The organism is Paenibacillus tianjinensis, from assembly GCF_017086365.1.
Classification (GTDB): Bacteria; Bacillota; Bacilli; order Paenibacillales; family Paenibacillaceae; genus Paenibacillus_AQ; species Paenibacillus_AQ tianjinensis.
This window is the reverse complement of the sequence record NZ_CP070969.1, coordinates 5,707,516-5,765,186: the sequence shown is the minus strand read 5'-3', so window position 1 is coordinate 5,765,186 and position 57,671 is coordinate 5,707,516. Positions and strand designations below refer to the sequence as shown.

The 57,671-nt window shown below is 52.1% G+C and carries 44 protein-coding genes and 1 riboswitch (2 of these 45 only partly in view); of the genes, 29 read left to right on the top strand and 15 right to left on the bottom strand.

Annotation, left to right across the window (positions count from 1 at the left end):
* On the top strand, window positions 1-1,323 hold the 3' portion of the coding sequence (gene argH, locus JRJ22_RS26815; RefSeq protein ID WP_206102248.1) for an argininosuccinate lyase. It extends 93 nt beyond the left edge of the window; only the last 1,323 of its 1,416 coding nucleotides appear in the window; its start codon lies off the left edge, out of view; the stop codon is at window positions 1,321-1,323.
* Between the two features lie 100 nt (window positions 1,324-1,423).
* Here argH and JRJ22_RS26810 read toward each other — a convergent pair whose 3' ends face one another.
* Window positions 1,424-2,209 (bottom strand): alpha/beta hydrolase, encoded by a 786-nt coding sequence (locus JRJ22_RS26810; protein ID WP_054942242.1) that lies wholly within the window; start codon window positions 2,207-2,209, stop codon window positions 1,424-1,426.
* 214 nt (window positions 2,210-2,423) lie between these two features.
* Between JRJ22_RS26810 and JRJ22_RS26805 the strand changes: the two genes are divergently transcribed.
* Genes JRJ22_RS26805 through JRJ22_RS26795 form a run of 3 tightly spaced genes read left to right on the top strand, consistent with a single transcriptional unit; the run spans window position 2,424 to window position 5,342 of the window.
* Window positions 2,424-3,032, top strand: coding sequence for a prepilin-type N-terminal cleavage/methylation domain-containing protein (locus JRJ22_RS26805; protein WP_206102247.1), 609 nt, complete (start codon window positions 2,424-2,426; stop codon window positions 3,030-3,032).
* Complete coding sequence (locus JRJ22_RS26800) at window positions 3,016-3,549, top strand: type II secretion system protein (protein WP_206102246.1); 534 nt, start codon at window positions 3,016-3,018, stop codon at window positions 3,547-3,549. The genes JRJ22_RS26805 and JRJ22_RS26800 overlap by 17 nt, the downstream gene beginning before the upstream one ends.
* A 14-nt stretch (window positions 3,550-3,563) precedes the next feature.
* Complete coding sequence (locus JRJ22_RS26795; RefSeq protein WP_206102245.1) at window positions 3,564-5,342, top strand: hypothetical protein; 1,779 nt, start codon at window positions 3,564-3,566, stop codon at window positions 5,340-5,342.
* Between the two features lie 121 nt (window positions 5,343-5,463).
* Here JRJ22_RS26795 and JRJ22_RS26790 read toward each other — a convergent pair whose 3' ends face one another.
* The gene (locus tag JRJ22_RS26790) at window positions 5,464-10,002 is read right to left on the bottom strand and encodes a collagen-binding domain-containing protein (RefSeq protein WP_206102244.1); all 4,539 of its coding nucleotides are present in this window, start codon (window positions 10,000-10,002) and stop codon (window positions 5,464-5,466) included.
* Between the two features lie 354 nt (window positions 10,003-10,356).
* Between JRJ22_RS26790 and JRJ22_RS26785 the strand changes: the two genes are divergently transcribed.
* The 8 genes from JRJ22_RS26785 (at window position 10,357) to JRJ22_RS26750 (ending at window position 18,921) form a co-directional block, all read left to right on the top strand.
* Window positions 10,357-12,021, top strand: a complete 1,665-nt coding sequence (locus JRJ22_RS26785) for a GspE/PulE family protein (protein WP_206102243.1) — start codon at window positions 10,357-10,359, stop codon at window positions 12,019-12,021.
* A gap of 45 nt (window positions 12,022-12,066) precedes the next feature.
* Window positions 12,067-13,116 (top strand): type IV pilus twitching motility protein PilT, encoded by a 1,050-nt coding sequence (locus JRJ22_RS26780; protein WP_206102242.1) that lies wholly within the window; start codon window positions 12,067-12,069, stop codon window positions 13,114-13,116.
* Window positions 13,116-14,321, top strand: coding sequence for a type II secretion system F family protein (locus JRJ22_RS26775; protein WP_206102241.1), 1,206 nt, complete (start codon window positions 13,116-13,118; stop codon window positions 14,319-14,321). The genes JRJ22_RS26780 and JRJ22_RS26775 overlap by 1 nt, the downstream gene beginning before the upstream one ends.
* Window positions 14,322-14,525: 204 nt before the next feature.
* Window positions 14,526-14,984, top strand: coding sequence for a prepilin-type N-terminal cleavage/methylation domain-containing protein (locus tag JRJ22_RS26770; protein WP_206102240.1), 459 nt, complete (start codon window positions 14,526-14,528; stop codon window positions 14,982-14,984).
* A gap of 120 nt (window positions 14,985-15,104) precedes the next feature.
* A complete protein-coding gene (locus JRJ22_RS26765; protein ID WP_206102239.1) occupies window positions 15,105-15,854 on the top strand; it encodes a prepilin peptidase in 750 nt (249 codons plus the stop codon).
* Between the two features lie 15 nt (window positions 15,855-15,869).
* Window positions 15,870-17,480: a pilus assembly protein PilM gene (gene pilM / locus JRJ22_RS26760; RefSeq protein ID WP_206102238.1), complete on the top strand. Its 1,611-nt coding sequence runs from the start codon at window positions 15,870-15,872 to the stop codon at window positions 17,478-17,480.
* Window positions 17,464-18,090, top strand: coding sequence for a type 4a pilus biogenesis protein PilO (pilO, locus tag JRJ22_RS26755; RefSeq protein WP_206102237.1), 627 nt, complete (start codon window positions 17,464-17,466; stop codon window positions 18,088-18,090). The genes pilM and pilO overlap by 17 nt, the downstream gene beginning before the upstream one ends.
* Window positions 18,091-18,318: 228 nt before the next feature.
* The gene (locus JRJ22_RS26750) at window positions 18,319-18,921 is read left to right on the top strand and encodes a DL-endopeptidase inhibitor IseA family protein (RefSeq protein WP_206102236.1); all 603 of its coding nucleotides are present in this window, start codon (window positions 18,319-18,321) and stop codon (window positions 18,919-18,921) included.
* Between the two features lie 59 nt (window positions 18,922-18,980).
* On the opposite strand, the gene JRJ22_RS26745 is transcribed toward JRJ22_RS26750, so the two are convergent.
* Together JRJ22_RS26745 and JRJ22_RS26740 are read right to left on the bottom strand one after the other, a co-directional pair.
* On the bottom strand, window positions 18,981-19,388 hold the full coding sequence (locus tag JRJ22_RS26745; RefSeq protein WP_206102235.1) for a CBS domain-containing protein: 408 nt from the start codon (window positions 19,386-19,388) through the stop codon (window positions 18,981-18,983).
* Window positions 19,389-19,595: 207 nt separating this feature from the next.
* Entirely contained in the window at window positions 19,596-21,026 is a 1,431-nt protein-coding gene (locus JRJ22_RS26740) for a VanW family protein (protein WP_206102234.1), read from the bottom strand.
* 346 nt (window positions 21,027-21,372) lie between these two features.
* On the opposite strand from JRJ22_RS26740, the gene ftsE reads away from it, so the two are divergent.
* The 5 genes from ftsE to JRJ22_RS26715 all read left to right on the top strand — a co-directional run bounded on the left by ftsE (window position 21,373) and on the right by JRJ22_RS26715 (window position 27,336).
* Window positions 21,373-22,059 (top strand): cell division ATP-binding protein FtsE, encoded by a 687-nt coding sequence (gene ftsE, locus JRJ22_RS26735; RefSeq protein WP_206102233.1) that lies wholly within the window; start codon window positions 21,373-21,375, stop codon window positions 22,057-22,059.
* Window positions 22,049-22,963 carry a permease-like cell division protein FtsX gene (gene ftsX, locus JRJ22_RS26730; RefSeq protein ID WP_206102232.1) on the top strand — a complete coding sequence of 305 codons (915 nt, stop codon included), beginning with the start codon at window positions 22,049-22,051 and terminating at the stop codon, window positions 22,961-22,963. The genes ftsE and ftsX overlap by 11 nt, the downstream gene beginning before the upstream one ends.
* 57 nt (window positions 22,964-23,020) lie before the next feature.
* Entirely contained in the window at window positions 23,021-24,319 is a 1,299-nt protein-coding gene (locus JRJ22_RS26725) for a murein hydrolase activator EnvC family protein (protein ID WP_206102231.1), read from the top strand.
* Between the two features lie 114 nt (window positions 24,320-24,433).
* Window positions 24,434-25,900: a S41 family peptidase gene (locus tag JRJ22_RS26720; protein WP_206102230.1), complete on the top strand. Its 1,467-nt coding sequence runs from the start codon at window positions 24,434-24,436 to the stop codon at window positions 25,898-25,900.
* Window positions 25,901-25,992: 92 nt separating this feature from the next.
* Window positions 25,993-27,336 carry a PDZ domain-containing protein gene (locus tag JRJ22_RS26715; RefSeq protein WP_408637855.1) on the top strand — a complete coding sequence of 448 codons (1,344 nt, stop codon included), beginning with the start codon at window positions 25,993-25,995 and terminating at the stop codon, window positions 27,334-27,336.
* 78 nt (window positions 27,337-27,414) lie between these two features.
* Here the strand turns inward: JRJ22_RS26715 and JRJ22_RS26710 are convergent, their stop codons facing one another.
* Window positions 27,415-28,071, bottom strand: coding sequence for a response regulator transcription factor (locus JRJ22_RS26710; RefSeq protein ID WP_206102229.1), 657 nt, complete (start codon window positions 28,069-28,071; stop codon window positions 27,415-27,417).
* Window positions 28,072-28,099: 28 nt separating this feature from the next.
* Window positions 28,100-29,272: a sensor histidine kinase gene (locus JRJ22_RS26705; RefSeq protein ID WP_206102228.1), complete on the bottom strand. Its 1,173-nt coding sequence runs from the start codon at window positions 29,270-29,272 to the stop codon at window positions 28,100-28,102.
* A gap of 173 nt (window positions 29,273-29,445) precedes the next feature.
* Here JRJ22_RS26705 and JRJ22_RS26700 point away from each other — a divergent pair, with 173 nt between their 5' ends.
* The 5 genes from JRJ22_RS26700 (at window position 29,446) to JRJ22_RS26680 (ending at window position 36,655) form a co-directional block, all read left to right on the top strand.
* The gene (locus JRJ22_RS26700; protein ID WP_206102227.1) at window positions 29,446-30,381 is read left to right on the top strand and encodes an ABC transporter ATP-binding protein; all 936 of its coding nucleotides are present in this window, start codon (window positions 29,446-29,448) and stop codon (window positions 30,379-30,381) included.
* An 18-nt stretch (window positions 30,382-30,399) separates the two neighbouring features.
* A complete protein-coding gene (locus tag JRJ22_RS26695; RefSeq protein ID WP_206102226.1) occupies window positions 30,400-31,569 on the top strand; it encodes an ABC transporter permease in 1,170 nt (389 codons plus the stop codon).
* Window positions 31,562-32,722 (top strand): ABC transporter permease, encoded by a 1,161-nt coding sequence (locus JRJ22_RS26690; RefSeq protein ID WP_206102225.1) that lies wholly within the window; start codon window positions 31,562-31,564, stop codon window positions 32,720-32,722. The genes JRJ22_RS26695 and JRJ22_RS26690 overlap by 8 nt, the downstream gene beginning before the upstream one ends.
* A gap of 314 nt (window positions 32,723-33,036) precedes the next feature.
* Window positions 33,037-33,363 carry an L-rhamnose mutarotase gene (locus JRJ22_RS26685; protein ID WP_206102224.1) on the top strand — a complete coding sequence of 109 codons (327 nt, stop codon included), beginning with the start codon at window positions 33,037-33,039 and terminating at the stop codon, window positions 33,361-33,363.
* A 286-nt stretch (window positions 33,364-33,649) separates the two neighbouring features.
* Window positions 33,650-36,655 carry an efflux RND transporter permease subunit gene (locus JRJ22_RS26680; protein WP_206102223.1) on the top strand — a complete coding sequence of 1,002 codons (3,006 nt, stop codon included), beginning with the start codon at window positions 33,650-33,652 and terminating at the stop codon, window positions 36,653-36,655.
* A 109-nt stretch (window positions 36,656-36,764) separates the two neighbouring features.
* Here JRJ22_RS26680 and JRJ22_RS26675 read toward each other — a convergent pair whose 3' ends face one another.
* From JRJ22_RS26675 to gcvT, 6 genes are all read right to left on the bottom strand, one after another.
* Window positions 36,765-37,562, bottom strand: a complete 798-nt coding sequence (locus JRJ22_RS26675; protein ID WP_206102222.1) for an ABC transporter permease — start codon at window positions 37,560-37,562, stop codon at window positions 36,765-36,767.
* 20 nt (window positions 37,563-37,582) lie between these two features.
* Complete coding sequence (locus JRJ22_RS26670) at window positions 37,583-38,389, bottom strand: ABC transporter permease (RefSeq protein ID WP_206102221.1); 807 nt, start codon at window positions 38,387-38,389, stop codon at window positions 37,583-37,585.
* Between the two features lie 18 nt (window positions 38,390-38,407).
* On the bottom strand, window positions 38,408-39,424 hold the full coding sequence (locus JRJ22_RS26665; protein ID WP_206102220.1) for an ABC transporter ATP-binding protein: 1,017 nt from the start codon (window positions 39,422-39,424) through the stop codon (window positions 38,408-38,410).
* A gap of 316 nt (window positions 39,425-39,740) precedes the next feature.
* Window positions 39,741-41,201, bottom strand: coding sequence for an aminomethyl-transferring glycine dehydrogenase subunit GcvPB (gene gcvPB / locus JRJ22_RS26660; RefSeq protein WP_206102219.1), 1,461 nt, complete (start codon window positions 41,199-41,201; stop codon window positions 39,741-39,743).
* The gene (gene gcvPA, locus JRJ22_RS26655; RefSeq protein WP_206102218.1) at window positions 41,198-42,550 is read right to left on the bottom strand and encodes an aminomethyl-transferring glycine dehydrogenase subunit GcvPA; all 1,353 of its coding nucleotides are present in this window, start codon (window positions 42,548-42,550) and stop codon (window positions 41,198-41,200) included. The genes gcvPB and gcvPA overlap by 4 nt, the downstream gene beginning before the upstream one ends.
* Window positions 42,547-43,671 (bottom strand): glycine cleavage system aminomethyltransferase GcvT, encoded by a 1,125-nt coding sequence (gene gcvT, locus JRJ22_RS26650; RefSeq protein WP_206102217.1) that lies wholly within the window; start codon window positions 43,669-43,671, stop codon window positions 42,547-42,549. Before gcvT ends, gcvPA begins: the two co-directional genes overlap by 4 nt.
* Window positions 43,672-43,778: 107 nt before the next feature.
* Here gcvT and JRJ22_RS26645 point away from each other — a divergent pair, with 107 nt between their 5' ends.
* Together JRJ22_RS26645 and gcvH are read left to right on the top strand one after the other, a co-directional pair.
* Complete coding sequence (locus JRJ22_RS26645; protein ID WP_206102216.1) at window positions 43,779-43,934, top strand: hypothetical protein; 156 nt, start codon at window positions 43,779-43,781, stop codon at window positions 43,932-43,934.
* A riboswitch (glycine riboswitch) is annotated at window positions 43,909-44,004 on the bottom strand. It overlaps the preceding gene by 26 nt.
* Before the next feature lie 182 nt (window positions 44,005-44,186).
* On the top strand, window positions 44,187-44,579 hold the full coding sequence (gene gcvH / locus JRJ22_RS26640; protein ID WP_206102215.1) for a glycine cleavage system protein GcvH: 393 nt from the start codon (window positions 44,187-44,189) through the stop codon (window positions 44,577-44,579).
* Between the two features lie 173 nt (window positions 44,580-44,752).
* On the opposite strand, the gene JRJ22_RS26635 is transcribed toward gcvH, so the two are convergent.
* Together JRJ22_RS26635 and JRJ22_RS26630 are read right to left on the bottom strand one after the other, a co-directional pair.
* Window positions 44,753-45,634, bottom strand: a complete 882-nt coding sequence (locus tag JRJ22_RS26635; RefSeq protein ID WP_206102214.1) for an OmpA/MotB family protein — start codon at window positions 45,632-45,634, stop codon at window positions 44,753-44,755.
* On the bottom strand, window positions 45,631-46,413 hold the full coding sequence (locus JRJ22_RS26630; RefSeq protein ID WP_206102213.1) for a flagellar motor protein: 783 nt from the start codon (window positions 46,411-46,413) through the stop codon (window positions 45,631-45,633). Before JRJ22_RS26630 ends, JRJ22_RS26635 begins: the two co-directional genes overlap by 4 nt.
* Window positions 46,414-46,593: 180 nt before the next feature.
* Here JRJ22_RS26630 and uvrB point away from each other — a divergent pair, with 180 nt between their 5' ends.
* Window positions 46,594-48,585, top strand: a complete 1,992-nt coding sequence (gene uvrB, locus JRJ22_RS26625) for an excinuclease ABC subunit UvrB (protein ID WP_206102212.1) — start codon at window positions 46,594-46,596, stop codon at window positions 48,583-48,585.
* A 471-nt stretch (window positions 48,586-49,056) separates the two neighbouring features.
* Window positions 49,057-51,930, top strand: coding sequence for an excinuclease ABC subunit UvrA (uvrA, locus tag JRJ22_RS26620; RefSeq protein ID WP_206102211.1), 2,874 nt, complete (start codon window positions 49,057-49,059; stop codon window positions 51,928-51,930).
* Window positions 51,931-52,415: 485 nt separating this feature from the next.
* Here the strand turns inward: uvrA and JRJ22_RS26615 are convergent, their stop codons facing one another.
* On the bottom strand, window positions 52,416-54,047 hold the full coding sequence (locus JRJ22_RS26615) for a nitrite/sulfite reductase (RefSeq protein ID WP_206102210.1): 1,632 nt from the start codon (window positions 54,045-54,047) through the stop codon (window positions 52,416-52,418).
* 396 nt (window positions 54,048-54,443) lie between these two features.
* Here JRJ22_RS26615 and JRJ22_RS26610 point away from each other — a divergent pair, with 396 nt between their 5' ends.
* The 3 genes from JRJ22_RS26610 to galU all read left to right on the top strand — a co-directional run.
* Window positions 54,444-54,653 carry a hypothetical protein gene (locus tag JRJ22_RS26610; RefSeq protein WP_206102209.1) on the top strand — a complete coding sequence of 70 codons (210 nt, stop codon included), beginning with the start codon at window positions 54,444-54,446 and terminating at the stop codon, window positions 54,651-54,653.
* Window positions 54,654-54,866: 213 nt separating this feature from the next.
* Window positions 54,867-57,386, top strand: coding sequence for a U32 family peptidase (locus tag JRJ22_RS26605; RefSeq protein ID WP_206102208.1), 2,520 nt, complete (start codon window positions 54,867-54,869; stop codon window positions 57,384-57,386).
* A 246-nt stretch (window positions 57,387-57,632) separates the two neighbouring features.
* Window positions 57,633-57,671, top strand: the 5' end (the start) of a protein-coding gene (gene galU / locus JRJ22_RS26600) for a UTP--glucose-1-phosphate uridylyltransferase GalU (protein ID WP_206102207.1). Its footprint extends 852 nt past the window's final position; only the first 39 of its 891 coding nucleotides appear in the window; the start codon lies at window positions 57,633-57,635; its stop codon lies beyond the right edge, outside the window.

The window sequence follows — 57,671 nt, the reverse complement described above, 5'->3', positions numbered from 1 at the left end:
GAAGAGGATGTGCAGGGCAGTCTGGCCCATGTGACGATGCTGGGCAAATGCGGTATTCTGCCGCAGGAGGATGTTGAAACCATCAAGGCCGGGCTGAACAAGGTGCTGGATAAGGTTCGGGCCGGCGAGATTGAATTCTCTGTAGCGGACGAAGATATTCATATGAATATCGAAAAGAATCTGATCGGGGAGGTTGGTCCGGTAGGCGGCAAGCTGCACACGGGACGCAGCCGCAACGATCAGGTAGCGACAGACATGCATTTGTATCTTCGTAACCGGGTGGTGGAGTTCGTGGGACTCTTGCATGAACTGCAGGAAGCCCTGATTGAACAGGCTAAAGACAATGTGGAGACGATTGTGCCCGGCTACACGCATTTGCAGCGCGCACAGCCCATCCTGTTCGCCCATCATCTGCTGGCTTACGTGTCCATGTTCCGCCGCGATGCGGAGCGCCTGACGGACAGCTACAAGCGGATCAATGTACTTCCGCTGGGCGCAGGGGCCCTGGCCGGAACGACGTTCCCGATTGACCGGCATTTTGTGGCGGAGCAGCTTGGCTTCGACAGTGTGTACGAGAACAGCCTGGACGCTGTCAGCGACCGCGACTTCATTGTTGAATTCCTGGCGAACGCAGCGCTTATTATGACCCATCTGTCCCGGCTGAGCGAAGAGCTCGTGCTGTGGAGCAGCACGGAATTCAGCTTCGTAGAGCTTGACGATGCGTTCTGCACCGGCAGCAGCATCATGCCACAGAAGAAGAACCCGGATGTACCCGAGCTGGTACGCGGCAAAACAGGCCGTGTCTACGGCAACCTGATCGGTCTCTTGACCGTGCTCAAATCGCTGCCGCTGGCTTACAATAAGGATATGCAGGAAGACAAAGAGGGCATGTTTGATACAGTAGCCACACTGACAGGGGCGCTGCAGCTGTTCGCACCGATGATCTCCACCATGAAGGTGAACAAAACCCGGATGCGTGAAGCGGTCAATACCGACTTCTCCAATGCGACCGATATCGCTGACTTCCTGGTAGGCAAGGGACTGCCTTTCCGCCAGGCTCATGAGGTGATCGGCAAAACCGTGCTGTATTGCATCAATGAAGGCAAATTCCTGCTCGACCTGACGCTGGACGAATTCAAACAGTTCTCACCGCTGTTCGATGACCAGATTTATGCTGTTCTCCAGCCTGAGGCTGTAGTGAACGCCCGTAACGTCTATGGCGGCACAGCCACTGTGCAGGTTAAAGCGGCGATTGAACGGGCTGAAGCTTCTTTGAAGGAAGCAGGTAAATGGGTAGCACAGCATACCAGCAGTGCCGAATAAACAGTCAGGCTGATCTGCATTAAGCATGACCTAAACCAAAGACTGTCCTCACCGTATCGGGTTACGGGAAGGACAGTCTTTTTTTACAGCACCGGCCTGATTATTTACCTAGCGGCAGCCATTTCAGCACATCCTGGATTTTGGTATCCCAGTAGCCCCACTCATGTGCACCCGGACCTTCTTCATAGGTTAGAGACAGTGAAGTCTTGGCGCAGGCTTTGCGGAAGCTCTGATTATTTTCATACAGGAAATCCTCCGTGCCGCAGCATTGGTAGAGAAGCGGTTTAGGTCCTTTGGAGCGGTCTACTTCCTTGAGCAGCCACAGCAGATCATTGGGAGTACCGTCGATATCCTCTTGCCCGAAAATAAGCTCATACTCCCGGCTCTTCTGAGAAGGGTTTTCCCAGTTGATGAAATCATGCGCCATATCCAGCGCCCCGGAAAGGCTTGCCGCAGCGGCAAAAGTCTCCGGCTTGCGCAGTCCCAGCTTAAACGCCCCATACCCGCCCATAGAGAGACCGGCTACGAAGTTATCCTCACGTTTTGGCGACAGCGGGAAGAACGAGCGTGCGAGCGCCGGCAGCTCCTCACTGATAAAGGTCCAGTAATTGCCCCCGCCCGCCATATCCGTATAAAAGCTGCGGTGCACCTGCGGCATGACCACGGCGATACCCAGCTCTGCCACATACCGTTCAATCGAGGTCCGGCGCAGCCAGATAGAGTCGTCATCCGATAAACCATGCAGAAGGTAGAGTGTCGGGTGAAGATCTCCCCTTTTGACATTGCTTAGACCAATTTGCGTAGTCGTCTGCTGCGGCAGAATAACCGTCATTGAGGTGCTTAATCCGAGCACTTCGGAATAAAATTTGCATTCTATTAAAGCCATGGATACATCCTCCTTTTAGCACAAATGATAGCACAGCGCAAAACCGATATACATAGTAGAAATCTCTAGAATAATTATGCCTAATAGGATTGCTGGGGCAACTAATGAAAGAATATAATGGGAATAGGTAGAAAGATTCAGATCGGTGCAAGGAATAGGACTTATGACAGGCAGAACAGGATGAGGAGCGAACCGGATGGTATTGAAAGATAAAATGAATACAACAGGGGGCACAGAGAAGGGGTTTACCCTGATTGAGGTGTTGGCAGCCATTGTTATTCTCTCGATTGTTTCCCTGGTGCTAACCTCTTATTTTACCCGGGCGCTGTCCTACTCGAAATCGAACCAGAATAAGACAATTATGGTCAATCTGGCGCGGAACGCGCTTTTTTATATGGAGAAGCAGGACTTTGAGACAATGAGCGTGTATTTTCAAGGCAAACCCGCAAATGGGACGCAGCCTGCAGTTGCAGGTCACTCCAGTATTAAGGCATCCGGCTGTGTCCCTCTTACGGAGACCTCGGTAAGCTGCGCAGTCTATGATGGCATAATAACGGACGTGAATACACTTGCCAATGTGCTTAATCCGGTAATCAATAATGTCAGCTATCAGGTGGATATTACTTATCAGGCTGATCTGCATCAGGAAATGAAGAATGGCAGGATCGGCGGAAATACGGAAGGGGCGGTGGATATCCGCAAACAAGAGATGGCACCGTATTTAATTCCTGTAGAGGTAACGGTAACAGGACCTGGCGGCCCTAATGGCCATACTGCTAGTACAGTGGTGGAGGGTTATATTACAGATGAAAAAATTCGCTGAGCGGTTGAAGTCGGAGCAGGGATTTACCCTAATCGAGATGATCGCAGCCTTAACGCTCTTTTCTATGATAGTCGGCATTATTTCAATGGTAACCATGTTTGGCTTCCGCAGTTATCACAAAATAACGATCGAGAATGCTTTGCGGGATGAAGCCGATATTATTATGTCTACCATTATTAATGAACTATATACCTATGCTCCTGAAAGTGTAATAAACACCACCAACATAAACGGGATTACGCTAAAAAAAGGGTCAGCTGCCGATGAGATGATCGCCTTTTCGGGAGGCAGCCTTGTTATTGGGGCGATTACGGCCGTACCTGATCCGAATGATCGCCGGACTTCCATTCACTCTAGTCTAACGGGTTCGGTCATTTCTTCAACCTCTGCTGATGGGAGGACTTGCCAGACCACCTTTCCCTGCGATACCGGACTCATTAAAATCAAGCTAAAACTGACCCAGATGTATGACGGCAGAGCTTACACTATGGAACTTGAAAGTAAATTCGGATTTTAGGAGGTGGCTGGCAGATGTCTGAACCGTCACAGCGTCATATCATTTATAAAAGGCCGGGAGTAGCAGCGCGGCGCTTCAGGGAAGAGCAGGGATCCGCTCTTGTACTGGTGATGTTTATTGTTTTGCTGCTTACCATCCTTGGGCTTAGTGTGCTGAGCGCAGCAGTCGGGGGGGCACAGCGGACGGAGACCCGGAAGAACGACGTTCAGAGCCTGCACCTGGCGGAGAAGACCCTCGATGAAGCGATAGCCTATATTACTGCAAGCCTTAATAAAGAAGTTGGTAAGAGTGTGGACTTAAGCCAAGGTGAGCTGGATGGCAAGATTGCGAACTTTCTGCAGAGTTTACAGGCAGGCGGATCGAATGGACTTCTGGTAAGCACCGACCTGCTTCAGACAGAGGGTGTAACTGCAGTAGGTAAAATTGTTAAGGTCAATTCTGTAAAAAGCGGACCCGCCCAGGCAGGGCAATCGGTCAGTTACAGACTGACTCTGACTGCTGAGGCGGATGTAAACGGTGTAACCCGGACGCTGTCGCAGACGGTGGTAATCGATACTTTTCCGGACTTCTTGAAGTATACCCTTGGTTCGGAGAATAATTTAACCATTAACGGTTCGCCTTATATTCAGGGCAATATATATGCCGGCAATACACTGACCATTAGTGACACTGCTCTATATAAATATAAAACTAGAGACCACTCCTTTGTATCCAAACCCTTTGAGCTCTCGGGCGAGGCCCATGTTCAATCACTGAATAAGCTTGTCTATCAGGAACAGGACAAACAACCGGTTACAGCGGATAAACTTAGTTCCTCCACCTCGATGACCGGAAAAATCCCCCAGCAGAACGTGAAAATCAAGAGTCACCGCAGTTTCGTTGAGGTGAATGTGGAGTACTCCTTTATCGATAAAATTGCTGAGGCGGTAGGGGCTGGAGCGGATAGAAAGAAGATTTCGGAGAACCTGGCATCCGGCAATCTGATCAATTATCTGGGTACTAATTATCAATCTATCTTTGATCATCCGGTGCTTCCTTCCAAGCCTGACCCTGCGGACACTTCGGAGCAAGGGAAGAAGAATCTAACGGATTATAATACTGCAGTGCAGCAGTTGACTCAGCCGAGTAAATCCGTAATCTATAAAGGCAATTTGACGTTGGATGGTACCGAGCTAAGTGGAATTAATTATAGGCAAAGCGCTAAAAACTCAACCTCACCCCGCAACTGGTATATCATTGACGGAGACTTAATTATCAATAATTACGGGAATGCTACGCCGATTCAAGTGCGGGCAAATATTCTTGTTACTGGAAAAGTGGAAATCCGCGGGAAGGTGGAGTTCGACTCAACGATCTTTGCTCTCCGGGCTTCCTCGCCAGACTCAGCAGAGGATTACACGACCATTGTCGAAGATGCCTCGATTAAAGGATTGAATAACAAAGAGCTGGTGCTCATATCCCAAGGCAGAATTCTGATTAACCGTCTGGCAGCCTTCACCAATAATGAACCTGCCCCGCTGGATGCGTTCTTTTATACGGATTCCGACGCGAAGCTGTACGGTGTAGGTTCAATCTTTTCGCTAAGCGGTGGATTCTTCGCCAAAGGAGATCTGACGATCAATGCTGTACGCGGCAGTGCGGCAGAAGGTACTGGAGATATCTCTTTTACCGCTAATAACAGCCTGACCCGCTTCAAAGCTACCTACAATAATCAGATCTTTAACGACCAGCAGGCAGGTCTGCCCCGTGTTAATACAGTCAATATCCGTGTTGAAGGCGTGAAGCTGAATTAGAAAAGATCATCAAACCCAAAGAACCCCCGGGGTACCAGTGAAGTTACGCTGGTATTGTCCGGGGGTTCTTTTTGATTACCCTCCTGAGGGGACGGAGAGATTGTTTCTGCTTACAGCAGTTTTAGTAGCGGTCCTCATTAATCACATTCACCTGAATCGAATCTTTAATTGCAGGATTATCCTTATAGGTTGCAGTGACCGTTGCCGAACCTTTAATGATACCGGTAATTACGCCGTTCCCTGATACGCTAACTACAGCAGGATTGCTGCTGGTCCATTCCAGCTTGCCTTCGATATCGGCCAGCGTCATGCTTACAGGGAATAAGGTCAGATCTCTGGTGTTAAACAGGTTATGAGAATTCTCGCTCCCCACTCCAATGTCGATTGTTGGAGGTAGACTTAACCCGGTTAATCTTGCCCCCACCGTAATTAGAGCAGTTGCCGTGACAGGCTGTCCCGGGATAGGGCCGGGTGTAGTGACCTTCACAATAACAGGTTTGTCCTTCTCGGTAATCTGCAGTCCTTTTAACTCTATGCTGCTGGTGGTGCTGCCAGGAATAATTTGTGCGTAGGTGCCACCGGCGCCTTCCAAGCTCCAGGTATAAACAGCGGGATCAGCATTATCCGGTAGAACCACTCTTACCTGTAAGGGGATTTTCTGCCCGACATTTACCTGGGATACTCCGTCAATAGTGATCTGGCTTACAGGATTGGTAAAGGTCACTGTAAGTTCTTTGCTGGCAGCTCCATCTTTAAACTTGTTAGTCTTTACAGTCGCCACGAGTGTAGCTTGACCGGACCGGATAGCCGTCATAGTAACATGTTCGTTAAGCGAACCCGAAGGTAAACTGAGAGTAGCTCCTGCCGAATTACTGTCCGGTTTAATTGACCATTCGTAACCCTCAATGAGGTCAGCCGTATCATACAGCGCCTCAAATGCTGGATGATCACCTACATAAGCCTGGGTTGGCCCTGAGATATTCAGATCGGGAGAAATGACTTCTACTATTGCCGAAGTTGTAACACCACTGCTGTCTCTCGCCGTAATTTGAATCGAAGCAGTTCCCGCCTTAATACCTCTAACTACACCTTCATCGGTAACTGTAGCAATATCCGGGTTCAGAGAAACCCAGGAGACTTCCTTATTGCTCGCATCGTCCGGCAGGACAGTAACCATAGATTTCATCCCGAGCTCGGTGTTCATATTGATCCGTGCTCCCTCAAGGGAGAGAGAGGTTACTTTAACGATAGCTTCAAAGCTTGCCGGGTTAAAGTAAATCGTCTGCTTTGGCCGGTCAGGGGGAGTATCATTTACGACCTCCGGAAGCGTTCCGGTGAATACATCCAGTCTTAAAGATCCGCCGTTATCGGTGTAAAGATTTTTAGCAATAAGAGTACCGGATATTTGACCATTGTCGAACTGTACGCTGGCTAAAGGTGCAAGAATGGTAGCATCTACTCTTATCCCGCCAATAGTAAGTGACTTCGCTTCAGGGAAGTTTAGAAGCACATGATTGCTTTTGACATTTTTCAAGGTAAAGCCGCCCTGCATTGAAACGGATTCTCCATGTACATTGATTATAACCGTCGAGCTTTCCGGAGCCTCTATCTTGACATTTTTCAGAGTATCCGTTGTAACATCAAAAACATTCCGATTACTATCCGTGCCGGTGAAGTCTAGAGATTGGCCATCAACAACCTTTGCAGCCAGGGAATCAAGACTGCTGGACTCTAGCAGCATAAGCCGCTGGGTTTCTGTGAAATCGATTGGAGTTCCTTTGGTTACCGAACCTTCAACAGAATTATTCACAGTAACTGTCGACGTTCCCCCATAAACGACGTTGCCATGGATTTTGGCGCCATTTCCGCCATTGAATATAAAGTTCCCCCCGACTACCAGAGTTCGGGTACCGTGCCCGTTAAGGCTATAGCTGGTAAACTCCGCATTTCCGGCCGCAGCCAGATTCCCGTCTGTACTAGTACTCTTCAGCTTGATGTCGCCAAACAAGAACGCATTAAATTCACTGCTAATACTATTTACTGAACTGTAAATCTCTGAAGTAGCATGTACCTCTTCAAAACTCAATTTTGCATTCTCCAGCAAATAGGATTTCTTCTCACCAGCGACAGCGTTAAGGCTGAAATTAATGGTTTGGCCGGCGTCAGGCTCGAAAGTTTTACCATCCGCAGACAAATGATACTTGATCTCACCAAGGTTTCTCGTCAGTGTATACCCGGATGTAAGACTGCCGCTCTTGGAAGTTCCGGCTGGCAGAGGATCTATAAACTCAAGATTTGCCGGGAATCGCTCTGAATACTCGACATTTGAAATTGTCAGATTACTAATCGTCTGCTCTCCATTCTGAACGGTATAAGCAGGGATCGAGTTCGGTGTAACGGTATAAGTAAGGGTAAGAGGGTTAGCTGTATCTCCTCTTTCCACTGCACTCGAAGACACAGTCCGGCTAAGAGTTAGATTCGAACCCACCTTTTCTACGGTTACGTTCACCGTTCTGGTAGAGAGGGCTCCCTGGCTGTCCTTAGCCGTAATCTCAATCTGAAGGGCGCCTCCTTCGGGAAGCGGGTTGTTAAAGGTTTGTGTTACGGTCTCCCCGGACTGCACTGTCTTCTCGGCCATTTCATAATCAGACAAGTATTCGTTATTGACCTTAAACTTAATGCCAGTGAGGAGATCTTTATCCTTAAGATCCCAATCATTGACCGTATAACTAACAACAAGTTTGTCCTGGTACGAAGGCTTGATACTCTTATCCGCGGGCATAACAACGGTAATCTCAGGAGCGTGGTTAGCTCCGGTAAACGCACGGTACATTGTATTGACGAACAGCATCTGTTCCCACTGGGGAAAGTTTTTGTTGGTATGGCCTGTGCCGGAAAAAGTAATGTTGCCGACAGAGTACGTGTAGAAATGGTTATAGCTGTCATCGGTATCCCGGCCGGATCCGGAAATGTTGTACCAAGGAATGACATCAGCCCGCTCCAGGTTCAGCGGGAAGAACTGGTCATGGGTAGTGGCAACCGTGTAGCGTCCCGTACTTGAAGTCAGGTCAGCTTTGTCGAGATCGAAGGGATACTGCGTCAAAAGACCTTCGTTTACCGACACTACCTTCGTAGAAGGATTGACTGCACTGCCGCCCAGATAGGTCCGCGGCTGCGCCTGGCCAACCATGTCATGGAAATAGGAACTCCAATAGTTCAGGTTCTGGACTCCGCCCGTAGTGCTCTCCACAAAGGGGTCTAATGCTGGTGTAGCCGTATTGGCATCGACCTCACGGAAAATGGTGTCATGGGTCAGCATCAGACTTTGCTTCGTTTGTTCGGCAAAGGCCTTAACCGCATCTGCAGCAGCTTTGGATAACATGGGTGTGCTGACACGGTCGTACATGTCCTGGAAGCCGAATACGATCATATCGTAGACTCCGTTTAATCCGGAGGTAGGATCGGTTGCGCTGATATGGTTGGCAATATATGTGTTGAAGGCTCTCATATCTATTGGTGTGATCTGGATTTCGAAATCCTTACTGTTTGTGCCGGTCAAATAGGAGGAATCCATGTTTTTGTATACAGTGCTTTTCAAATTACTGTCTGTCAAGCCAGCCGGCATTACCTGCAGCACCTTAATTACGGGCTTGATGCCTTTGTAGAGTATGACGCCGGAGTCGAAATCTTTCAAATCGCTCAGGGTATCGGTAATCTCCATTTTCCAGTACAAAGGGCCTGAATAGGTCTGCGGAAGCTTGTAGCTGATTGTTCCCGAGGAGGAATTCATAATTTCTGTAGCAACGACGTTGTTCTCTTTCATTGGCAGTGAAGAGTCTACGTTCATAAACAAGCGGACCCGGACGGGACGCTGAGTTAAGTTGGTGATATTGTCCAGACTAACATTGAAGCTCAGTGTATCTCCTGAAACGTAGGCATGACTTGGCGTATTACGGTAGCTGATAATATCTGCCTTGTTGCTTATCGCAAGTCTTGGACGCTGGGTCAGGCCGGTCAGATAGGGAGAAGAGGCGTCTTTGATTTTTGCTGTGAAATTGTCCAGAGCCGCCTTGTTGTTAAGGAAAACAATATTGGATTTGGCAGCGGTACGGTATGGATTAAAGGTAGCGTACAAATTCCCCTGTTTGGCCGCAGCTGTAGCTTGGGCGGTGAATGTCTCCTCCCGCAAAAATACATAGAGGCCCTTATTAATGTAATAGTCGGTTATTTCCTTCGCTTTAAGGAGGGTAATATCATTCTCGATGCTTAAGGTTTTATGGGCTTCTTCCCTAACAGTTGTGCTGCTGTTCCCGTTGCTGTTAATCAACTTTGTGCTGTAATCACCTTTACCGATATAAATGGCGTCGTATTTGCCGTCCCAATTCTCACGCAGCGACACGAACCGCTTCATGGTAATGGTGTCAATTTTAACATTGGATACATTCTGCAGTTCATCTAACTCACTAAAGGGGAAGGGATCGCTCGCACTAAGCTTGAGGCTGTCGCTGTTCGGGTCGGTAATCTCCAGAATACGAATCGTGTAATTAGTATTGGTAGCATTAACGGATACAAGGAAACCTTGAATAAATGCGGCAATGATAAGAATCGACAGCAGGATACCAGAAATCAGAATCCATTTTTTGCGCCTTAATAGTTTCATTTGACGATTCCCCCTGTTTGTATATTGAATAAATTGGTATAAATATTAAAATTTGCATCGAATTCAGTCGGAAATTGGAAATCATAATTGTAAATAAATCGGTTATATGCTATATATCATTCTAGGACAATTTACATGTATAGGCAATGATTATCTATGAAAAATTACCCTAATTTTTAAGTATTTGGAACTACAATCTCTTAGACTTTCTATGTCTTCTTGGACTTGGAGATGCACCGGAATACATAATGATATCGGCCTTGTCTTGGTAAAACTGTAGTTCATGGCCTAAATCTCTTCTTCTAGTATCCGATATATAAATAATAAACTCTATGAAGTGGGGATGAGTGGACGTTGGCAATCATAAAAAAGCGACTCGGGGACCTGCTGGTAGAGAACGGCATTATCTCGCAGGAACAGCTGCTTGAGGCTCTGGGTGAACAGCGCAAGACCAAACGCAAGCTCGGAGATCTCTTAATCTCGCAGGGCTATATCACCGAACAGCAGTTAATTGAAGTATTGGAATTCCAGCTGGGCATCCCGCATGTCAGCTTGTTTAAATATCAGATTGATCCGGCAATCACGCAGATCATTCCGGAGAGTATGGCTAAGCGTTATCAGGTGCTGCCATTTATGAAAGAGGGCGGGAAGCTGATGGTTGCCATGGCCGATCCGCTGGACTATTTCGCCATTGAGGATCTGCGGATGAGCACAGGGTTCAAGATTGAACCGGCTATCTCTACCCGGGACGAACTCCAGCGGGCGATAGCCCGGCATTACGGCATGCGCGATTCAATGAGCCAGATGATGGTAGAACTTCCTACCCAGGAAGAGATTGAAGAGACAGAGATTACGGACGAGGACTCGCCGATTGTCCGGCTCGTTAACCAGATGATTCAGCAGGCTGTTGCGCTGCGGGCATCCGATATTCATGTCGATCCAGGCGAGAATAATCTCACGATCCGTTACCGGATCGACGGAGCGCTGCGGACGGAACGTGTTATTCCTAAACAAATGCAGGGCTTTATTACTGCCAGGCTGAAGATTATGGCCAAGCTGAACATTGCCGAGCGGCGGCTTCCTCAGGATGGCCGGATCAAAATGCAATTCGACTATAAGATGGTCGACATCCGCGTGTCGTCTCTGCCCACGATGCACGGCGAGAAAATTGTACTCCGCCTGCTCGACCTAAGCACAGGTATCAAATCGGTGGACAGCCTCGGCTTCAGCGAGCCGAATCATGCTGCTTTCCGGGAGATGATTGCCAAACCGTACGGCATTCTGCTGATTACAGGACCAACCGGAAGCGGGAAGACCACTACTCTGTATTCTGCACTGAACCAGCTTAATGTGGAGAGTTCCAATATTATCACGGTCGAAGATCCGGTGGAATATCAGCTCGAAGGGGTCAATCAGGTTCATGTGAATCCTGCGGTAGGGCTGACTTTTGCAGCGGGACTCCGTTCCATTCTGCGTCAGGACCCGAATATTGTGATGGTTGGGGAAATCCGGGATACAGAAACCGCTGAGATTGCAGTGAGAGCTTCACTTACCGGGCACTTAGTGCTGTCAACGCTGCATACCAATGATGCAGTCAGTACCATTTCAAGACTGCGGGATATGGGAATTGAACCTTATCTTACCGCTTCTTCACTAATTGGGGTAGTCGCCCAGCGTCTGGTCCGCAAGATTTGCAACGACTGCAAAGAAACATACAAACCTTCGGAGCAGGAAGCGATTGTCCTTCGTAAGCACGGTCTGCCGACTGAACGACTGCATCGCGGCCGCGGCTGCGGCAGCTGCAATACCACGGGCTACCGCGGACGTATCGCCATTCATGAGGTGCTGACGATTAATGATCATCTGCGGGAGCTGATCACGAATATGGCAACAGTGGAAGAAATGAAATCCGCTGCCCGGACAAGCGGGCTGGTACAACTGATGGAGGACGGATTCCTCAAGGTTACGCAAGGCATGACTACCCTTCAAGAGGTTCTGCGCGAGACGGTGTCACACTAACAAAACCATCAGAAGATGGACTGATTTTGAGGGAGGAAGAAGCCGATGACGACATTCACAAGAGACATAATACAACTGCTCCATATGGCCTATTCCTCCAAAGCTTCCGATTTGCATATTTCCGTAGGTTCTCCTCCGGTCATGAGGATTGATGGAGCGCTTCATCGGATTGAAGGAGAGGCCGTCAGCCCTGAGGAATCGGCCTTGATGGCCGAACTGCTGATGGGCGAACGTCACAGTAAGACCCTTGCCGCTGCAGGGGAGGCTGATTTTTCCTTTCCGCTGGAGAATGGAGTCAGGTACCGGGTGAACGTCTTCCGCCAGCGCAGCGGCATCAGCATCGCTGCACGGTCCATACCGGCAGACATTCCTTCATTACAACAGCTCAGCATGCCGCCGCTGCTGGCATCTCTGGCCAGGAAGCCCCAGGGCTTGATCCTGGTGACAGGCCCAACGGGGAGCGGTAAATCCTCCACACTGGCAGCCATGATCCACTCCATTAATCAATCGGAGAGCAAGCATATCGTTACGCTTGAAGATCCGATCGAGTTCCTGCACGGGCATGGTACATGTCTGGTCGACCAGCGGGAAGTTGGCAGTGATACGGACAGCTTCTCAAGCGGGCTGCGAGCTGCCCTGCGGCAGGACCCCGATGTGATTCTTGTGGGGGAAATGCGCGACTTGGAGACGATATCAGCAGCGATTACGGCAGCAGAAACAGGGCATCTCGTATTGGCTACGCTGCATACCACGGATGCCCCGCAGACGATTGACCGGATCATCGATGCTTTTCCGGGTCATCAGCAGGGGCAGATTCGCTCGCAACTGGCCTCAGTCCTGCTTGCGGTCATTAGCCAGCGGCTATTCCCGCGAGCTGGAGGACGCGGCCGCCTGTGCGCAACAGAAATTCTGGTCAATACGCCAGCTGTCGCCAATCTGATCCGGACAGAGAAGACACACCAGATTAAAAATGTCATGCAGACGGGCCGGGCGCTTGGCATGCATACACTCGAGATGAGCATCCGTGAATATCTGGCCCAAGGGCTGGTTCAACCGGATGCAGCCAAAGCCTACATGAATGAGGTGGGCAGCTGATGGCATTATTTGAATATCAGGTTAAGACCTCATCGGGCAGGCAGATCAAGGGTAAGTTGACCGCATCGGACAAGCCTGCGGCCATGGAAGAGCTTCGCAAGCGCGGTCTGACCGTATTTTCGCTGGTAGAACGCAAGACCTCGATTATGCAAATGGAGCTTTATATCGGGAATCCGGTCAAGACGATTCATTTCATCATCTACTGCCGCCAGTTCGCCACCCTTATGCGTGCGGGGGTCTCGATTGTAGACGCAACCCGGATTTTGGCAGAACAGACCGAGAGCAAACCGCTCCGTAAAGCGCTGCAGGATGTCGGCTCAAGCCTGATGCGCGGAATAGCATTTTCTCAGGCTGTGCAAGATCATAAGAAAATTTTCCCGCCGCTATTTGTCAGCATGATCCGCGCAGGAGAAGAGTCAGGGAATATGGAGGGCACGCTGGAGCGTCTGGCAATGTTCTTTGAGAAGCAGCATACAACGACCGAAAAAATCAAATCCGCGCTGACCTATCCGATCACCGTCGGAGTGATGGCTATCGGAGCGGTGGTCTATCTGCTGTGGGCAATCGTTCCGCAGTTCGTCACGATGTTCGAGTCGATGAATGCGGAGCTGCCGGCCATTACGAAGATGGTACTGGCACTTAGCAAAAGCATCCAGGGACAGTGGTATTTCTGGATTCTCGGCGTATTGCTGGTAGTGGTAGCGTATCAGGTAGCCAAGCGGACTGAGAAGGGCGCTTATGCAATTGATTATGCCAAGCTGAAGCTGCCGGTGTTCGGTAAGCTGAACCAGAAAGGCTCTATCGCCCAGTTCACCCGTACCTTCGCTTCGCTATATGCCAGCTCCGTCCCTATCCTGCAATCACTGGCGATTGTAGAGGAGGTGGCGGGCAACAAAGTGATCGGGAAGTTTATCCGCAGTGCAGGGGATTCCCTGCGGCAGGGTAAACCGCTGTCTGAGCCGCTTAAGAAGGCATGGGTCTTCCCGCCGCTTGTTACCCAGATGATTGCCATCGGAGAAGAAACCGGGGCGCTGGATACGATGCTGTCCAAGGTCGCTGATTTCTACGAGATGGATGTAGAGAACACGGTCGACCGTCTGAAATCACTGCTTGAGCCGCTGCTGATTGCCTTTTTGGCCGGTGTAGTAGGGGTTATAGTGGCAAGCATTATGCTGCCGATGTTCAGTCTGTACGGTAATATGTGAACCTAGCGGTTCCTTGTATATATATTGAGAGGGGTGACGCCGGGAAGGCTGTGCGGAGTCCAAGAAACTTTCGCTGGTGCTGGACGATGGGAGGATTTGTTTCTATATCAGGGCAAGGCAGCAAGGTAGCAAGGAAGACAAGAAATTGTAGAATAAGTTTTCTATCGGTATTACTACACTACCTAATTCAAGGGGGAAAATGAAATGTTGAAACAAGCTATCAAAAAAAGATTGAGCAAGGAAGAGAACCAGAAGGGGTTTACACTGATTGAGCTTTTGGCAGTTATCGTTATTTTGGGGATTATTGCGGTTATTGCAGTTCCTTTGATCGGTAATGTAATTAATAATTCTAAAAAAGATGCTGATGTTGCAACTGCACGACAAATATATGAAGCAGCCCGATTATATATTATTGGTGAAAAAGGTGGCGACTTCATCTCTAAGACAGTAAAAATTGATGGAGATACAGCTACTCCTAATGATGATCTAGTTACAAAGGGTTACTTAGATGAAGGAATAGTATTGCCTAGTACAAAGGCTGCAATTACGGCAGGAACTGTTTCTTTCGACCCTCAAGGTCAACTTTCTGGTCTTACAATAACCGCAGGTAGTGATAAGACTTTTACAGTTGCAGAGATATTGAGTGCAAAGCCTGCTAATTAATAGTTTGAACCCTTTAGTAAATATTTGATAATGATCATTAGAACATCACTATTTTATTTTCAGGAATCGGAACCATTCCGATTCCTTTTTTAAAACCCCTGAAAGGGACCCTACACTACCATGACTATATTCATCGCCATTTATATCACGTTGCTCGGGCTGGTACTTGGTTCGTTTTTCAATGTGGTGGCACTGCGGGTACCGGCGGGAGAGTCGCTGCTGCATCCACCGTCACGCTGTCCGAAATGTAATACAAGGCTGGTTGTGCGTGATCTGTTTCCGGTCTTCAGCTATCTGCTGTCCGGCGGCAAGTGCCGTCACTGCGGCGTGAAAGTTTCTCTGCTATATCCGATTGGTGAAGCAGCGGCGGGACTCCTGTTCCTCTGGATGTATCTGGAGCTGGGGCTTACGCTGAAAGGGCTGGTGGGGCTGCTGCTGGTCAGCTTGTCGGTTATTATTACGGTCTCAGATCTGAAATACATGCTGATCCCGAATAAGGTGCTGTTGTTTTTCCTGCCGCTCTTTCTGGTACTGGTTCCCTTTATGGCGGATGAGCCGCTCTGGGTTCATCTGCTTGGTGCGCTGAGCGGCGGTGGCGTTCTTTTGTTGCTGGCGCTGTTTGGCGGTATGGGAATGGGGGATGTCAAGCTGTTTGCGCTGCTGGGCTGGATTCTCGGCTGGCCGAATGTCATTGTGGCCTTTCTTATTGCCTGTGCGCTTGGTGCAGCAGTTGGCGGAGGCTTGCAGCTTGCAGGGCTTGTTCAAAAAAAACAACATATGCCATTCGGGCCTTTTTTGGCATTCGGCACAATGGTTGCATTGCTGTATGGCCCGGACATCATTGGTTTTTATCTCACGTTTATCGGTTAGGAGGGTTATCATCGCATGCTTGTACTAGGTCAACAGGCGATTGGGATTTCGATTGAAGAATCTGCGGTTCGCTACATCAGCTTAAAGAAAAACAAGACCTGGGAGGTCCGCAAAAAAGGGACGCTTGCCCTGCCTTCCGGAATGATCGTGGAGAACCGGGTCGCAGACAGCGAGGCACTGCTTGGTGCCCTCAAGCCTTGGGTGAAGCAGCAAGGACTGAAGGGAGCCAGGGTATCCTTAGCCATCCCGCCGGCACAAATCATTATCCGCAAGATGAGCATCCCGAGCACGAACGAAAAAGAGCTGGAACAACTCGTGAAGCTGGAGGTCGAAACCGGCCTTCATCTGCCTTTTGAGAATCCCGTTTATGATTATGTGACAACAGGGGTGGACGAAGATCAGAGTCAGTTGCTCGTTTTTGCCGCACCCCGGCAGTCCATTCAGGACTACATTGATGTATTGGAAGCTGCAGGACTGCGGGTCCTAAGTGTTGAAATATCTGCCACTGCCCTTGCCCGTAACATTACTGCCGGTCACGGAGAAGTGTTTAACGAGACGATGCTGATCCATCTGGAGCAGTCCATGCTGGACATTTATATGTACCGGGACGGAAACCCCGTATTTAGCCGGACGATTAACGTAGCAGATTTACATCAGAACAGAGTGGAAGCACCTAAGGGGCCTGAGATCACAGCGTATGTCGCGGAAGCGGCCGCCTCTTTGGAAATACCAGAGGAAGTGCTGTCACCTGAGCAAATGGTCGAGATCACTGCCGAGATATCCCGGATGCTGAATTTCTATCAATACAGCTTGCATGATGGGAGCACCCGAATCAGCAATGTGCTGATTACAGGGACACCGGGCATACGGAGACAGCTTCACACAGAACTGCGTCAGTCACTGTCCGAACAGGAGATTATCCCGGTCAATCTGGATCAGCTGGAAGCCGATACAGGGCAGGACCCGGAGCTGAACAACTACCGTGTCGCTACTGGAGCCGCCTTCGGCCATCGTATCCGTCATATTGATCTCTTGCCCCGCGAAGATAGGGAGGCTGTGTTATTCCCTTATGTGGTAATCGCGCTTGTAGGACTTTGGCTGCTTGGCACACTGGGGATCGGCATTTATTTTGCTTCGGGTAAGGGCGAGTTAAGTGACCAGAAGCAGCAGCTGCAGGGACTGCAGGACCGGAGTGCCATGCTGCAACGCGAGTTAACCCAGCTTAATAACGGAGGGTCCGCCAAACTGGACCGCAAGGCAGCAATAGATGAGATTATGAAGTATAAACTAAACATCGTTTCTGTGTTAAATGAACTGGCGGAAGGATTGCCGCAAGGCAGTGCTCTGCGGAATATCAATTATACCTATCTCACCTCGATTGATCTGACCGTGAACGTTCCGGGAATGGAGCAGGCTTCCGAATATCTGGTTAAGCTGCGGCAGATGTCCTTTACTGTGGATGCATCCATCGAGAAATTGTCCGAAGGTGAGGCCGATTCAGGGTCTGCTGCTTCACTGGCCGGAGCCTACACCGCAATATATAAGGTAAGCCTGAAAGAAGACAACCAGGGGACAGCTACACAGAATAATGAAGAGGGAGCTGCAGAGAATGGAACAGATCAATAAATATCGTTCACCCATAGTACTCGGGGTACTTGTGCTGTTTCTGCTTCTGTTCGCTTTCTTCTTATTTGGGGTAAAGCCGGTTAATCGCCAGATTGAGGATCAGGATCTGCAGATTGGACAGCTAGAACAGCAAAACGGGCTGTTGAAAACGAAGATTGACGAGTTGAAGAGTTCATCTGAAGCAAATCAGGAACAAGAAGCTCTGCTGGCACAGCTTCCGCGCGGCGACGCCAGCGAACAGCTTATACTTGATCTGCGGACGATCGGCAGTTATACGAATGCAAGGCTTAAAGATATTGGCTTCGCCATTGGTGAGAATAATCCCATTCAGGAAATGACGGGCTCGGCCGATATTGCTTTCCCTACGGTCAAGCAGCTGAAAATGACAGCAATCGTGGAAGGGGAGTATACCAGTATCCGGAACTGGTTGACTGCGCTGCAGCTTATGCCGCGTATCATCAATGTGGATTCTTTTAGCTTCCAGCAGTCGGAGGATTCGGCTGCAAATGGGGAGTCCGGAAGCATTATTACAGCTAATATCTCGTTCACAGCTTATTATGAGGATGCGCCGGATTCCCCGAAGACAGAGGCACAAGTTGCCATTAAGTAACAAAATAACCTAGAACCTGTTAGTAAAATAAGCAACGGATCCCAGCTTCGCCTTCTTATCAAATGAGGGCGGAGTTTTTTGTTCCCATTCCCCCGTAAATCCGTTTTCACTCCTATATGAATTGGGTATTTTAGCTTACAAGCCGCCGTAAAGTATAAAGTAACGGTCATTGTAATGGAAGTAACTGCGATCTATTGGATGAAGCAGAACAACAAGGAGGAATTGAGAATGAACAAGAAGTGGATGACAGGTTCGTTGGCCCTGGCACTGGGGCTGGTATCGGCAGGGAGCGGGGCAATGGGAGCTGGGGCGGACACCGGAAGCACGGCTATAAAGACCGTAGCGGTTTCTGTACCGGGTAAAGAGGGCCCGGCCACGATTAACAATCTGACGGTGAAAAGCATTATTCCGCTCGTCGTTCACGCCAAAAAACTGTATACCTACGCCAGCAGAAGCGGTAATGTATACAATCCGGAAACATTCGTATACAACGGTACGAATTACCGTTTCCTTTCCAGCGACCTGGGCACCAAGCAACAACTGATGAATTACATAAAAAGAGCATACACGCACAATGCCGCCGCCTTTTATGTGCAGACACAATTCCTGGAGTATAAGGGAAGAATGGCACAGGTGAATGCCGATGTGGGCAACGCGCTTCAGTATGATAAGGCTACAGCTATTATGGTCTCCAAAACAGCAACCACTGCCGTATTCGAATTGAGTGTGCCACAGCCTGACGGCCAGGGGGCGAATGAAATGGTAGTCGTCAAATTGAAAAAAGTGAACGGCTACTGGAGAATTGATATGTCACCAGATACCTTGTTCTAAGGCAGATATAGATGGAGTTAGTTACAGTGGAGGATAACGCCGGGCAGGGGGAACATGCCTTACTGCCGGGAGCAAAGCATGTCTGAAGGGTAGACAACACCGGCGAGCTTGCCTTCGGAGGTTATAATGATGCAATCATTTTTCATCAAATCGGGGCGGTTCATGGCTTCAGCCAGTACGGAGGCGGCAGGGGCGGATAAGTCGGCAATTAGGGGGCTACGGATCATCAGCCTGGTTATGGATTCCCGGTAGAAGTGATCTGCACCCAGGCGTCCGGCAGCTTTTAAAAAGAAGCGTTCGCACATCAGCAGTCCCACCGGCTCGTCCCCCTCATTGCAGACAACGATGCATTTCGATTCCGGGTGCTGGAACATTACGCGCATCGTTTCACGGCAGGTGAGAGAGGCCGGAACAGAAGGGGCGCTGCGGATCATTGTGGACCATTCAGAGGTCATTACATTGCTCAACCTTCTTCATCCTTTCTGCTGCGGGTATTCTCCCAGTATAATGCGCTTGCGTAAACTCCAATAATTACCAAAGTAATGACAGTGTAAAATAAGCTGTGAAATTCAGCAGTGTTATAAAGCTGGACAAAAAGACGGTCAGAACGTATTCTGAACCGTCTTTTTTGCTGTGCGCTCTGAATAACGGTTAGTTTCCGCTGTCCGTAATATTTATTCACTGCTGCTCACGCCGTCTTCCACCAGCGGCTTCCTCAGGGATTCCGGCCGGGCAGCACTGCTCATACCGCCGCGGTTGATGGCAATCACCTGCTTCTGGGCAGGATACACATCGCGGGAGAGCTTCTTCTTCTCTACGGCTTTACCGTCAACGAAACGTGTGATATAGGTCTCGACGATATACCCTGCCTTTCCGGTCTGGAGAATGCGGGTACCGCCGCGGGGCAGAGAGGGATCTGCTACATATTTAGCTGCGGGCTGCAGCACCTCAACCGTTTGGGATTGAACGGAATAGTAGACATTTCTCGGGAAGGTGCCGAACAGCTTTACAGTTAGCGTCCGGCCCTGGACCGCTGCCTTAATGATCAGATATTTACCGGTATTATTGCGGAAACGGAAATTGATATACCCTTGGGAAAAGGTCGCATCCTGGCCTTTGGGCAGATAGCTGACCGGCAGGGAGTGATTGCGGCGTTCCACAATCTCCAGGCCGGAGCGGAGAGCCGCGTTGTATAGTGTGCTGGAGACCTGGCAGATTCCCCCGCCGGTGCCGGGCTGCAGCTTCCCGTTCACAATAACCGGCGCCTCGCGGAAGCCGGATTCTGCCTGGGCTTTTTCAATCGCTTTGCCGTAATCGAAGACAGCCCCCGGCGGCAGCATCGTGCCGTTGACGGCTTTCGCTGCGGCCTCCACGTTGAAGGTGCGGCCCGGACCGCTTAAGCCCAGAGAGGTGCTGAATTGCGAAATCTTACGCTCAATCCCCTGGTCCTTCAAAGCCTTCAGTGTTACAGCCGGCTCTTGAACGGTTAATGGCACTTCAAGGGTAATGCTCCTTCCCTTCAGGAACTCTGCGCTGCTGAGCCGTGTAGGAAGGACTGCCCGCAGGGCAAGCTCCAGTCCATGCCAGTCGACCTTATAAGAGGTCGTTTCCGGGGTGTAGAGGATTTGATCATCTCCGGTAATATGCCGGGTCGCATCGGCCGGAATGCCGAACGTTTCCCGTTCCCAAGCCGGACTTAAGCTGCTCTGCAGCTGTTTAACCTCCAGATGAATGCCGAGGCTCCAAGAGCTGGCAAAGCTCCGCCGGGCTTGGACACGATGGAGCAGTCCCCCGTCCGTTAACGCCTTCAGCCCCCGCAGAAATTCCTCTGCCTCATAAGTTGTTCCAGCCTGCTCCAAGGTGACGGTCATCTCAGTGTTTCCTTCCGCCTTGAGAATCAGCGGGACAGCCTCCAGAGCGCTTAGCCTGGCAGCCAGTCCGCTGCGGACCTCGGATATGTCCATCCCGCCGATCTCCCAGCCTGCGAGCCGGGTGCCCTTGGGGATCGTTTTCTGGTTTCCATATACATGAAGCCCCCCGGCCAGAAGGGAGCCGGCCAGAAGCAGCCCGATTACGGTGATGAGGGCGGCGTGTTTTTTTTTCATCTGAAAAACTCCTTCAGGGTGGCGGATTTGCGCTGCCAAGCAGCGCGCCGGATAAAGTGAGCCTACAATGATCAGTTTTTGAAGCAGATATATAGAAGCAGAAGCTGCCGGCAGGCAGGATTTTAACAACGGTGGAGCGAATGTAATACTGTTCTGAGACAGCCGGACAAGAGCCGGTAATATATCTATATGTGCGATGCCTGTAAAACTTTCGGGTACTCAAGCAGTTACAGATTTGTTACAATAGATACGCCTGCGGTAATTTGTGCAGTTTATGGAAGCTTCCGCGGTTTGCTGTCGAAACGAAACGACCGGCGGAATATGTCAGAATCGGGAAGTGATAATTTTGATCGAAATGCAGGATGTCTGGAAGACCTATCCCAATGGAACCCACGCGCTTCAAGGGATATCCGTCAAGATTGACCGTAACGAGTTTGTATATGTCGTCGGACCCTCCGGCGCAGGGAAATCAACGTTCATGAAATTAATTTATAGAGAAGAAACGCCGACGAAAGGACAGATCTCGGTAGGCGGATTCAACATAGGTAAGCTCAAACCGCGTAAAATCCCGTACGTCCGGCGTAATATCGGCGTAGTGTTCCAGGATTTCCGCCTGCTGCCGAAGCTGACAGCCTATGAGAATGTTGCCTTTGCGATGGAGGTGATCGAAGCACCGAAGAAGGTTATCCGGAAACGTGTTCCTGAAGTGCTCGAATTAGTCGGCCTGCGCGGCAAAGCGAACCGTGAGCCCTCTCAGCTCTCAGGCGGAGAACAGCAGCGGATTGCCATTGCCCGGGCGATTGTCAATAACCCTTCCGTCATTATTGCAGACGAGCCTACCGGCAACCTGGACCCCGAGACTTCCTGGGGAATTATGCAGCTCCTTGACGAAATTAATTTTCGCGGCACAACGATTGTGATGGCTACCCACAATAAGGATATTGTCAACAAAATGCGCAAACGGGTGCTGGCGATTGAGAATGGTAATATTGTCAGAGACCAAGTGAGAGGGGAATATGGTTATGAGTTTTAAAACCTTCTTGCGGCATGTGCGGGAAGGCTTCAAAAACGTATTCCGCAACGGCTGGATGTCGGTGGCTTCCATCACATCTATTGTCGTCTCCTTATTCGTGCTTGGTGTCTTTATACTGCTTGTGCTTAATGTTAATTCCATAGCAGACAAGGCGGACAGCCAGGTGCAGATCAATGTGCATCTGACGCTGAATACCGATGAGAAGCTGCGTGAAACGCTGCAGAATGAAATCGGCAGCATGCCGGAAGTGAGCAAGGTGGAGTTTGTGTCCAAAGAGCAGGGCCTTAAGGAATTCCGTGAGGATATGGGACCGGATGCCGCCGAGCTGCTGGAAGGCTTTGACGAAGATAATAACCCGCTGCCGGACAAGCTGCTGGTTGAAGTCATTGAACCAACCACAGTCCCGTTTGTAGCAGATAAGATAGAAGCACTAAACAAAACGCATGAAGAACATCCGATATATAAAGTAAACTACGGCAAAGGCTCCGTAGAGACGTTGTTTAAGATTACGCGCGCTGTACGCAATATAGGCTTTATTTTTGTAGCAGGTCTGGCCCTGATGTCGATGTTCCTGATTTCCAATACGATTCGTGTAACGATTCTCGCCCGCCGCAAGGAGATCGGTATCATGAAGCTGGTGGGAGCGACGAATTATTTTATCCGCTGGCCGTTCTTTATTGAGGGGGCGCTCATCGGGCTGATTGGTTCACTCGTGACCTCTGGGGTGCTCTATATCGGATACAGCAGTCTTACGAATTCCGTACAGGGAGATCCGATGCTTGGACTGCAGCTGATTCCGTTTGAAAATATTTGGGTGCTGCTCTGCGGGCTGCTGGTCGGTCTGGGCGTACTGATCGGCGTCTGGGGAAGTACCGTGTCAATCCGCAAATTCCTGAGAGTATAGGACTGTTCACTGTAAAAGGAACTTTAAATAAATGAGTAAAAGGATGGGGAGTGCGAGTTGAAGAAGATTGCCGCCGGATTAGCCGTAGCACTGCTGGCTGTCACTTTATTAGGGCCCTCTGACGGATATGCCAAGAAGACAACCGTTTCGGAAATAGATAAGCAGCTGAAGAAGCTGCAGCAAGAGGTACAGGCCGCCAAGGCCGCACAGGAGCAGGCTGCCTCCCGCAATCAGGTAGCCCAGCACTATAAGAACAAAACGACGCTGAATCTTCAGTATGTGCTGGATCAGATTACCCAGGTGAAAGGCGAGATGAAGACCATCTCCGGCAAAATCGCCAGTACGGAGCAGTCGCTGAATGTGACGGCGGCCGAGCTGGATGAAGCTGAGGCGCGTGTGGCTTCACGCGAGAAGCTGCTGGAATCCCGCGTCCGCCTGATGTACACAGACGGTGCGGTTTCGTATCTTGACGTGCTGCTGTCTTCAACGAGCTTCTCGGATTTTCTGGACCGGGCTGACTCGCTGAAAATGATCGTAGACCAGGACCAGGATCTGCTGGTGCAGCATAAGCTGGACAAGCAGACAGTGATCGCGAAGAAGCAGGAGCTCGAGGGGCAATACGCCCAGGCCAAGCAACTGTATACGGATCTGGAATCCCAGCGCACGGTGCTTAAGGAGAAGGAAGCCGAGAAGCAGGAGCTTATCGCTTACTACGATGAAGAGATCCAGGAAGCGGATGATGTCACTGAAGAGCAGAACGCCAAGCTGGTGCAGCTGGCCAGCGAACGTTCGGCGCTTGAAGAGCAGAAGGACAAAATAAAGGCAGAGGAAGCGGCACGCAAAGCGGCTGCAGCCAAGGCGGAAGCGGCGCGCAGAGCCGCCGCCGCAGCTAAAGCCAAAGCCTCCAGAAGCGTCAGCAGCTCCAGTTCCTCCAGTTCCTCCTCGGACTATGCCGGAGGTAACGGACCGTTCCTGCTCCCGGTAGGCTCGGCGCGGATTTCCTCGGGATACGGGTACCGGACACATCCGGTAACCGGTGAAGTCGGCAAAATGCATACCGGCGTAGATTTTGCAGTTCCGCAGGGGACGGACATTCATGCCGCTGATTCCGGCACCGTACTGGTCGCCGAATGGTGGAGCGGCTACGGATACTGCGTGATTATCGATCACGGCGGCGGTGTATGGACACTATACGGCCATATCCGTGAAGGCGGGATTAAAGTCAAAGCCGGCGATAAGGTAGACAGAGGCCAGGTCATCGCCGAATCGGGATCGACCGGACGTTCCACAGGCCCGCATCTTCATTTCGAAGTGCGGATTGATGGTAAAACCGTCGATCCGATGCCGTATCTCTAAATTTTAGGCCTAATAAATATTAATACACGCTGCGGCATATACTGGAAGAGATACCGTCCTGTCCGGACGGCTACGGGATACATGAGCTCTACATGAAGGGACGGTGGGAACATCATGTTAAAGAAAAGCACGGCGGCCTTTATGATCGTCGCTGCATTGTTATGCGGCAGTCTCCTGACTCTGGGCGTGACCGGCTATGCGCAGGTCTTCGGACAAGCTGCCGGTGAAGGCGTGGCTGCGGTTCTGCAGACCAGCGGCTTACAGGAGAAGGAATCCCAGAAGCTGGGTACCGCGCTGAGCCTGATCGAATCGAACTATTACGAGGCTGTAGACCGGGACAAGCTGATCGACGGTGCTGTCAACGGTATGATGGAAGCACTGGGCGACCCTTATTCCAATTATATGGGCAAAGAAACCGCCGAGAAATTCGAAGAGAGTATTGAAGGTTCCTTCTCAGGAATCGGTGCGGAGGTATCCTCTGATAACGGCAAGGTCGTCGTTGTCTCACCGATCAAGGGAGCGCCTGCTGAAAAGGCCGGGATTCAGGCTAAGGATATCATTTTGTCGGTGAACGGCGAATCGCTGGACGGGCTGGAGCTTAATGCTGCAGTGGCCAAGATCCGGGGTCCAAAGGGCAGCAAGGCAACGCTCAAGGTTCAGCGTACAGGTTCTGCGGCGCCGCTGGAGTTCGTGATTACCCGTGATGATGTGAAGCTGGAAACCGTCTATGCCACCATGGAAAAGGACGGAGTCGGCGTAATCGAAGTTACCCAGTTCTCCATGAACACTGCCGAGCGGTTTAAGGAAGAGCTGGCTAACCTGGAGAAGCAGGGCATGAAAGGACTCGTTATTGATGTCCGCAATGATCCCGGCGGTGTACTACAGCGGGTCGTTGAGATGGCGGAGCTGTTCGTGCCTAAGGGCGAGGCAATCGTTAAGATAGACGAAAAGGGCAAAGCGCTCGAAGTGATTAAATCGAATGGCTCAAGGAAGGATTATCCGGTCGTTGTCCTAATGAACAAAGGCAGCGCAAGCGCATCGGAGATTCTGGCTGGGGCTTTGCAGCAATCGGCCGGAGCCAAGCTGATCGGCGAGAATTCGTTCGGCAAGGGTACGGTGCAGACAAGCTTTGAGAAAGAGCTTGGGGATGGCAGCCTGCTCAAGATTACCATTGCCAAGTGGCTGACACCGGACGGCACCTGGATTCACGGCAAGGGCATCAAGCCGGATATCGCTGTAGCGCAGCCGGATTACTTCTCGGTTGCACCGATTAACAAAAGTGTGACCCTGCAATATAACATGAACAGCTCGGATGTGAAGAGCGCGCAGACCATGCTGGACGGTCTGGGCTACAAACCGGGCCGCAAAGACGGATACTTCGATACCGGGACAAAGAATGCGGTGAAGAAATTCCAGAGCGCATCGAAGCTGCAGGCAACAGGCATTATCGATGCCAAGACGGCAGAATCACTCGAGCTGGCCCTGATCAAGGTCATTCAGGACCCGGCCAATGACAACCAGCGCAACAAGGGAATCGAAGAGGTGCGGAAGGAAATTAAGGAAGCGGCGTCGAAAAAGTAAGAAGGCTGAATTCAGCCTTCTTTTTTTCTAGAATGAATACTGTTTTTATTTCGGTCTGTGTTGTGAGTGAGTACAAGGAGTGTGACGACGGTTTGAATGATATGCTAGAACTGCTAACAAGCTTGGGCACAGCGGTCATACATCTGCTGATACAGCCTTATTACTATATTGCACTTTTGTTTATAGCCCTTTACTACCGCAGACAGGTCGCGCTGGAACGCAAACTGATTCATGTGAAGCAGCACAGCTGGGGCGCAGAAACCTGGCGGACGATCTGGAGCGGACTGATGATGGGGCTGCTGGTTTCACTGGCTGCTGTAGCCTTGGGGATCTCTCTCCCCCCTGATGCTGTAATTTGTATCTGGATCGTCAGTCTGATCCTGATGTTATTCCGTGTGCGGTATTTATGCTTCGCTTACTCCATAGGCTTGTTAGGGATTATGCAGTTTATCTTCTCGTTCTTTCCGGATCAGCTTCAGGACGGGACGGCCGGCAGGCTGGTAACGGCGCTGCGGGAGATGGACATCCCGGCGCTGCTTGTGCTGGCCGCGCTGCTTCATCTCGCGGAAGCGCTGCTCGCGCGCTGGCAGGGGGCGCGGCTGGCAACGCCGCTTTTCCTGGCAGGCAAGCGCGGCAAGGTCGTCGGCGGCTACCAGCTTGAGGCCTTCTGGCCGCTGCCGCTGTTCCTGCTGATTCCCTCCGGAACGGGAATCAGCGATCTGCCATGGCAGCCGCTGCTGGGCGGCGGGCTTGGCCTGGTGTCTTTACCGGTCATCATCGGCTTTAGCGAGATGACCCAGAGCCTGCTGCCCGGGCGCAAGGCTGCCCGCACGGCCGGACGGCTGCTGGCGTACAGCACCCTTTTGCTGGGCGTCAGCCTGCTGGCCGCCTGGTGGAGCCCGCTGACGCTGGTCGCGGCGCTGCTCGCGCTTCTCCTGCACGAAGGCCTAAGCTGGTACAGCGCTCTGGAGGAGCGCAGTACCAGTCCCAGCTTCGTGCATCCGCCCGTCGGCCGCAAGGTGCTGGCCGTACTGCCGGGCAGCCCGGCACAGGAGCTGGGCATCCTGCCGGGTGAAGTGCTGCTGAAGGTCAACGGTGTCCTGTTGACCGATGCGGCGCAGCTGCATGAAGCGCTGCGCATGAACCCGGCGTACTGCAAGCTGGAGGTGCAGAACCGTGAGGGCGAGAGCAAATACCTGCAGCGGCCGATTTATGACGGGGACCACCATCAGCTCGGCATGATCCTTGTGCCGGAGCCGGATGAGGCGGTAACGGCCGAGGCGAAGCCGTCCAGCATCTTCGGGATTATCGGGATGAAGACGGGAACCCGTACACGCCGCAGAGCGCTGTCGGCAGGCGGACTGCAGCGGGCCAATACGGCAGCAGCCCAGCCAAGCCAGCCGGACCTGCCTAAGCAGGAACCGGCAGAGGGCTGACACCTAACAACTCCATAGCTATAGTCAAAGGCCAGCTTCTGCGGTACACGCAGGAGACTGGCCTTTTTTATATGTTATTTACTTCTCCCGCTGGCTTTTCAGATAAAAGATGGCGATCTGTGTCCGGTCACGCAGACCGAGCTTGCTAAGAATATCGGTGATGTAGTTTTTAACCGTTCCCTCACTAAGGAACAGCTTTCCGGCAATCTCTTTATTGGTCAGTCCTTCTGCAATAGATGATACTACGGCCAGTTCAGCTTTGGTCAGACCGTAAGCGTCAAGCTGGGGCGGCTCCGCTGCCTCCGGCCGTGAAGCCGGCTGCAGAAATCCGGCCAATTTGCGGGCGATGTCGGGGTGGATCAGCATATTGCCTTCATGGACAGTTTTGATACCCTGAATAATCCGGTCCGGCGGGATGTTCTTCAGCAGATATCCGCTGGCCCCGTTGCGCAGGGCTTCGATAATATACTCATCATCGTCAAAGGTGGTCAGCATCAGTACGGATGTCTGCGGATAGGATGCTTTGATGCGGCGGGTTCCTTCGACGCCATCACAGTTCGGCATCCGGATATCCATCAGTACGACATCGGCCTGAGGCAGCACCTGGAGCAGTGCGAGTGCTTCATGCCCATCGCCCGCACTGCCTACGACTTCAATCTCGGCATCGAGCCCGACCAGTACCTTCAGACTCTCGCGGATAAAAGAATCATCGTCAACAATCACTACTTTTATCATGAACTATGCGCTCCTTGACCTGGATTGGTTATACAATATCCGGCTGCTTAAATTCTCCTTGCCGGTAAACCGGCAGCCGGGTGATTACGGTGAATGGTGTTTCCGGGCGCAGCTCCAGGGTTCCGCCAATTAGACGGGTACGCTCACGCATACCTTCCAGGCCCATTCCTCCGCCGGCCCGCAGCCTGCGCAGCTGATCTTTCCCAGGCAGTGCGCCGTTGTTGCTGACTTCCATGACAACCTCATGCTCACTGTAGGACATGGAGATCCATACAGCGGTCGCTTTTCCATGCCTCAAGGCATTGGTTAGCGACTCCCGGGCATTTTTATAGAGTACGACCTGAAGGCTGGGATACAGTGCAAAGGGGTAGCCATGCACCTGATACGACGTCTTGATCCCGGTGTCACGGCCGGTCTCCTCCAGCAGCTGATCCAAGGCATAAGCGCCTTCAAGCTGTGGAGAGTAGTTCACCTGCCTGATTGCGGCACGCATATCATCCATGCTGGCGGCAAGCTGGTCGCGGATCTGGCTCATCATGTTCATCCCCGTCTCCGGAGCGGCCGGCAGGGTGTGGATCGCGGCTTCAACCATCATTTTGACCCGGATCAGGCGGTGTCCGATATCATCATGCAGCTGGCGGGAGATGCGGATCCGTTCCTCGGCTGTAGCTGCCTTCTCAACCTGTGCGGTGAACTCCAGCAGCCGGTTGCGGGCCTCGTCCAGCTCGAAATGCTTTTTGCGCAGCTCGTCATACAGAAACAGGGTGTCTTCACGTCCGCGTCCTGTCCTGCGCAGCAGCTCATTCAATCCAGCCATGAGCAGGAAGGTGAGGTTCATATAAGCTCTTTCGTACGGTGCTGAGGTGCTGAAGGCTACATTCAGGATAGTCAGTTGAAGAAGGGCTAGCAGAATAGGAACCGTCTTTGGCTGAAACCGGGAATAACAGAGCAGCGCGGAAATCGCCGGGAAAATCATCAGCATGCCGTACGTTTGGCACATCCAGGCACTGAACAGCAGTTCAAGAACAACGACCAGAACAGGCAGTGATTTGGGCAGCCTGGCACCGATAGTTGCGAGCAGCAGCTGCACCAGGAGATAGAAGGTGAATAATCCATAATCGGAGTAGTCGTATACATATATTGAAATGACAGCCGGAACAACAATAAGACCGTAGCGGATTAGCTTCAGTTCTCTGGTCAAGTACGTCATCCTTTGTATTGAAATATAAGATTACATTCATCTTAGCATATTCCCCTCCCAGTTCAGGAGATGACTTTAGTCACCTAAGCAAATGACTTTACGTACCTTCGGCTGCGTCCCGGATGCGCTACAATGGGAACTATAGAAGCGATAAGAACAGGAGAGATGAGCGGATGACTCTTGCGGTACTCAGTGATGTAGTGAAACGGTATGATCAGAAGCTGACGGTTGACCACGTGAATTTCAATATTCAAGAAGGGGAAATATTCGGGCTGCTGGGGCCAAACGGCGCAGGAAAAAGCACAACGATCAGCATGATATGCGGTCTGCTGAAGTACGACTCCGGCGACATCCGGATAGACGGGCTTTCAGTCAAAGAGCAGCCGATTGAGGTCAAAAAAAGAATTGGCCTGGTTCCCCAGGAGCTGGCCTTGTATGAATCATTGACGGCAGCGGAAAATGTACGTTTCTTCGGCAAGCTTTACGGCTTGCGGGGCAGCCTGCTGAAAGAACGGACGGAAGAGGCGCTTGCTTTTACCGGCCTTAGCGACCGGGCCAAGGAGAAGCCTTCCACTTTCTCGGGCGGGATGAAGCGGCGGTTAAATATTGCTTGTGCGATCATGCACCGCCCGAAGCTGATCATTATGGATGAGCCGACCGTCGGCATTGACCCGCAGTCGCGCAATCATATTCTGGATTCGGTCAAAGCCTTAAATAAGCTTGGCTCCACGATTATTTATACCAGCCATTACATGGAGGAGGTTGCGGCAATTTGCGACCGGGTAGCCATTATGGACAAGGGGCATATCATTGCCTGCGGCACGGAGAAGGAACTGCGTGAACGGGTCGCCCATGAGGAGAAAATAGTCGTGAATGCCCTGAATATTACACCGGCGCTGATTAATGAACTGGGCAAGCATCCGCGGATCAATCGTGTTGAGGTTGTGCAGGATACCGTAGAGCTCTATCTGCCGTCTTCACAAAGTGAGCTGCAGGACATTCTGTTTATTTTCGCCAAGCATGAGGGGGTCATTGTCTCCCTGCATATTGAAGAGCCGGATCTGGAGACGCTGTTCCTCAGCCTGACCGGACGGACCCTGCGGGACTGAGGAAGGGGGGAAGCTGAAATGAATATTTGGACAATTATGACCTATGAGCTGCGCCGGCAGCTGCGTTCGCGCACGTTGCTGCTAAATATGCTTCTGCTGCCGCTGGTGCTGATCTTTCTGCTGGGGGCTTCACTCTCGGGAGTTGTCGGGGTTGAGGGCTCGGAATCGGTGGATCCGGTAAAGACGGCTGTAGTGTACTCCTCGGCTGCGGATGCCGGGAAATCTGCAATGCTTGAGGCTTTTGTGAAATCGGATGAGGTTAAGGATTACATTATTCCCGCAGAAGTAAAGACCCGCCAGGAAGCGGAAAGCGGGCTGCGCACCGGTAAATACGGATATGCAGTCATTGTACCGCAGGGGTTTGATGCGGAAGTGCAAAGCGGCGGAAAGGCGGAGCTGGAGTTCATTCTCGGCAAAAACCATAGTGACAATACCGTTGCAGGGACAGTGTTTGACAATTTTCTTAGCGCCATCAATTACAGGCAGGCTGCAGCAATTACGCTAGGACCGGCAGCGCTCACGGCAGTTTTGCCGGTGGCGGCTGAGCAGTCTGCGGTGAAGCTCGGGGACCTTAACAACGGCGGGAAAACCTATACTGCCTCCCAGTTCTATGCGGCCTCCATGCTGCTGATGTTTCTGCTGTACAGCGGGTTTACCGTTAGCCACTCTCTGTTCAGCGAGAAAGACAGCCACACCCTCTTCCGCATGAACTCCATGCCGGTAAAAGGCTCACAGCTGTTCATCGGCAAAATGCTGGGAGTCGGTGTGGTGACGGTGCTGCAGTGTGCGGCAATTATTTTCTTTACCGATGTGCTGTTCGGTGTCTACTGGGGCAACCGCCCGGGCCTGCTGATGCTGTTCTGCCTGCTGATGATTATTGCCTCGATGACCTTCTCCATTCTCATCTGCATGTTCAGCAAAACAAGAACTAGCGCGATTAATATCATCAACATTGTTACGGTAGTCATGACCTTTCTCAGCGGGGGGATGGCCCCGCTTCCGGATGCATGGGTGAACAGCGTAGGTACATTTACGATAAACCACTGGGAGCTGCAGGCCATGATCCGGATGATGCTGCATTCCGGGTTCGGGCAGATTTTACCGAATTTGCTGGTAATGTCGGTTATTTGCCTCGTTTTGTTCAGCGCGGTCCTGTTCACATACCGAAAGGTGGGTTACCATGAATAATATTTTGACGATCGGCTGGAATATGGTCAAACGGACCATCGGCACCCGCAGAGGGATGCTCATGTATATTTTGCTGCCGAGTATCGTAGTCGCAGGAATTGTTTCGATTACCGGAGGCGTAGCTGAGGGCTCTAATCCAACCTTACTGTATACCAATAGGGATACCGGCGCCGGTGGGAAACATCTCCTGGCCGAACTGGAGAAAACCGGGGATTACAAGCTGGTGGAGAGCAGTGATGAGAAGAAGATGAAGGAAAGTGTAATCGGGCAGAAGGGAGTGGCCGGACTCCTGATTCCGGCGGACTACACAGCGGAATTGCTGAACGGCACTCAGCCGCAGCTGACCGTCTACGAGCTGAAAGCATCGGAGGATTCGATTCTGATCAAAATGAAAGCTGCAGCTATCGCTGGTGAAATGCTGGTGACGGCAGGGACGGTGAAGGGAGCAGCCGCTAAGGGTGAGCCTGAGGCGCAGTTTACCGCGATTCTGCAGCAGGCGGAGCAGCATAACGTAGGAAGTATTCGGACCGATTATGATCTGTATCCCCGGCAGACACTGGGAATTATAACGGGCATGACGCTGATGTTCCTGATGAACCTGGTAACAAGTACGGTAAACTTAATTATAGATGACCGCAGAGGCCGGACGATGATGCGAATGTACAGTGCCCCCGTCCGTGCATATGAAATTGCCCTGGGCAACTTCTTCGGCAGCTTTCTGGTTGGCGTTATTCAGATTGCAGTTGTGCTGTCGCTGGGCAAATGGGTTCTGCGCTATGACTATGAAGTTCCAATGTACCTGTATTTCCTGGTGCTGGCTGCATTTATGCTTGTATCGATGGGCATCGCCGGTACCGTAGCCGGCCTGATCCGCAATCCCCGGAATGCGGGAATGCTGAACGCGCTCATTCTTACGCCGACCTGTATGCTGGGCGGATGCTTCTGGCCGCTCTCCATCATGCCGGAATATATGCAGAAGGCTGCCAATTTCACTCCACAGAAGTGGGCTATCCAGGCGGTAGACATTGCCGCGACCGGCGGAGGCTGGAATGAGCTGTGGCTCCCGTTTGCGGTGCTCGGCCTGATGGCGGCAATTCTGCTGGCTTTCGGATCTGCGACTCTCCGGCCTAATGAGGCAGGTATCAGCGCTTAAGCCGTCAGCCGCGTTCAAGTTCATAGTCATTGTGAATTAGCGGGGCTTGCTGCTCCTAGTCGAAAGTGACCGGGAGCAGCAGGTTTACTTTTTATTCTCGCAAAATAGTTGCTAAAGCTACAATGTAAACGGTATCATAAGAGAGGGCCGCCAAGATGGAATATTTACGCCACGGTATATCAAACCGCTTAATACATAAATGAAGTCAACCGGGTACAGGCTCACCAGGCAATGCCATGCAGATCCTTTCGAGAGTTTAGCCTACTAGCTATTTATTAAAGTCTATGCTCACCATACTTTTAGGAGGTTATGAGATGGAGAACAGCAATAAGTTGGCTTGGACCTGGCGGGTGAAGGAAGAGTGTCTGGAGGAGTACGTACAGATGCACTTGAATCCTTGGCCGGAGATTCTGGAGGAGCACAGCAAGGCGGGTATTACTAATTATTCGATTTTTCAGAACGGCAATCAATTTTTCTACTGCTTTGAATGTGAAGATAAGGAGGCTGCCTTTGCCTACATTGCCCAGAGCGAAGCCTGCAACAGATGGAACGCGATAACCTCGAAGATGGTGGAGGGATCGTTTGATTTCAATGAAGAAACGCCGATGGAGCCGCTTCGAGAGGTGTTTTATCTGGAGTAGGAGACTCTTCGGTATAATCAATCGTGTTAACCGGATAGATAGTTTACAAGGAAGAGCCAGTACCGGGGCTCTTCTTTTCTTTTGTAAGGACACCTAGAATTTTACTTTCCTCTGTCCCGGGAGGGGGAAGAACCCAGACCTAAGACGGAGTACGAAACCCTCCGCCAGGCGGTTTTGACATTACTCAAAAGACACTACACTAAAGCAAGAAAGCGGCAGTTCATACATAACGGATACAGACATAAGAAGCTAAACTAAAATACTGGGGTGGAAGGGGATTTAAAAAATGACGTGGTTAACAAAATGGTCATTCGGCAATAAGGGGGCTGTGGGTCTTCTGGTCGTTATGGCGCTTGTGGTGGGAATGCTGAGTTATACTTCATTGCCGATGGAATTTATGCCGGAGGCTGATAATCCGCAGGTGACAGTTACCGTACTGGGCCCGGGCCAGGATGCCCATGCCATGGAAAGTAATGTGACGAAGCCGATTGAGGCGGCAACCTCAGCGGTGAAAGGCAAAACCGAACAGATGTCTACTTCCGGTGACGGGTATGCGCAGGTTGACATTTATTTTGACGGGAAGACCAATATGAAGGAAGCCGCGCAGGAGGTTGAAAAGGCCGTCGGCGCATTGCATTTCCCGGAGGGAGTTATGGACCCCTTCATCGTTCAGCTTAACACTTCGATGATTCCTGTCAGCCAGGCGACCCTGTCTTTCGATGAGGGGCTTACTAAGGATAATCTGGCGATCGCCGAGAACACGATCATTCCCGAGCTGCAGAAGATCGACGGGGTAGCCAGTGTAGCACTCTACGGAAAAACCAGCCCGCAGGTCAATGTGAAGCTCGATCCGCAGGCGATGGCAGCCAAGGGAGTATCCACCGCCCAGGTGCTGGGACTGCTTCAAGGCCGCAGCGTGTCGGCATCCATCGGTGAGCAGACCATTGGCGGCCAGACGGGCAATGTGAACGTTGTGTCCTCGATTGACAGCATCGATACACTCAAGAAGCTTCCCGTAGCTGCCGGCGTGACCCTGCAGGATATTGCTGCCGTGGAAGCAAAAGTAGACCAGGAGAGCGTGAGCCGCTCGAATGCTAAGGATGTGCTGTTCGCCATAGTCACCAAAGAGGCGGGTGCCAATGCGGTTGATGTGGGTGAGAAGGTACGTGACACTGCAGACAGTATTAATAAAAGTGTAAAAAATGCCGAGCTCTCCGTGATCTTCAGCACCTCCGATATGGTGGTCACCTCGGTTAACAGTATGATGCGTGAGGTTCTGCTCGGTGCTTTGTTCGCAACGGTCGTCATTCTGCTGTTCCTGCGCAATATCCGGGCTACGCTGATTACGGCTGTCTCGATTCCGCTGTCTCTAGCGGTGACGCTGTATCTGCTTAATGTTTCCGGTATTACGCTGAACATTGTTACACTGGGCGGTGTGGCCGTTGCGGTCGGACGTCTGGTCGATGATAGTATCGTGGTGATCGAGAATATTTACCGGAGGCTGCAGAAGGAGCCCCTTTCGAAGGATCTGGTGATCAGTGCAACCCGTGAGGTCGCCAGAGCGATTACCAGTTCGACGCTTGCCACGGTCGCGGTCTTCCTGCCGATGGGACTGCTGCGCGGCGGCCTGCAGGCCTTCCTGCTGCCGTTTGCCTTAACGGTAACCTATTCCCTGCTCACTTCCCTGGTAGTCGCGCTCACCGTGGTGCCGCTTCTGAGCTCATGGCTGCTGCGAGGTTCGTCGATGAAGGAGCATGAGCCTGCCAAGTGGTTCAGCCGTTTCCTGGAATGGAACCTTCACCGCAAGTGGATTACGCTGACACTGGGTCTCGTACTGCTGGTCGGTTCGATTGCCGCGTATATTAATATGCCTAAGGGCGCGCTTAATGCTTCGGATGCCAGTATGGTAACCGTTCAGCTCGTCTATCCCAACGATGTTCCGGTAACGGAAGTGCTGGAGAAGGGCAAACAGCTGGAGCAGGAAATGATGGGCCAGCCGCAGGCGGAGACGGTGATCATGCAATCCGGGAACAGCGCGGATTCGGCCAGATGGGGCAGTGTAACCTCGCTGACTCAGGTGGACTATACCGTAATGATGAAGGAGGATGCTGATGCTCAGGCTTTCCTTGACCATATCCGCGGTCTGCAGGACAGCTATGCCGGGGCAACCCTGACGGCGAATGAAGCCAGCATGATGGGCTCTACTTCAACGAGTGAATATGTGGATATCGTCGGCGATGATCTCGCCGTAATTAATAAGGTTGCGAAAGAGGCAGCGTCCAAAATAGAAAGTATAGAAGGCGTGGAGAAGGTCAGCAGTAATATGGAGGATACCAAACCGGTATTTGCCTTCAAGGTTGATCCCGCAGTAGCCAACGCCCAGGAAATCTCCATGCAGCTGAGCGCAATGCTTAACCCGGTTCCGCTGGGTCAGATGGAGCTCGATGGTTCTCCGGCGTCCGTCTTGCTGGAGCCGGTATTGAAACCACAGTCGCAGGAGGATCTCCAAAAGCTCACCATTATGACCGCGGGCGGTCCGAAGCAGCTCTCTGATGTTGCTTCTCTGGAAGTCACAGATCAGCCGGCGATGCTCTATCATAAGGACGGTAAGCCTTATGTGCGCATTACCGCAGAGGTTGATCCGAAGAAAGTGTCGGCAATCGGAGCCGATATCAAAAAACAGACGGACAGCATCACGCTGCCGGAAGGTGTAACCCTGTTTGCCGGAGGTGCTTCTGCCGACCAGGCCGGAGACTTCAGCGATCTTGGAATGACCGCGCTGATCTCCATCGGTTTGGTGTACCTGATCATGGTGCTGACCTTTAAGACACTGCGTGCACCGCTGGCTATTATGTTCTCGCTGCCGCTTGCGGCCATCGGTGCCATCGTAGCGCTGATTATTTCAGGTGTTACTCCGGACTTCACCGCCTTGTTCGGTGCGCTGATGCTCATAGGAATCGTAGTCACGAATGCGGTGGTGCTGATTGACCGGATTAAGCAGAACGAGGAGCATATGACAATCCGCGCAGCCATTCTGGAAGCAACCGGCACACGGATGCGCCCGATTCTGATGACGGCCATTGCCACGATTTGCGCTATGCTGCCGCTTCTGTTCGGACATTCCGAGCAGGGAAGCATCGTCTCGCAGAGTCTGGCGATTGTAGTCATCGGCGGCTTAACCGCAGCAACCTTGCTTACGCTGCTGGTTGTACCGGCTATTTATGAGCTGCTGTATTTCCGCAAATCGGCCAAGGAACGCAAGCGGGCTGTCAAATCCGGAGCTGCCGCTTAGGCAAGGCTTGAAAGGTAACTCTGAATATCGCAGTAATGGTAAATAATAAGAGCAGTGCGGAATCTCCGCACTGCTCTTATTTGTTGTGCTTAATACTTGCTTGGGCCGCTTAGTTTCCTGTACTCTCATAGCGCGAAAGCCCGAAGCGGAAGATGCCATACGCGGCCGCCGCACTTCCCAGCGCCGCGACAGGAGCGAGCATCCACCAGCCGGACCAATCGCTTTTGCCGAAAATATAGGTTGCCGGGTAGAAGCTGATGAAAGCATAAGGGAGTACAGTCGAGACGAACACTCGAATCGCCTGCGGAAACAGCGTGAGCGGATATTTGGCCAGGTCAGCCAGATTATGCACCATCAGCGGAAAAGCATTGCCGGCGTTTTTGATCCAGAAGGCAGCCGAATTGGCAGCCAGATTGATCGATACCCGGATAATCACCGCTGTAAGCAGGAGCAGGAGGGTAATGGTGATTTTGCCCAGAGTCCAGTGGATATGCCCGTGAACCAGCGATTGCCAGATAATCACTCCGCCGATGAGCAGGTTGCCGAGGCCGTTGATTCCGATACCTGTGCAAAAGACCTGCAGTACTACAGGTACCGGCCGCAGCAGATAACGGTCCAGCTCGCCCATATTTACCAGTCTGCCCATCCGCCAGGTGCCTTCAAAAAATAACGAGCCCACGCCCTCAGTCACAAAAATCATCGCATACATAAACGTCACTTCCCAGAATTGCCAGCCGTTGATGTCGGGAATCCGGTCATAGATCACCCAAAGGAAGACAAAACCCAGCACCTGTGTTAGCGCCGCGGAGCACATTAAGATGTAGAAATCCTTATTATATTCGAGAATGGCCTTGAGCTGCTGCACGTACAGCCTTCTGTACAGATAGAACATTCGTGACACCCGCACCGGTCATCACTCCTTTCGACTTAGCCTCCATGAATTGTTACCTGGCGGACCGCCCAGTTCCACATGCCTTTGCCGGCGATCCATAACGCAATTCCCCAGAAGGCTTGCAGCGCGATCAGCTTCAGACTTTCCAGGGTACCGGTCTGCTGCAGAAAAATCATGGTCGGCGTATGAATGATGCTCTGAAACGGCAGATATAACGCCAGCCGCTCCAGCCAGTCCGGAAAAAAGGCCAGCGGCACAAGCGCTCCGGACAACAGGTTAGTGACAGCAATCCGGGTCCAGACGATGCCCATCGAGCCGGTAGACCAGAAGCACAGCAATGCCGCCAGATACACAACGCCGAATTTCACCAGAATCGCCCCAAGCAGGCTTAAGGCAAACAGCACATATACGAGCAGCGAATGCGGAAGCGTGATCCCCGATAGAAAAGAAGCAAACAGAATCAGCAGGATGGCACTCATTCCGCCTTCGAGTAAGCTGGCCCCAAGTGTCTCCGAGAAGCGGGCGGTCTGGAAATCAATCGGCTTCAGCAAATCTACGGCAACACTTCCGTCGAGGATTTTACCGGAGATGGACGTTTCGGAGTACCAGGAGAGCACGGAATTGGCCAAAAAGGTGACTAGCAGATAGGTTTTCATCTGATCCCAGCTATAGCCTCCGACCTCTGCCCGGCCGCTGTAAATCCCATGCCATAAAAAGTAGATCGCCAGCAGATTCACGGCATTCGCCAGGAAGCCGATGACGTAAGAGGTCCGGTAGGCCAGCACATTTTGCAGGGAGCGGTTGGCAATGCTCCTGTATTTCTTTATTTGAATGGCAGACATGACTGTGGCTATACCTCCTTATTGACCGCTTTGATTCAGGACCAGATTTCCGTCATAGACGGCCTTAATCACCTGCTCGATGTTGGCATCCTCCATCCGGAAGTCAATGACCTCCCCATGCCGCATTACCCGGCTGACCACATCGCTGGCGGTATATTCATACCGGTCAAAAGAGACCGAAAACTCCTGTTCACTTTGCAGCTCCAGCTTCATCCCGTCGGTCTGTGCCAGCTGTTCGTAAAGCTCCGGCATCGGGGAGCCCACCTGGAAGAAAATCACCCGGCTTTTGGCAAAACGCGATTTCACCTCACTCAGGCTGCCGTCATAAATGATCGAGCCGTGGTCAATGATAATCAGCCGTTTGCACAGGTCTTCAATGTCGCCTAGATCATGGGTGGTCAGCATCACGGTAGTATGCTGTTCCTGATTGATCTTTTTGATAAATTCGCGGATCTTCTGCTTCACGGAGACATCCAGGCCGATCGTCGGTTCATCCAGATAGACAATGGGCGGGTTATGTAAGAGGGCGGCGGCCAGATCGGCACGCATGCGTTGCCCCAGGGAGAGCTTGCGGGCGGATAAGTGAATGAACTCGCTCATCCCCAGCAGTTCAATAAATTGGTCGAGATTTGTCCGGTACACCGGTTCGGGGATCTGGTAAATATCCTTCAGCAGCGAAAAAGATTCAACAATCGGGATATCCCACCACAGCTGGGTGCGCTGGCCGAAGACGGCGCCGATCTGGGCGGCGTTCTCCATTCTTTTTTTATACGGATTGATACCGTTTACAGAAATACTGCCCGCAGAGGGCATCAGTATGCCGCTCAGCATCTTGATCGTGGTGGACTTGCCGGCACCGTTCGGCCCCACGTAGGCAACAGTCTCCCCGGCTTCAATGCTCAGATCCAGCGGCTGCACCGCGATCTTGGTAATATTCCTCGGCACGAGCAGATGCTTGAGCGCTCCCTTTAGCCCCGGCTCCTTCACCGCCTGCAGAAAGGACTTGGACAGTCCTCTGGCTTCAATAATACTCAAGGGTAATCCTCCTTCATCCTGGATTGTCATCTCTCAAAAGACATGTCCAGTAAATATAGCATTAGGCAAATGTCGAAAACTATCAGATTAAATCGATAACTGAAAAATAATATTGGACCGTAGCGGATGTTGCCAAAAAAAAACGGCTCTCGGGCGGTCCTTAATGCAGACCGGGATAGCCGCTGAGTTAGTTGGATGCTGCAGCAATGAAAGATCTTCCGCTCGAAATAATATATATATTGAAAAAAAGCGGCTATCCGCGAGGCCTGTCAGGACTTCGGGATTAGCCGCTTGTTTATTGTTTATAGCTTATAAATTAGCCGCAGGAACAGTTCAATACCGGCTTCCGCGCAGCCTGGGTCTCATCCAGACGGCTGATCTCAGTGGTGTGCGGAGCGTTGATCACGATCTCCGGTGTCTCCTGGGCTTCCTTGACGATCTGAATCATCGTTTCAATGAAGCCGTCGAGTGTTTCCTTGCTCTCAGTTTCGGTCGGCTCGATCATCATGCACTCTTCGACGGTCAGCGGGAAGTAGACGGTCGGCGGATGGTAGCCGAAGTCGAGCAGCCGTTTGGCTACATCGAGTGTACGCACACCGTATTGCTTGAGGTTCCGGCCGGACATGACGAATTCATGCTTGCAGACCCCAGGGTACGGGATTTCAAAATACGGCGCCAGCCGGTGCATCATATAGTTGGCATTCAGCACAGCGTTCTCGGAAACCTCACGCAGGCCGTCCGGTCCGTAGGTGCGGATATAGGCGTAAGCACGGACGAGAATACCAAAGTTGCCGTAAAAAGCCTTGACCCGGCCAATTGATTCCGGTCCGCCGTAGTTTAAGGAGAAGCTGCTGTCTTCGTTCTGGACTACCGTGGGCTGTGGCAGGAACGGAATCAGCTTCGCCTTCACGCCGACAGGTCCGGCTCCCGGACCGCCGCCGCCGTGCGGGGTGCTCATCGTCTTATGCAGATTCAAATGCACGACGTCGAAGCCCATATCGCCCGGACGGGTAATGCCCATGATCGCATTGGAGTTGGCTCCATCATAGTACAGCAGGCCGCCGGCTTCGTGGACAATCGCTGCGATCTCTACGATCTGCGTCTCGAACAAGCCGAGCGTGCTCGGATTGGTCAGCATTAGCGCAGCAGTATCGCTGCCGACTGTTGCTTTCAAGGCTTCAAGATCAACCATCCCTTTGCTATTTGAAGGAATCGTTACGGTTGTAAGGCCCGCAGCTGCGGCACTGGCCGGGTTGGTGCCATGCGAGGAATCCGGCACGATGACCTTCGTGCGGGTCTCGCCGCGGCTCTCATGGTAGGCGCGGATCATCATCAGGCCGGTCCATTCGCCATGGGCTCCGGCGGCAGGCTGGAGCGAGACGGCATCCATACCGGTAAGTGCGGCCAGATCCTTTTGCAGGGTATACATCAGTTCAAGTGCGCCCTGAATGCTTTTCTCCGGCTGGTAAGGATGAATCTTGGCCAGTCCCGGGAAGCGGGCGACATCTTCATTAATCTTCGGATTATATTTCATCGTACAGGAGCCGAGCGGATAGAAGCCGTTGTCGACGCCGAAGTTGCGGCGGGAAAGGGCAGTATAATGGCGGATAACATCCACTTCGGATACTTCCGGAAGTACAACTGGCTCACTGCGCAGCAATCCGGCCGGAATCAGCGACTCCATTGCTTCATCCTCGGGAACATCGCATACCGGCAGGGAATAGGCTGAGCGGCCGGGACGGCTAAGCTCAAAGATCAGACTTTGTTCCGGTTTCATATACAGCCCTCCAATAGCTTGGCGAATTGGTCGATTTCAGACTTGCTTCGTTTCTCAGTGACGGCAATCAGCATATGTCCGCTAAGCTCCGGATAGTCACGGCCCAGATCATAACCGCCGATAAAACCTGCTTGAATCAGCTTCGAGTTAATCTCGCTGACGCTGCTTCCTTCCGGAAGCTTCAGGACGAATTCATTGAAGAACGGCGCGGTAAACGCAGGGGCTGCACCATTCAATTCTCCTAGCTTGCCTGCGGCATAATGGCTCTTGCGGATATTGAGCCCGCCAACCTCGCGCATGCCTTCTTTGCCCATCACGGACAAGTATACGGAAGCGCATAACGCCAGCAGCGCCTGGTTGGAGCAAATGTTGGAAGTCGCCTTTTCGCGGCGGATATGCTGCTCGCGGGCCTGAAGGGTCAGGACGAAGCCGCGTTTGCCGTTACGGTCTACCGTCTGGCCGACGATCCGGCCGGGCATGCGGCGCATCAGCGGCTCCGCTACGGCGAAGAAGCCGCAGGTTGGACCGCCGAGTGATGCGGGAATACCAAGCGGCTGCGCGTCGCCGACTACAATGTCGGCCCCGAGCTTGCCCGGCGATTCCAGAACGCCCAGCGCCAGCGGGTTGGCGCTAACGACGAACAGACCTTTAACCGCATGGATCAGCGGTTCGATGGCACCGAGGTCCTCAATCGCCCCGAAGAAGTTCGGGGACTGCACCAATACGGCAGCCGTATCAGTGTCGATGGCTTCAGCCAGCTTAGCCTGATCGGTTACGCCGTCTTTATAGTCAATTTCCACGACTTCCAGACCCCAGGCGCCGGCCGAAGTGCGCAGCACTTGGCGTGCCTCCGGGTGAACCGTGCGGGAAACAACCAGTTTCTTGCGTTTCGTAGCACCTGCTGCCAGGACAGCCGCTTCCGAGAAAGCAGTAGCGCCGTCATACATACTGGCATTGGCTACTTTCATGCCTGTTAGCTCACAAATGTAGGATTGAAATTCGAAGATTGCCTGCAGCTCGCCCTGGCTGATCTCCGGCTGATAGGGGGTATAAGCGGTGTAGAATTCGGAACGGGAAATGACATGGTTGATCACAACCGGGATATGGTGGTCATACAGCCCGGCGCCGAGGAAGCTGGCATGGGTATCGAAATTGGCATTTTTGTCGGCCAATTCTTTCATGTGGCGGAGCAGAGCGTATTCATCCAGAGCTTCCGACATCGGCATCGTGCCCTGATAACGGACAGCCTGCGGAATATCGGAGAACAATTCCTCCATGGACTGGATTCCGACCGCTTTCATCATCTCTTGGCGGTCTTGTTCAGTCATGGGCAGATAGCGGTGTTTCATTGCGGCTTCACTCCTTGGCTCTTTTTGTAGAACGGTGCTTTGACAACGGCAGCCTTCAGCTGCTTGCCGCGGATCTCCACGTAAACTTCTGTGCCGATTTCGCTATAAGCTGCATCCAGCAGCGCAAGTCCGAGATTGCGTTTGAGTGTCGGGGACTGGGTTCCGGTCGTTACTTCGCCGATCTTCACGCCATCCGCGTAGACGGGGTAATGGGAGCGGGGGATACCCCGGTCGATCATTTCCAGCCCCACGAGGCGGCGGGGCAGGCCGGCTTCCTTTTGCTTCACCAGCGCTTCCTTGCCGATGAAGCCGGCTTTGTCCAGCTTGACGAAGAACTGCACGCCCGCTTCCAGCGGGGTGATATCCGCCGACAGCTCCTGGCCGTACAGCGGCAGCTTTGCTTCGAAGCGGAGCGTGTCGCGCGCGCCGAGGCCGGCCGGCGTAAGTCCGTGCTTGCTTCCGGTTGCCAGCAGGCCGTTCCATAAGACGGCTGCTGTATCCTGCGGGGCATACAGCTCGAAGCCATCCTCGCCGGTGTAACCGGTACGGGAGACGAGCACCTCTACGCCGCAGACCATGGCGTGCTCGATGAAGTGAAAAGGCTTCAGCTCGGCGACCGGAGCCGAAGTGACTTCACTGAGGATGCTTTCAGCCAGCGGGCCCTGCAGTGCCAGCAGCAGTGTGTCGTCCGAGACATTCTGCAGGCTGACTCCGCTGTATTCAGCAGTGAGATGCTCCTGCAGCCACTGGAAGTCTTTGTCGATGTTGGAGGCATTGACGACGAGCATGTAGCGTTCTTCGCCGAGGCGGTAGACCAGGAGATCGTCTACAACTCCGCCGTTAGGGTAGAGCATCAGGGTATACTGCGCCGCGCCGTCCGTGAGGCGGCTGACATCATTGGTTGTCATTTGCTGCAGAAAGGCTTCCGAGCCGCTGCCGGAGACCATGAATTCCCCCATGTGCGATACATCGAACAATCCGGCCTGCTGGCGGACCGCCTCATGCTCCTTGACAATCCCGGTGAACTGCACCGGCAGCTCCCAGCCGCCAAAATCAATACATCTTGCCTCTGCATAAGCGGAATAAAGGTCGTAAAAAGGCGTTCTTTTCAAAGCATCCATGTGCTCACTCCCTTGGTCTGATTACATACAAGCAAAAGCGGACATTCCGCTCCCGGAAGGTTGCGGTGCAATAAAAAAAAGGACAGAGCGGAGGCCAAATACGCGCTGTGCGCATAAATAGCCTTCCGCTCTGTCCTTTGTACCTGAGAGTTACCCTGCACAGCATCAAAAGCCGGCAGGTTTCCCCGTTGGTGATCAGTACGCTGCGGGTGCAGGGTCTGATGCTCTCCAGAGATGCGTCCGGCAAAGGTCCTTTTGCCTGAGAGATTCACCCGTCCCGGGCTTACTCCTTCGGCGCTGTCTTCGTGAGACAGTCTCTCCCTATGCCATCATTCGCTAACGATATGTTTTCTGCTGTCTCCATTAAACCGGGTATCGAGCTGCGCTGTCAACAAAAAAACGTCAAAAAGATGACAAATTTAAATTTCCTGTCAGTAATATTGACATTGCGGAGGACGATAACTTAGTCTATAACTAAATTTACAACACCAAATTCGGAAATGAGGCGGCTTGAAATGAGTGAAGTGTTAGACAACCTGCGATACAGCGAAGAGCACGAATGGGCGCAGCAGGGTGAAGGACGCATAGTACGGGTCGGGATTACGGATCATGCCCAGCATTTGCTTGGCGATATCGTATTTGTGGAGTTTCCGGAAGTGGGTTCAGCTATTTCTGCCGGCGACAGTGTGGGCAGCATTGAGTCTGTAAAGACGGTTTCCGAATTATATTCACCGGTCTCAGGAAAGGTGACCAAAATCAACGATGCGCTGGAGGCCAGCCCGGAATTGATCAATGACGAGCCATACAGCGGCGGATGGATTTTTGAACTGGAGCTGGACGGCGGGTATGATGAGGCGGTTTCTGGACTGCTGGATGCGGCTGCTTACCGCGAACTGGTCGGGGAATAATAAACGGATTTATAGAATTTATCAGACAAAAACGGCTGCCGCTCCTTTTATCGGAAGGAAGCAGGCACCCGTTATTTTGAGGACGGATTTCACACATGATTAAACACTATGTGCGGGGTCTGTCTTTTTGCATTGCTGTGGGTCGAAATCTTCAGATCTCCGGCTGAAAAATGCTACTGCTCCTGCAGCTGGCGCAGGACAATCAGCTCTACCCGGCGGTTCTTCTGGCGGCCTTCTGCAGTCGAATTATCGTAAGCGGGTCTGGTGTCGGCATATCCTGCATACTGGAATGTAGCAGGACTCAGCCCCTCACTGTCCAGGAAAAAGCGCAGCACCGAAAGGGCGCGGGCACCCGACAGCTCCCAGTTGTCATTGTACCGCGAACCGGCAGATACCGGAGTATTATCCGTATGCCCTTCGATGCTGATGGAAGCCCCGATGCCGCGGAATAATCCGGAGAGCTGGCGCAAGGCCGGAAGCGCAGGCGGCTTCAGCTCAGCTCTGCCGACATCGAACAGAAAGCGGTCGCTCAGCGTAATTGCTATGCCCTGCGGCTTGTCTGCGACAAAGATCTGGCCGTCAAGATTATTGTCTTCGACATATTTAGTAATAACCCCCATCAAGGCAGCAAGCTTAGCTTCCTGCTCGCGGAAAGCCAGCTCCCGCGCCGACGGCTGCACATTCTGGCTCTCCCCGGAGGTGCCGGTGTCAGCATTTGGATTCCCTGATTCCGGGTCCCCGCTCTTTCCGGTGTTTTGGCCGTTTCCGCTGCCGATCTCTTCTTCCTGCCCGTTTGCGGGGCTGCTGCTGTTCTGACTTCCGTTCTCTCCGTCCAGCAGTCCGCTGCCGCCTTCCAGTACTGGGTTCCCGGTCTTAAAGGTCTCGGAGAGCGATCCGGTGACGATTTTATATTTTTCCGTATCCAGGCTGCTCATAGCGTACATGATGACGAAAAAAATAAGCAGCAGCGTAATCAGATCCGCATAGGTAATCATCCAGCGGTCCCTGGGCTCATGTGCGCTTTCCCTGCGGCTGCGCCGGTTTCTCTGCCTCATAGCAGGCCTCTTGAAGGGTTGTCTTTATCTGCTGCTGAATCCGCCACAAAAGAGCTCAGCTTCTTGCGCACGAGCTGAGGATGATCCCCGTTCTGCAGGGCAAGGATGCCGACGAGAAGCATTTCCATGCTGTTCAGCTCCATTTGGCTGCGGGATTTGATTTTGGAGGCGATGGGTAAAAATATTAAATTAGCGCTCGCTACACCATATAAGGTTGCTGTAAATGCGACGGCTATGGATGAACCCAGATTGGACGGGTCGGAAAGATTGCTGAGTACATGAATAAGTCCCATAACTGTGCCGATAATGCCCATCGTCGGAGCGTAACCTCCTGCCGCTTCAAAGATTTTGGCATAGCTTTCATATTTCAGTTCTTTGGCATCCATATCCAGTTCCAGAATCTGGCGGACCTGATCCGGATCTGTCCCGTCGACGATGAGCAGCAGCCCTTCGCGGGTAAAGGGATCGGGATGCTCCTCAGCCTGCTCCTCCAGTGCGAGCACTCCGCCCCGCCGTGTGATGGCAGCCATAGATACTAACTCTTCAGCTTTGACAGAGTTGGTATCCGGCTGTCTGCCAAAAGCGATGCGCAGCGCAGAAGGTATAGAGCGCAGTTTGGAGGCGGGAAAGCTGATGAGAACAGCGGCAAGCGTTCCCCCGAATACAATGACCGCGGCGTTGGGCTGCAGCAGTCCGGGCAGGTTGCCCCCTTCCCAGAAGAAACCGCCGACAAGTGCGGCCAGTCCAGCCAGGAGGCCGATAATTGAGGTGATATCCATAGGATCAGTCTCCTTAGTTTTCAATATAATATGGTTTGCATCAAGGTAGGCAACACTGTATAATAAACGGGAACACGCATTCTTATCTCCCATATTTTTTTGTATCGTATGGGATCAGGACAATCAGACCACAATTAATATATATTACTATATTTTAGACGATAGAGGGGAGACGGGCAAATGAGCGACATTGTCGTCAGTACGAAGACTTTCAAACTGGAGTCCGAGTATACACCCCAGGGCGATCAGCCTCATGCCATAGAGGAATTATTGAACGGCATCCGGCAGGGCAAGAAGCACCAGACGCTGCTGGGAGCAACCGGTACAGGGAAGACCTTTACGATTGCACAACTGATATCCAAGCTAAACCGGCCCACATTGGTTATCGCACACAACAAGACGCTGGCTGCACAGCTGGCAAGCGAGTTCAAGGAGTTTTTTCCGAGCAATTCCGTCGACTACTTCGTCAGTTACTACGATTACTACCAGCCGGAAGCCTACATTCCCTCCTCCGACACCTACATCGAGAAAGATTCCAGCATTAATGAAGAGATAGATAAGCTGCGGCACTCCGCAACCAGCTCCTTGTTTGAACGGCGCGACGTTATTATTGTGGCGAGCGTATCCTGTATTTATGGTCTCGGTTCGCCGCAGGAATATGGAAGTCTCCTGCTTTCTTTGCGTGTAGGCATGGAGAAGCCGCGCAATCAGATTCTTAGCCGGCTTGTGGATATCCAGTATCAGCGCAATGACATCAATTTTGTACGCGGCACGTTCCGTGTGCGCGGAGATGTTATTGAGATTTTTCCGGCATCACAGGGAGAACATGCCATCCGGGTCGAGCTGTTCGGTGATGAGATTGAGCGGATTACCGAGATTGATGTCTTGACCGGAGAGCTTATCGGTGAACGTGATCATATAGCGATATTTCCAGCTTCTCACTTTGTTACCCAAGAGGAGACCATGCGGGTTGCACTGGTCAATATTGAACGCGAGCTGGAGGAACGGCTGGCAGTGCTCCGCGAAGCAGGAAAGCTGCTGGAAGCCCAGCGTCTGGAGCAGCGGACCCGTTATGATATCGAAATGATGAAGGAGGTCGGCTTCTGCTCCGGGATTGAGAATTATTCCGGACCGCTGACCTTCCGGGAACCGGGGGCGACCCCATACACCCTGATGGACTATTTCCCGGACGACATGCTGATTGTTATTGATGAATCCCATGTCACACTGCCGCAGATCCGGGCTATGTACAACGGTGACCGGGCGCGCAAGACTGTCCTGGTGGAGCATGGCTTCCGCCTGCCGTCCGCACTGGACAACCGGCCGCTGCAGTTCGAAGAATTCGAAGACAAAGTGAAGCAGATCGTCTATGTCTCAGCGACCCCGGGCCCTTATGAAATGGAACACTGTGACACGATGGTGCAGCAGATCATCCGGCCTACCGGTCTTTTGGATCCGATTATTGAGGTGCGCCCGACAGAAGGGCAGATCGATGATCTGATCAGCGAGATCCGTGAACGCGTAGAGCGGGACGAACGGGTGCTGGTGACTACACTGACGAAGAAGATGTCCGAGGATTTGACCGATTATTTCAAGGAGATCGGCATCAAGGTCCGCTACATGCACTCCGACATTAAGACTCTGGAACGGATGGCAATTCTCCGGGACCTCCGCCTCGGTACGTTCCACGTCCTGGTGGGTATTAACTTGTTAAGAGAAGGACTGGATTTGCCGGAGGTATCCTTAGTTGCGATTCTCGATGCCGATAAAGAGGGCTTCCTCCGCTCAGAGCGTTCCCTGATCCAGACCATCGGCCGGGCAGCCCGTAACTCGGATGGCCGTGTTATTATGTACGGCGACCGTATCACAGACTCTATGGAGAAGGCGATCAGCGAGACTGAACGCCGCCGGGCGATTCAAATTGCTTACAACGAGAAGCATGGTATCACACCGACAACAATCAATAAGAAGATCCGCGAAATCATCGAAGCGACCAAGGTGGCCGAGTCCAAAGCCGAGTATCTCACCGGCGTGGGCGGTAAGATGAACAAGAAAGACAAGCAAAGCCTGATGCAGCGTCTGGAAGCCGAGATGAAGGACGCCGCCAAGAACCTACAATTCGAACGCGCCGCCGAGCTGCGCGACGCCTTGCTGGAGCTGCGGGCTGAATAAAGCAATACTTCCAAGTACGAACCGGAACGGCGCTTCCCACGCCGTTCTTTTTAGATAAAGTGTCTACGCCTCCCGAAGGGACAGGCAGTTGTCAGTTAGCGCCTCCCGAAGGGACAGCCGCAGTTAAGCAGTTAGCGCATCCCGAAGGGACAGCTGCTGTTAAGCAGTTAGCGCATCCCGAAGGGACAGCCGCAGTTAAGCAGTTAGCGTATCCCGAAGGGACAGCCGCAGTTGTCAGTTAGCGCATCCCGAAGGGACAGCCGCCGGAGCGTCTGCATTCCAGCGGTCCCGAAGGGATAAGCGCTCCTAGCACCAACGTAACTAAGTCCATCCACCCCTCTCCTTCGTCAACCCTTGCGGGTGTCCAGAGGGCGCAGCCCTTGGGGCCCTCCCTTGGAAGGGAGGGTTTGGGAGGGATCGAAAATTTTTCATAAAAATTTCTTTAAGTATTTCAATTAGGAGGTTTTACCGTTGGCGAACGAAAACATAGTAATCAAAGGCGCGAGGGCGCACAATCTCAAGAACATTGACGTAACGATTCCGCGGGACCGCTTCGTTGTGCTGACGGGACTTAGCGGCTCCGGCAAATCATCGCTTGCGTTCGATACGATCTATGCCGAGGGACAGCGGCGTTATGTGGAGTCCCTCTCGGCTTATGCCCGCCAGTTCCTGGGTCAGATGGAGAAGCCCGATGTTGATTCCATCGATGGCTTGTCCCCGGCCATTTCGATTGACCAGAAGACTACGAGCCGTAACCCGCGCTCGACGGTAGGGACGGTAACGGAGATTTACGATTATCTGCGCCTGCTGTTTGCCCGGATCGGACATCCGCATTGCCCGGATCACGGCATTGAAATTACATCGCAGACCGTGGAGCAGATGGTCGACCGGATTATGCAGTATCCCGAGAAGACGCGGCTGCAGATTCTGGCACCGGTCATTTCCGGACGCAAAGGCGAGCATAAAGGCCTGTTCAGCGACATCTCGAAGCAGGGCTTCGTTCGTGTGCGTGTCGATGGAGAGCTGCGTGAAGTTACGGAAGAGATTGAGCTCGAGAAAAATAAGAAGCATACCATAGAAGTTGTAGTAGACCGTATCGTCATTAAGGACGATGTACAGACCCGCTTGACCGACTCCCTCGAAACCGCACTCAAGCTGTCCGGCGGTCAAATTCTGGTGGATATTATCGGCCAGGAGGAGCTGCTGTTCAGTTCGAATTTTGCCTGCCCGGTGTGCGGCTTCAGTATTGAGGAGCTGGCCCCGCGGATGTTCTCCTTCAACAGTCCTTTCGGGGCCTGCCCGGAATGTGATGGTCTGGGGATGAATATGGTTGTCGATCCGGACCTGCTGATTCCTGACCCGGAGAAATCGATCGAAGAAGGTGCTTTTCTGGCCTGGACCGGCAGCACCTCTAATTATTATCCGCAGTTTCTCAAGTCGGTCTGCGAGCATTTTAAGATTCCGCAGAATGTTCCGGTAAGCACGCTGACACCTGAACAGATGAATAAGCTGCTGCACGGAACGGGCAGCGAGAAGATCCGCTTCCGGTATGAGAACGACTTTGGCCAGAAGAAGGATGCGCTGGTTGCCTTTGAAGGAATTATTCCTAATCTGGAACGGCGCTACCGGGACACGGCTTCTGAGGGAATCCGTGAATTTATCGAAGGCTTCATGAGTGCCAAGCCTTGTCATGTCTGCAAGGGCAAACGCCTGAAGAAGGAAATTCTCGCTGTTACGATCAATGAGCGCAATGTGGCCGATGTGACGGATCTTTCTATTGGCGACTGCCAAGAATTTTTTGAGGGTCTTGTACTGAATGAGAAAGAGACGGCAATTGCCCATCTCATCCTCAAAGAGATCAGCAGCCGGCTTGGCTTCCTGGTCAATGTGGGTCTGAATTATCTGACGCTCAGTCGTGCGGCGGGATCATTGTCAGGCGGAGAAGCCCAGCGGATTAGGCTTGCTACCCAGATCGGCTCCAGTCTAATGGGCGTTCTGTACATTCTGGACGAGCCCAGTATCGGCTTGCATCAACGGGATAACGACCGGCTGATCTCCACACTCGCGCATATGCGCGATCTCGGCAATACCCTAATCGTGGTTGAACATGATGAGGATACGATGATGGCTGCTGACTATATTATAGATATCGGCCCGGGTGCAGGGATTCACGGCGGGAACGTGATTGCCCAAGGCACACCACAGGAGATTATGAATGATCCGAACTCCTTGACCGGGGAGTATTTGAGCGGACGCAAGTTCATTCCGGTTACCTCCAAGCGGCGGCCGACCGATGACCGCTGGATCGAGATCCGCGGAGCCAAAGAGAACAACCTGAAGAACGTCAACGTGAAGATCCCGCTGGGTGTGTTTACGGCCGTGACCGGCGTGTCCGGTTCAGGCAAATCCTCTCTGGTCAACGAGATTCTCTATAAGAGTCTGGCCCGGCAGTTGAATAGAGCAGTGAAGGTCCGTCCGGGTCTGCACAAGGAAATCCGCGGTCTGGAGAACCTGGATAAGGTTATTGAGATCGACCAGTCGCCGATTGGCCGTACTCCGCGCTCGAACCCGGCAACCTATACCGGCGTGTTCGACGATATCCGTGATCTGTTCTCGAAGACCAATGAGGCCAAGGTTCGCGGCTTCCAAAAAGGCCGGTTCAGCTTTAACGTGAAGGGCGGACGCTGTGAGGCTTGCCGTGGAGACGGAATCATTAAGATTGAAATGCATTTCCTGCCGGATGTGTATGTACCTTGTGAAGTGTGCAAAGGCAAACGTTATAACCGGGAGACATTGGAAGTTAAATATAAAGGCAAGAGCATTGCGGATGTGCTGGAGATGACGGTAGAGGATGCCACCGAGTTCTTCAAGAACATTCCGCGTATCCACCGCAAAATGCAGACGCTGCTGGATGTGGGCCTTGGGTATATCAATATCGGCCAGCCCGGAACGACATTGTCCGGCGGAGAAGCCCAGCGCGTAAAGCTGGCCTCCGAGCTGTACCGCCGCAGCACAGGCAAGACGCTTTATATCCTGGATGAACCGACTACAGGGCTGCATGTCGACGACATCGGCCGTCTGCTGGAGGTGCTGCATCGACTCGTGGACTCCGGTGAATCGGTTCTGGTCATTGAACATAATCTCGACGTAATCAAAACGGCAGATTACATCATCGATATGGGTCCTGAAGGCGGCAGCGGCGGCGGGACAGTGCTGGCAACCGGAACCCCGGAGAAGCTGATTACCGTTGAAGAGTCCTATACCGGCAGATATCTGAAGCCAATCTTGATCCGTGATACAGAGCGGACGGAGGCCATGGAGCTGCAAACGTCGGAAACCGTATAGTAGCTTATACTGTTACGGGGTAATGTATGGTGCAGCTTCAGTGTGTAGGTTCTCCTTTAAAGGTTGCTTGACCGAACGAAGGGCGAACAGGTGGAAAAAAGCAAACTAATTTGTTCGTTTCCGTACTTTTGGAGGATTTAGGTGGAAAAGCTCCATTTAAATCACCCTATAGTTGCCAAATAGCTTTGAACCGGAAGATTTAGTTGGACTTTTTCCCGCTACTTCGGCCTGGAACCAGATTAGGTCATATTAAGTGGAGAATTTCCCTATAATAGCAACCAGCCATCCAAACCAGAACACGCCGCACGCGGTCATCCCGCATGCGGCGTGCTTTTTGTGCTTATAATTGTGTGCATTTCAATATGTTCAGTCCAATAATTACTGTCCTTCATGAAAGTACTTAAATGCACGGTCTAGCTTGCATGAATTAACAAGGATTATTTAAAGTGCTCTAACATAACTTAGCTTACTTAACTTAGCTAGCTTCAAGCCTCAGCGGCCAAAATCGCCGTGAACTGCTCCTGAATGACGGGAATACCAACACGTTCAACAAAGGAATGGAAGTTCTCCGTCTCACTCCGCTGCTCACTGTAAAAAGTAATCAGCTGCTCCAGAACCGGACCTACCCGTTCCCCCTTTACCCGGCCTTTTAAGGGGCGGGTAAACTGGGCCGCCGGCCCTTGATCGCCAGTGCCCAGGGTTCCTCCGATCGCAATGTCGAAGGCATCCACCATACCTTCCGGTGTTTTGATCAGAGAGCCCTGCAGGCCGATATCGGCGACATGCTTTTGTCCGCAGCCGTTCGGACAGCCGATGAAATGAATCCGCAGCTTCTCCTCCAGCTGCAGCCGCTCATCAAGATATTCAGCTACACTTACAGCACGCTCTTTCGTTTCCACGAGTGCCAAATTGCAAAATTCATTACCGGTGCAGGAAACGGTGCGGCTGATGAAGTTTTTGGCCACCGGGGATAACCTCTGCAGTACTGGTGCCTGGAGAAGCTCGGGGAGTTTATTATTCGGGATGCCGCTGAGAATGATATTTTGCGACATGGTTGTGCGGATTTTACCCTCACCATAGGAATCAGCCAAATCCGCTAATTGATTAAGCTCATCGCTGTTCAGCCGTCCAACCGGAACGTTCAGCCCGACATAGCTCAGCCCTTCCTGGCGCTGCGGATGTACACCGTCGAAATAAGCGGCCTGCCAGCCTAGCGTTTTGTCTTCGCCGCGTGCAGGCAGCTCACCAATCACTTCAAACAGCTTTTCCTTAAATTTCTCAGCACCCCAATCGGCAACGAGAAACTTCAGCCGGGAATGATGGCGTTTTTCACGGTAGCCGTAATCACGGAACAGTGTCACAACTCCGGAAGCGACCTTGAGCGCCTCTTCCGGTTTGACGAATACATCTAGTTTTTGCGCCAGATGCGGTTTTGCGGAGAGTCCGCCGCCCACCATCACATGGAACCCGGCAGTTTCTTGTCCATCAATGATTTTGACAGCCGGGGTAAACGACAGATCGTTGATTTCAGCTTGTCCATTGTTATAGTAATTGGCGGAGACGGACAGCTTGAATTTACGGGGCAGGTTGGAAAAATCCCGGTTCAGCATGAAGAAATCATTCAACTGCTCCACGATGGCAGTCGTATCGAACAGCTCGTCCTTGTCGATTCCCGCCAGCGGATTACCCACGATGGTCCGCGGACAATCACCGCAGGCTTCATAGGAATAGAGCGAAGCGGCCTCAAGCCTCCGGAAAATATCAGGGAAGTTCTCCACAGTCAGCCAATGAAACTGGACAGCCTGCCGGGTGGTTACGTCAATCAGCCCCCGCCCGTACAATCGGGCGATCTCGGCAATGGCTCTTGCCTGATCAGAGGTCATAATTCCGGTATTAATACGGACACGCATCATGAAATGGCCGTTTCGCGGCTTTTGCTGATATACCCCCGCCCACTTAAAAAGATCAAGCTCGTCAGCAGGGATGGAATCAAAGCCCTCCAGGGCATATTTTTCTAGTATGGTGCGGATGATGTCCAGCCCGTCTTTCTGCAGTTTAACAAATTCGAATTTGCTCAGTTTTTCTGGATTAGCACTCCAAACCGGTTCGTAAGCCATCGTATAACTTCCTCTCTTCCAGGATTCCCCTTTAGTGATATTGCATGAATTCCGGTAGTATTCCTGAGATATTATGCTCGATGGTAACATAAGAGCCTAAGAACAGGCTGTGAGAGTTGTAGCAAACGATATAACGATTCTTTATGGCTTCATTAGGTCCTGCTGATAGTTCAATAACACTTCGATGGGATTTTTACTTGGATGAGGATTGTTTGTTTCTTCGTCAATGAGATTATTCATATTTTGAGGGCTGAAAACAGCCGTGAAAAATATTTCTTGTGACATTTACCGATTTTTTGCGGATTTCCTATTGCGCCAGGCAATTGGTAGCGATAACATAGAGGGAGATATGGATTAGAGGACCTTGCTTGACAACACTTTTGAGGAGGTAATGCCATGCTGCTTGCAGAAGCTGCTGTGCAAGAACCGTCTAAATTTCATACCTTCGATCTTTTTATGATTATGTTCACCATCCTGATCTTTGTCGGTGTCTTCCGGCTGCTCCGTGCTCCCCAGAAGAACAAGTTTGCGATTGCCTTCGGTGTGGTGAGCCTGCTGGTATTTGCCGTTTCCGATTATGCGATGATTATGAACTGGTTAAGCTGACGTTAACACTGTTTTCAATGAAATTCCTGAACAATTGCAGATCTTGCTGTTCAAAAGACTCCTTTAAACGCTGCCGGCGTGGACAAAGGTGTCTTTTTAGCATTAGGCGATCAAATGTTGGTAAACCGATGGCGCAGTGTTGTGATATTTGATACAATTAATAAGTTAAAGATTTGGAAAAGATCCGCGAACCAGCGGTTTGGGAGGATATAAATGAACGAGCAAGGAATACGCAGAGAAGACGTGGAGCTGCTGGCTCCGGCCGGTGACTGGGATTGTATGCGTGCAGCAGTGGCGAACGGGGCAGATGCTGTCTTTTTTGGCGTAGAGAAGTTTAATGCACGGGCGAGAGCCAACAACTTCCGTATGGACGAGCTGCCGGAGATTATGGCGTTTCTTCATAGCTATGGAGTGAAAGGCTTTTTGACCTTTAATATACTGGTGTTTGAAAACGAGCTCGCCGATGCCAAGGAACTGATCGATGCCTGTGTGGATGCGGGGGTGGATGCGGTGATTGTGCAGGATTTGGGGCTGGTCAAAATGATCCGCGAGATTTCTCCGGACTTCCCGATCCATGGCTCGACGCAAATGACCATTACTTCGCCGGAAGCGGTGGAGTTCACGAAGCCCTGGGGAATGGAGCGCGTAGTTCTCGGGCGTGAAAATAACCTGAAGCAAATCAAGACCATTGGGGATCAGGCCCGCCTGCCGATGGAGGTGTTCGTGCACGGTGCGTTGTGTGTATCTTATTCAGGGCAATGCCTGACTTCGGAAATGTGGGGCGGACGTTCTGCGAACCGCGGAGAATGTGCCCAGGCCTGCCGGCTGCCGTATGACCTGATGGTGGATGGTGAAGTGAAGCCGATGGGGGATGTGACTTACCTGTTGTCTCCAAAAGATCTGGCCGCAATTGACCTGATGCCTGAGCTGATCGAAGCGGGCGTAACCTCCTTCAAAATTGAAGGCCGGCTCAAAAGCCCGGAGTATGTTGCTAACGTGGTGAGCAAATACCGCAAAGCGATCGACCGTTATTTTGACGGGAACTGGTCTCCTACCTCCAAGGAAGATATCCGTGAGCTGCAGCAGAGCTTCTCCCGCGGCTTCACGCATGGCTTCCTGGAAGGCACGAACAATAAAAAGCTGGTGGATGGAACTTTTCCAAAAAGCCGCGGTGTGTACATGGGAACGGTCGAGCAGATTCTGCGTGACGGTGTTGTCTGCCGGATTCATGCTCCGCTCAAACGCGGAGACGGTATTGTGTTCGATGCCGGTGATCCGACGAAAAAAGAAGAAGGCGGCCGCGTGTATGATCTGCGCCGCAAAGGTGTGAAGCTGGAGGGCGAAGCCGGAGAAGGCTGGATCGTAGACATCGTACCGGGACGCAACGATGTTGATCTGCGCCGCCTGCATGTCGGCGACCGCATCTGGAAGACCAATGACCCGGCGCTTGACAAGGCGCTGCGCCAGTCCTACGAAACCGAAAAGCCCTACCGGGTCTTCCCGGTTCAGGTGAAGGTAGAGGGCCGCGTAGGCGAGCCGCTCTCCACCTGGTGGACCGATGTTCAGAAGAACGTCACGGTCCGCGTGGATTCGGAGCTGCTGCTGGAAACCGCGCAGAAGCGTCCGATGGATGCCGCCCTGCTGGAAGAACAATTCGGCCGCCTGGGCGGGACCGTGTTCCAGCTTGAGGCGCTCGAGTCGCAGCTGGAAGGCGACGTAATCGTGCCTATGCGCGAGTTGAACAGCATCCGCCGCCAGGCGGTGGAGCTGCTTGCCGGCGAGCGCCCGAAACCGCCCGTCTATGTGAAACGGGCGGTAGAGGTTTACGGCGACGCCTTCCGCAGAGGCGCCGCAGGCCCGCGCGGTGAGGCGGAGCTCACCGCGCTATGCCGCAGCCTGCCGCAGGTGCAGGCTGCGCTCGAAGCCGGCGTAACAAGCATTTACGCCGACTTCGAGTTCATCAAGCAGTTCCCGGCAGCGGTGGACGCTGTACGGGCTGCGGGGGCCAGTATTGCGCTGGCCACGCCGCGTATCCATATGCCGGGCGAGAATGGCTACCACGCCAACATCCTGCGCTTGGAACCGGATGCGGTGCTGGTGCGTAATACAGGCGCGCTGTATTACTATCTCAAACGCCGCATGGAGCAGCCGGATGCCGTGCATCCCCGCCTGATCGGCGACTTCTCGCTGAATATCGCCAACCATAAAGCGGTAGAGCTGTTCCTGAACTCAGGATTAGACACAGTGACGCCGTCCTATGACCTGAACATTCAGCAAATGGTGGATCTGCTCGAGCACAGCGATACCTCTCGCATGGAGGTCGTGATTCATCAGCATCTGCCGATGTTCCATACCGAGCATTGCGTATACTGTACCTTTATGAGTGAAGGCACGAACTACACGAACTGCGGCCGCCCTTGCGAGGAGCACCGTGCTTCCCTGCAGGACCGGATTGGGATGTCCCATCCTGTCCGTGTAGACGAAGGCTGCCGCAACACTGTTTATAACGCCGTGGAACAGTCCGGTGCGGAATACCTGAACAATTTCCGTGAGCTGGGCGTCTCCTCCTTCCGGGTGGAGTTTCTGGAAGAAACCCCCGAGCAGGTGGCTGAGGTCATCAGTCTTTACACCCGTGCGCTGCGCGGTGAAATCTCCGGCACTCAAGTCTGGAAGAGCCTCAAGGCTACTAACCAGCTTGGTGTTACACGCGGACAATTGGTGAATGCCAAGTAGAGTCCGGCAGCTTGCCAGAATTTTTTGAAAGAGTACAAATTATTATACAGAGTCAGGGTGACTCAGGGGCATATTAGCTGCGCCTGTGCGCATCCTGGCTCTTTTTGTATAAAGAGTAACCGCTCCTAATATATAACAATATTACTGCCAAAAAACTTCCTGAACTGCTATAATGAATTTAATTATGCCAAGTTTCTACGGAGACTGGGATGCAAAGAACTAAAAGCAGACAGAAGGAGCTATATCATGAAGATTCGTAAGGCTATTATCCCCGCGGCCGGGCTG

Bases quoted from the DNA above. Each gene is read 5' to 3' on its own strand.
- JRJ22_RS26805 (WP_206102247.1), top strand. From the start codon at position 2,424: ATGAATACAACAGGGGGCACAGAGAAGGGGTTTACCCTGATTGAGGTG.
- JRJ22_RS26670 (WP_206102221.1), bottom strand. From the start codon at position 38,389: ATGTCTGCCATTCAAATAAAGAAATACAGGAGCATTGCCAACCGCTCC.
- JRJ22_RS26780 (WP_206102242.1), top strand. From the start codon at position 12,067: ATGACGACATTCACAAGAGACATAATACAACTGCTCCATATGGCCTAT.
- JRJ22_RS26710 (WP_206102229.1), bottom strand. From the start codon at position 28,071: ATGATAAAAGTAGTGATTGTTGACGATGATTCTTTTATCCGCGAGAGT.
- pilM (WP_206102238.1), top strand. From the start codon at position 15,870: ATGCTTGTACTAGGTCAACAGGCGATTGGGATTTCGATTGAAGAATCT.
- JRJ22_RS26605 (WP_206102208.1), top strand. From the start codon at position 54,867: ATGAACGAGCAAGGAATACGCAGAGAAGACGTGGAGCTGCTGGCTCCG.
- JRJ22_RS26630 (WP_206102213.1), bottom strand. From the start codon at position 46,413: ATGGATATCACCTCAATTATCGGCCTCCTGGCTGGACTGGCCGCACTT.
- JRJ22_RS26700 (WP_206102227.1), top strand. From the start codon at position 29,446: ATGACTCTTGCGGTACTCAGTGATGTAGTGAAACGGTATGATCAGAAG.
- ftsX (WP_206102232.1), top strand. From the start codon at position 22,049: ATGAGTTTTAAAACCTTCTTGCGGCATGTGCGGGAAGGCTTCAAAAAC.
- JRJ22_RS26750 (WP_206102236.1), top strand. From the start codon at position 18,319: ATGAACAAGAAGTGGATGACAGGTTCGTTGGCCCTGGCACTGGGGCTG.
- JRJ22_RS26680 (WP_206102223.1), top strand. From the start codon at position 33,650: ATGACGTGGTTAACAAAATGGTCATTCGGCAATAAGGGGGCTGTGGGT.
- JRJ22_RS26765 (WP_206102239.1), top strand. From the start codon at position 15,105: ATGACTATATTCATCGCCATTTATATCACGTTGCTCGGGCTGGTACTT.
- gcvPA (WP_206102218.1), bottom strand. From the start codon at position 42,550: ATGAAACACCGCTATCTGCCCATGACTGAACAAGACCGCCAAGAGATG.
- JRJ22_RS26800 (WP_206102246.1), top strand. From the start codon at position 3,016: ATGAAAAAATTCGCTGAGCGGTTGAAGTCGGAGCAGGGATTTACCCTA.
- JRJ22_RS26720 (WP_206102230.1), top strand. From the start codon at position 24,434: ATGTTAAAGAAAAGCACGGCGGCCTTTATGATCGTCGCTGCATTGTTA.
- JRJ22_RS26775 (WP_206102241.1), top strand. From the start codon at position 13,116: ATGGCATTATTTGAATATCAGGTTAAGACCTCATCGGGCAGGCAGATC.
- JRJ22_RS26810 (WP_054942242.1), bottom strand. From the start codon at position 2,209: ATGGCTTTAATAGAATGCAAATTTTATTCCGAAGTGCTCGGATTAAGC.
- gcvPB (WP_206102219.1), bottom strand. From the start codon at position 41,201: ATGAAACCGGAACAAAGTCTGATCTTTGAGCTTAGCCGTCCCGGCCGC.
- JRJ22_RS26635 (WP_206102214.1), bottom strand. From the start codon at position 45,634: ATGAGGCAGAGAAACCGGCGCAGCCGCAGGGAAAGCGCACATGAGCCC.
- uvrB (WP_206102212.1), top strand. From the start codon at position 46,594: ATGAGCGACATTGTCGTCAGTACGAAGACTTTCAAACTGGAGTCCGAG.
- JRJ22_RS26695 (WP_206102226.1), top strand. From the start codon at position 30,400: ATGAATATTTGGACAATTATGACCTATGAGCTGCGCCGGCAGCTGCGT.
- pilO (WP_206102237.1), top strand. From the start codon at position 17,464: ATGGAACAGATCAATAAATATCGTTCACCCATAGTACTCGGGGTACTT.
- JRJ22_RS26770 (WP_206102240.1), top strand. From the start codon at position 14,526: ATGTTGAAACAAGCTATCAAAAAAAGATTGAGCAAGGAAGAGAACCAG.
- gcvH (WP_206102215.1), top strand. From the start codon at position 44,187: ATGAGTGAAGTGTTAGACAACCTGCGATACAGCGAAGAGCACGAATGG.
- JRJ22_RS26795 (WP_206102245.1), top strand. From the start codon at position 3,564: ATGTCTGAACCGTCACAGCGTCATATCATTTATAAAAGGCCGGGAGTA.
- gcvT (WP_206102217.1), bottom strand. From the start codon at position 43,671: ATGGATGCTTTGAAAAGAACGCCTTTTTACGACCTTTATTCCGCTTAT.
- JRJ22_RS26610 (WP_206102209.1), top strand. From the start codon at position 54,444: ATGCTGCTTGCAGAAGCTGCTGTGCAAGAACCGTCTAAATTTCATACC.
- JRJ22_RS26615 (WP_206102210.1), bottom strand. From the start codon at position 54,047: ATGGCTTACGAACCGGTTTGGAGTGCTAATCCAGAAAAACTGAGCAAA.
- JRJ22_RS26740 (WP_206102234.1), bottom strand. From the start codon at position 21,026: ATGAAAAAAAAACACGCCGCCCTCATCACCGTAATCGGGCTGCTTCTG.
- JRJ22_RS26790 (WP_206102244.1), bottom strand. From the start codon at position 10,002: ATGAAACTATTAAGGCGCAAAAAATGGATTCTGATTTCTGGTATCCTG.
- JRJ22_RS26690 (WP_206102225.1), top strand. From the start codon at position 31,562: ATGAATAATATTTTGACGATCGGCTGGAATATGGTCAAACGGACCATC.
- JRJ22_RS26685 (WP_206102224.1), top strand. From the start codon at position 33,037: ATGGAGAACAGCAATAAGTTGGCTTGGACCTGGCGGGTGAAGGAAGAG.